This is a genomic window from Sphingomonas sp. S-NIH.Pt15_0812 (assembly GCF_003951315.1).
Classification (GTDB): Bacteria; Pseudomonadota; Alphaproteobacteria; order Sphingomonadales; family Sphingomonadaceae; genus Sphingomonas.
Genome location: NZ_QLJH01000013.1, coordinates 1 through 54,470 on the forward strand (window position 1 = coordinate 1; position 54,470 = coordinate 54,470).

Below are 54,470 nucleotides of genomic sequence, written 5' to 3' on the forward strand. Positions count from 1 at the left end.
GTGTAGCGGTCCGGCGCCGATCGAGTCGCCGCCTCCGGACCGCTACACCGGCGAGCGGCCAAATCCGTGAAGCGATGCCCCGTGCGCACGCAGCCACTGCCGCGCCGGGGTCGGGTCCTCGCCGTAAAGTTTCGCGACCAGCGCGTGGAAGGCGGGGCTGTGGTCCATATGGACGCGGTGCGCGACCTCATGCGCGACGGTGGCGCGGCGGACGAAGCGCGGCGCCAGGATCAGCCGCCAGCTATAGCGGATCGCCCCGTCCGACGCGCAACTGCCCCAGCGTCCGCGCGGATCGCCGACCGCCACGCGCGTGACGGAGACGCCGGCCCGGGCGGCATAATAGGCCGTCTCCTCGGTCAGCAGGTCGAGCGCGCGGCGCTTCAGCCAGGCCTCGACACGGCGGGGCAGCGTCTCGATCGGCCCGGCGACCGACAGCGTCGCGCCGTCGAAGGCCAGCGTCCGCCGTGCCCCCTCGCCGCGCACGATCGTCACCGGTCGGTCGTCGATCGTCAGCACCAGTCCGATCGCGAAGGGCTGGACCTGTGGCAGGCGGGCGCGCTGTTCGGCCAGCCACGCCGCTTGCGCCCCCGCCCAGGCGAGGGCCGGCTTCAACGCCGCCCGGGCCGGCAGCACCAGTCGCGCGCGGCCGCTGACCCGGTCCAGCGTCAGCTTCAGCCGGCGGGCGCGCGGGTTGCGCACCACCTCCAGCCCCTCGATCGTCACAGCTCGCGATCGTCGACGATATGGTCCTCCATATCGCCGACATCATCCTCGCTGACCGTCCAACCGCGCACCGACTGGCGCGCGGCATGGACCGACTCGCGGTCGCCCGACACCAGATAATGCCAGTCCGGCAGGGGCTCGCCCGCCGCGCGCAGGCGATAGGCGCAGGTCGAGGGCAGCCAGTCGATCGCGCGGACGTTGCGCATCGTCAGCCGCACGCATTCGGGCACATAGGCATGGCGATGCTTATAGTCCGAGCAGAAGCCGGTACGCCGGTCGAGCAGGCGGCAGGCGACGTTGGTCGGCAGCACCTCCCCCGTCTCCTCATCCTCCAGCTTATGGATGCAGCATTTGCCGCAGCCGTCGCACAGGGCCTCCCATTCGGCGCGGTCCAGCGTCTCGATCGGACGCTCCCAGAAGCGACCGCTCACTTGACCCACCGCGCCAGCGCGTCGGCCACGGCGGTCGGCCCCTCGTCGGCAGGGATCAGCGCCACGGGCTTGTTGTTGGGGTCCATCAGATAGGTCTGGCGGCTGTGATCCATCATATAGCCGCCACCGGCGGTGGTCTCGCCGCGCCTGGCATAGACGGCGAAGGCCTTTTCCGCCCGCGCCACCGCGTCCGCGCTGCCGGTCAGCCCGACCATGCGCGGATGGAAGGCGGCGACGAAGCGGCCGAGCACCGCCGGCGTGTCGCGCGCCGGATCGATGGTGACGAAGATCGGCACCACCCGCGCGGCCCGGTAGGGATCACGCTCGGCGAAGCGGCGCAGCCCCGCGCCGATCGCCTGCGCGTCGGTGGGGCAGACATCGGGACAGAAGCTGTAGCCGAAATACATGATCCGCCATTGCCCGGCGAAGCTGCGGTCGCTGACAATACGCCCCTTGGCATCGGTGAGCGCGAAGGGACCGCCGATCGCCGCGCCGGCCAGTGGCGGCGCTTCGGCAGAGGATGAGGTGGTGGAGGCAGGGGACTGGCAGCCGGCCAGCGCCAGGCCGAACGCGAGTATCGCGAGGGAGCGCCTGTTCATGGTGCCACCACCCTTGATCTGATAACCGGGCCCGCGCAAGCAGGGAGCGGAGTCGCATCCGCCCCGTTTCGGCCAAGGATCCTGCCATGACGCGCCCTTCCCTCCTCTCCGTCGCGCTCGCCGCGCTGGCTTGTGCCGCCATGCCGGTCGCCACCCCCGCCCGCGCCCAGCAACAGTCGGAAAGCTACAAGTTCCTCAACGCCGTCCGCGAAGCCAAGGGCAATGACGTGATCGCCATGCTCGACCGGCCGGGCAGCAGCATCGTCAACGCGCGCGACATCAGCACCGGCGAGGGCGCGCTGCACATCGTCATCAAGCGCGGCGACGAGACCTATCTGCGGTATCTGCTGCAAAAGGGCGCGGACCCGAACCTGCGCGACGGGCAGGGCAATACGCCGCTGGTGCTGGCGGTGCAGACCGGTCAGCGCGACATGATCCCGATCCTGACCGCCGCCAAGGCCAATCCCAATCTCGGCAACCAGTCGGGCGTCACGCCGCTGATCCTGGCGGTGCAGGGCCGCAGCATCGACATGGTCCGCCTGCTCCTCGCCGCCAAGGCCGATCCCGACCAGGCCGACATGATGGCCGGCCTGTCGGCCCGCGACTATGCCAATCAGGACACGCGCAGCACCGCCATCGCCAAGCTGTTCGCCGAGACGCCGAAAAAGGCCCGGCCGGCGGTGGCGGGTCCGAAATTCTGACGGACGGACCGTTCGTGTCCTCGTCCGACCAAAGCCCCCGTCATACCATCCCGGCGAAGGCCAGGACCCGGTAGGGGATGTTTGTAGAGGGATCGGAACGTTCCGCGACTGCACCCCGATCTCCACCGGGGTGGAGGGTGGTTGGGCGGGATATCGACGCTTGCAGAGATGCCGCCGAAGCCGGGGTGGCGGCGAAATGCGGCGAGTCGTCCGATAGGCTCGGTGGAGCCTCGCCGAACACTCACCCGAGCGAAGCGCTGTCCGGATCGACCAGATGAGTCAGCCGTCGCGCCGCGCGGCGGGCGAAGGCCAGGGTGCAGCGCTTGCGGACATGGGCGGGCAGGGGATTGGTATGCGCCTCGCGCACGATCGCCGCGTCATAGCGGTCGGCGACGATCACCCCGGTCCGCTCCGGCAGGAAGGCCGCGCCGTCGAGCGGCCCGGTGTCGAAACCGGCCGGCACCGCCCAGAAATAGCGGTCGCAATGATCGAGATAATCGGGCCATTTGCCGTCGCCGAGCAGGTCGGCGCGGCTGGTCTTGATCTCGACGATGACGATCCGCCCCTTGGCGTCGATCGCCATCAGGTCGGCGCGGCGACCGCCGTCGAGCGGCACCTCCGCCATGGCGACCAGATCGTGCCGCAGCAACATGCGCACGACGCCCCGCGCCACGTCAGCGGCACAGAGCGTCGAATCCAGGGGATCGTGGCACGAGGCGGGTGCGACGTCGAGCATGACGTCGACTTTAGGAACATCCGGCGAACGGATCAAGTCCGAACGCCGTACGACGCTTAGCGATAGAAGACGTGGTTGCCGATCGACGCGACCTTGATCGCCCCGCCCGACGGGCGGCGATGGGTGGCGTTGAAGTACATCGCGTCCGACGCGTTGCTGTCCCACATGTCGTTCAATGCGACGCGGGCGACCGCGACGGCGGTGCGGTAGGAGCGACGGTCGGTGTCGATCTCGGGGATCTTGCCGCCGCGCACGAAGGAGAACTGGCCGCGCTGGGTGATGACGCTGCACACATCGGGGGGATAACGGCCCGACTTGGCGCGGTTCAGGATGACCTCGGCGACGGCGAGCTGGCCGGCGAGCGGCTCGCCCTTGGCCTCGAAATAGATCGCACCGGCAAGGCAGCGGGTCGCCTCGTCCTTGGCTTCGCTGGCCTGGGCGGCGACCGCGGCGTCGAGCGTCTCGAATTCGGGTTCCTCGGCCGGGACCGGCTGGACCATCGGGACTGAGGCGGGGGTGACGGTGGAGGCGGGAGCGACGGGCTCGACCGCAGGAACCATCTGGGGGGCCAGCGTGTTCAACGTCTGGAGCGCCGGAGTCGTGACCAGGCCCTGGTCCGTACCGGTGGCCCAACCGGGTGAGCTGGCAAGAGCCCCGGCCAGGGAAAGAGCAAAGGTCGCGGCAGTCGCGACCCGAGACAAAAACGACATTCAATCAATTCGACATGCGGTTGGTTCACGGACCCGATCGCTTGTTCAGCGATCGTCCGGGCTACCCCCCGACTGCGTCACCGACCTGGATCGCACCCAGACGCGGCACAACGCGTATTAGAACGACGGCCCTGTCGCGGTGTTACGGTTCCGAGTCAATTCGACGCGATCGTTTCGGCGATGAACCGTTCGACCCCTGCGACGGTGAGTTCGATCACCCACAGGTCGCGGTCCCGTTCGCGCCGTCGCCGCCAATAGCCGGTCGGATCGTCGTTGGGTGCCACATTTCTTAAAATGGATTTACCATCGAGATCGAATGCTCTCTCGAACAGCGCCTCCTGCCCACCCGGCTCGACCGCGACGATCAGAATGCCGCCACCCTGCGCATCGCCCTTGGCCAGCACCATGCCCATGCCGCCCTGGTCGTTCGCCCGGCGCAGCATCGCGCCGACCAGAAGGTGCGTGGGCAGCCGATCGTCGGTCATGATCCCGCATAGCCGGGCAGCCCGGCGAGGGCGATGCGCGAGCGCATGAAGGTGCCGGTGCCGCGCGCCGCCTCCTCGCCCTCGGCATCGATCAGCCGCGCCTCGCCGACGAAGACACGGCGCTTGCCGCTGACCCAGCGACCCTCCGCGACCACGGGCCCGGCCTTGAGCGGCTTGGTCAGCAGCAGGTTGAACGCGGTGGTCAGCAGGAAGCGATCGCTAACCAGGCTGTTGCAGGCATAGAAGGCGGCATCGTCCAGCATCTTGAAATAGCTGGTGCCATGCGCCGCGCCGCCGGCGTGGAAATGCCGTTCGTCGAGCGTGAAGCGGATTCGCGCGACGCCGGCCTCCGCGATCTCCAGGGTGGATTCGAAGAAGCGGTTGATCGGCGCGTGGGCGTAGAGCGACTCCAGCGCGCGGAAATGCGCGGCTTCGCCCGCCGCCATGCCCGCCACCTCAGGCGGCACGGCGCGGGTCCGGCATGGTGAACAGCGCATAGAGCGCATCGGGCGACCCCGCGCCGCGCAGCTTGTCGACAAAGGGCCGGTCGCGCAGCCGACGCGAAATCCGCGCCAGCGCCTTCAGATGCTCCTGCCCGGCATCGACCGGCGACAACAGGGCGAAGACCAGGTCGACCGGCAGGTCGTCCACCGCCTGGAACTCGATCGGCTGCGCCAGCCGCACGAACAGTCCGGTCGGTGCGCCCAATCCCTCCAGCTTGGCATGGGGAATGGCGACCCCGCCGCCAAAGCCGGTCGAACCCAGCCGCTCGCGATCGGCTAGCCGCTCAGCGACCGGGCGCGCGTCGCCGATCCCCTGCATGGCGGCGAGTTGCCCGATCTGCTGGAACAGAATCTTCTTGTTGGCGACGTTCCACCCGGTCTGCACGGCCTCCGGGCGGACCACATCGCTTAAGTCAGTCATTGTGCCACTCTGGAAAAGCCCCGCGCCGCCTTAGCGAACGACGCGGGGGTGGCAAGGGGTCAGGCCGCCTGGGGCTGGGCCGGCGTCGCCTGCAGCTGGTCGGCCTGGGGCTCGACCCAGCCGATCGTGCCGTCGCCGCGGCGATAGACCATGTTGAACGCGCCGGTGCCCGAATTCTTGAACAGCAGCGCGGCGGTGTTGCGCAGGTCGAGCATCATCACCGCATCCGACACGCTGGCATCCGGCACGTCGACGCGCGTCTCGGCGACGATCAGCGGCGCATCGCCCGCCTCGTCATCCTCCACCGTCTCGGCAAAGAGCGTGTAGTTGGCGTTGTCATAGCCATTGGCCTGCTCGATCTCGATCGCCTGGGCGGCGTTGCGATCCTTCAGGCGGCGCATGTAGCGGCGCAGCTGCTTCTCGATCTTCTCGGCCGCCGCGTCGAAGGCGCGGTGCGCATCCTGCGCCTCGTGCCGGCCCTTGAGGATCAGGCCGCGCATGATGTGCGCGACGATATCGCATTTGAACCCGACGTCGTGCGGACCCTTGCCGAACGTGACCTCCGCGGAGATGGCCCGTTCGAAATATTTGCTGGCGATACCCTGGAGTCGGTCGGCGACATGGGCCTTCAGCGCATCGCCCGTTTCGACCTGATGACCTGAAATCCGGATATCCATTCTCGCAACTCCTATGTTTCGTCTAGGCCGGCGGTCCTGTTGGCCTTGCCGGAACGGCGTCAACCGGACGCCACGGTCCCCCAAATCGGATCGCTGATCCCCTTCATGAACGCGGCATGGGCGGCAATCTCTCCCTCGCTCGCCGCGAAAACGCGCGCCGGTCGCTGGCGGCGGGGGGCGGCGGTCAAGACCGGGCCGGAATCGGCGGCTTGCGGCTCCAGGCTCAGTCCTAGGCCGATCTGCCGCCCGCCCATCAGCTCGACATAGACCTGCGCCAGCAGCTGCGCGTCGAGCAAGGCGCCGTGCAGCACGCGGTGCGACCTATCGATGCCGTAGCGCGAGCAGAGCGCGTCCAGCGTATGCTTGGCGCCCGGATGCTTCTGGCGCGAGATCGCCAGCGTATCGATCATCCGGGTCCGGTGGCAGACCGGCGGAAAGCCGCACTGGCCCAGCTCGCCATTGATGAAGCCGAAATCGAAGCTCGCATTATGCGCGATCAGCGGCGCGTCGCCGATGAAGTCGAGGAAATCGGCCACTCCGGCGGCGAACACCGGCTTGTCGGACAGGAAGGCGTCGGACAGGCCGTGCACCGCCTGCGCCTCGGCCGGCATCGCGCGCTCGGGATTGTAATAGGCGTGGAAGGTCCGGCCGGTTTCCACCCGATTGACCAGTTCGACGCAGCCGATCTCGACCAGCCGGTCGCCCTCGGAGAATTTGAACCCGGTCGTTTCCGTGTCGAAGACGATCTCTCGCATCCCGGAGGTTATCGGCCTTCGCGAGACGCCATGCAAGCGATCACCCGCCGGACATGGTCGCGGGTTTCGTCCAGTCCGCCGCCGGTCGGGATGAGATAGTCGGCGCGGACGCGCTTCTCGGCATCGGGCATCTGCCGCGCCAGGATCGCCGCGAACTTGGCCTCGGTCATGCCCGGCCGGGCAAGTACCCGCCGGCGCTGGATTTCTTCCGGTGCGGAGACGACCGCGACGCGGTCGACGCGCGTATCGCCGCCGGTCTCGAACAGCAGGGGCACGTCGAACACGACCAGCGGCGCACCGCCATGATCGGCGCAAAAGGCGGCGCGTTCCTCCGCCACGGCGGGGTGGACGATCGCCTCCAGCCGCGCGAACGCCGCCGAATCGCCCATCACCGCCGCCGACAGGGCAGGGCGGTCGACCCCCTGTGCCCCCGTCGTGCCGGGAAAGGCCGATTCGATCGCCGGCACCAGCCGACCGCCCGGCCCCTGCAGGCGGTGGACGGTCGCATCGGCGTCGAACACCGGCACGCCCGCGTCGACGAACATCGCCGCGACCGTCGACTTGCCCATGCCGATCGATCCGGTCAGGCCTAGCGTGCGCATGGGGATCAGGCGGTCAGGGCGGCGCGCAGATCCTCGTCCCGGTCGCGGGGCGGGGCCTGGCCGAACAGGATCTCGAACGCCACCGCCGCCTGCGCCACCAGCATGTCCAGGCCGTCGACCGTCTCCAGCCCGCGCGCGCGCGCGGCGGCGAGCAAGTCCGTCTCCAGCGGCGCATAGACGATGTCGTAGACGATCGCGTCCTCGGGCAGCGCCGACAGGTCGAGCACCAGCGGCGGCTGGCCGGTCATGCCCAGGCTGGAGGCGTTGACCGTCAGCGCGGCGGGGGGCACGGCGGGCCCGAGCGGCAGCGCCTGGCCCTTCAGACCGAACTGGCTGAGCAGCGCCGCCGCCTTCAGGACGTTGCGGTTCATCACCGTCACCGGCCCGACCCCGACGCGCGACAGCGCCCAGAGGATCGCGCGTGCCGCGCCGCCCGCGCCGATCACCGTCACCGGCTGGCCCGCCAGGTCGAGTTCGGCGATCGGCGACCAGAAGCCGGCGGCATCGGTATTGGTGCCGGCCAGCGTGCCGTCCTCGGTACGGAAGACGGTGTTGATCGCGCCGATCGAGTGGCGCACCCCGCCCGGATCGGCGACATGGTCGAGCGCGGCCACCTTGTGCGGCACGGTGACGTTGCAGCCGCGCCACTCGGGATCGTCCGCCCGGTCGCGCAGGAAGGCGCCCAGATCGTCGGGCGCGACCGGGGTGGCGCGGTAATCGGCATCCAGGCCCAGCTGGCCCAGCCAGTGGCGGTGGATCATCGGCGACTTGCTGTGCCCGATCGGGTCCCCGATCACCTCGGCGTAGATCATGCCGGCATCACCTTTCGTTCGCGTAGATAGGCCAGCACCGGCAGCAGCGGCATGCCCAATATGGTGAAATGGCTGCCCTCGACCCGGTTGAACAGCTGGACGCCCGGCCCCTCGACCCGGAAACAGCCGACGCAACCGGCGATCGCCGGCCATTCGGCGTCCAGATAGCGGTTGATGAACGCGTCGCCGAGCGGCCGGACATGGAGGCGGGCCCGATCGACCTGTCGCCAGACCGCGCGGCCATTCTCCGCGATCACCGCCGCGCTCCAAAGGTCGTGGATGCCCCCCGACATGGCGCGCAGGTGGCGCGCGGCATCGTCGCGGTCGACCGGCTTGTCGAGCCGGGTGCCGTCGGCGAGCGCCACCAGCGAGTCCGATCCCAGCACCAGGGCGCCGGGCACCTGGGTCGCGATCTTCACCGCCTTCAGTTCGGCGAGCGCATCGGCCAGGTCGCGCGGCGACAGGTCGGCGAGCGCCTGTTTCGCCGAGTCCTCGTCGACCATCGCCGCCATCGGCGTGAAGGGCACGCCCGCATCGGTCAGCATCGCGCGGCGCGAGGCGCTCTGCGACGCCAGGATCAGGGTTGGGATCAGGGTTGGGATCAGGGTGGGGGCGTCGCTCACGAATTGGCCTTGCGCTGGTTGACGAGCGAGACGACCGCGGCGGCGGTCTCCTCGATCGAGCGGCGGGTGACGTCGATCACCGGCCAGCCATTGTCGGCGAACAGCCGGCGGGCGAAGGCGATCTCCTTCAGCACCGATTCCTCCTCGACATAGGCGGTGTCGGGCATCTGGTTGAGCGACAACAGCCGGTTGCGGCGGATCTGGATCAGCCGGTCGGCGCTGGTGGTCAGGCCGACGACCAGCGGGGTGCGCAGCGAATAGAGCGCGGCCGGCGGCGGGCTTTCGACCACGATCGGGATATTGGCGGTCTTGTAGCCGCGATTGGCGAGATAGATGGAGGTCGGCGTCTTGGACGAGCGGCTGACCCCGGCCAGCACGATATCCGCTTCCTCCCATTCCTCCCAGGCGATGCCGTCGTCATGCGCGATGGTCCACTGGATCGCATCGACGCGCGCGAAATAGGCGGCGTCCAGCACGTGCTGGCGGCCGGGCCGCGCCTTGGCCTGTTGCCCCAGCATCGCCGACAGCGCGTCGTTGACCGGGTCGAGCGGCGCGACCGCCGGCAGGCCGAGCGCGGCGCAACGCGACTCCAGGATGCGGCGGGTGGACGGATTGACCAGGGTGAACACCACCAGCCCCGGATTTTGCGCGATCTCCTGGAGGATGCGCTCCAGATGCGCCTCGGTGCGGACCATCGGCCAGAAATGGCGGACGGTTTCGACATCGTCATATTGCGCCAGCGCCGCCTTGGCGATGTTTTCCAGCGTCTCGCCGGTCGAATCCGACAGGAGGTGGAGGTGGAGCCGAGTCATCATGCGCTCGCCTCCCGGAGGTTGGTGCGGCGGCGGGACCGATCTGTGGACAACATGGGGGTAAGCGGTAGCGCAACCCGTCCGACCGGGGAAGCGCATCGCGACCGGTGGACGACTCCGTTTTTATCCACAACGCCATCCACACCCTCCGGATTCGCTCCACAGCCTGTGGATAACGTGGAACATCGAATCGAATCGCTAGGGAATCGACGAATCAGGATCGGTCAATCTGTTGGCATTTCGGGGATGGCCGCTTAATCCCCGCTGCCAACGCGCCTACGACTTCATCATCCCTAAGACTCTTATTCTTCTTAGATAGAAGGGCCGGACCGACCCGTGAAACGCCTCTTGTCCACGCTCCGCGGCGAGCGTCATGCCATCCCGCCCCTCTGGCTCATGCGCCAGGCGGGCCGGTATCTGCCGGAATATCGCGCACTCCGGGCGGAGAAAGGCGGCTTCCTGGCGCTGGCGACCGATCCCGTCGCTGCGGCGGAGGTCACGCTCCAGCCGATCCGCCGGTTCGGCTTCGACGGCGCGATCCTCTTCTCCGACATCCTGATGGTTCCCTGGGCGCTGGGCCAGGAGCTGACGTTCGGGGCGGGGGAGGGGCCACGCCTGACCCCGCCGCTGGTCGACCACGCGCTGTCGGCGCTGGACCGCGTCCCCGAGCGGCTGGAGCCGGTCTATGCCACCGTGCAGGCGGTCGCGGCCGCCCTGCCCGCCGACACGACCTTCCTGGGCTTTGCGGGGTCGCCCTGGACCGTGGCGACCTATATGGTCGCGGGCGCCGGATCGAAGGACCAGGGCGAGACCCGGCGCTTCGCCTATAACGACCCGCAGGCCTTCGCCGCGATCATCGATGCCATCGTGGACTGCACCGTGACCTATCTGGTGGCCCAGGCCGATGCCGGAGTGGAGGCGGTGCAGCTGTTCGACAGTTGGGCGGGCAGCCTGTCGCCGGCGCAGTTCGAACGCTGGGTCATCGCCCCGAATGCCGCGATCGTCGCGCGGCTGAAGACGCTGCGGCCGGGCCTGGTCGTCATCGGCTTTCCCAAGGGGGCGGGCGGCAAATTGCCCGCCTATGCCCGCGAAACCGGCGTCGACGCGCTGGGATTGGACGAGACGGTCGATCCGGTCTGGGCGCACGCCAATCTGCCGGAGGGAATGCCGGTCCAGGGCAATCTCGACCCGCTCGCGCTGATCGCGGGAGGGGTGGAACTGGACCGCGCGGTGGACGATATCCTCGCCGCGCTGGCGGATCGCCCGCATGTGTTCAACCTGGGCCACGGCATCCTGCCCGACACGCCGGTGGCTCATGTCGAGCGACTGATCGCTCGTGTCAGGAGGATGGGATGACCGGATGGCTGGGCGCGGCCTATGACTGGGTGAAGGCGGCGCATATCATCTTCGTGATCTTCTGGATGGCGGGGCTGTTCATGCTGCCGCGCTATCTGGTCTATCATCAGGAGGCGCTGGCCGCCGGCCGGGCCGAGGAGGCCGCGCAATGGGTCGAGCGCGAGGGCAAGATCCGCCACATCATCCTGACCCCCGCGCTGATCGTCACCTGGCTGCTGGGGCTGTCGCTGGCGCTCAATCTGGGGCTGGCGGACGGGGTGCCGGGGCTGGGCTGGCTGCACGCCAAGCTGGCGCTGGTGCTGCTGCTCTCGGGCTATCACGGCTGGATGGTCGGCTATGCGCGCAAGCTGGCGGCGGGAAAGCCGACGCTCACCGGCCGGCACCTGCGGATGCTGAACGAGGTGCCCGCGCTCGCCGTGTCGCTGATCGTCGTGCTGGTGATCGTCCGACCCTGATCCTTATCCCCGCATTCGCCCACCGACTTATCCACAGGGTCGGTGGGCGAATCCGCACCGCGAAACCCCGCTTGACGGGGGACATCGGCCCGCTTACGTCCTTGCAGCGCGTAGAGCGGTGTCCTGCCGTTCCGCGTTCCTCCCTCCAGCTTCATGTCGCCGCGTCCTGCCGCTGACCGAGCTTCTCCCCAACTACCTGTCGCATTTGGAAATTTTCCATGCATCTCAAAGATCTCAAGAAGAAGACGCCGGCTGAGCTGGTGCAATTGGCCGAGGAACTTGGCGTCGAGGGAGCCTCGACCCTGCGCAAGCAGGACCTGCTGTTCGCCATCCTGAAGGAGCAGGCGGAGCAGGGCGACCAGATCATGGGCCTGGGCACGATCGAAGTGCTGCAGGACGGCTTTGGCTTCCTGCGATCGCCCGAGGCGAATTATCTCGCCGGGCCCGACGACATCTATGTCTCGCCCAACCAGGTCCGCAAATGGGGCCTGCGCACCGGCGATACGGTCGAGGGCGAGATTCGCGCGCCCAAGGACGGCGAGCGCTATTTCGCGATCACGCGCCTGATCTCGGTCAATTTCGACGATCCCGACGCGGTCCGTCACCGCGTCAACTTCGACAACCTCACGCCGCTCTACCCGGAAGAGAAGCTGACGCTCGATCCGGCCGATCCCACGCAGAAGGACAAGTCGGCGCGGGTGATCGACATCGTCAGTCCGCAGGGCAAGGGCCAGCGCACGCTGATCGTCGCGCCGCCCCGCGTCGGCAAGACGGTGATGCTCCAGAACATCGCCAAGGCAATCACCGACAATCACCCCGAGGTGTTCCTGCTGGTGCTGCTGATCGACGAGCGTCCCGAGGAAGTCACCGACATGCAGCGTTCGGTGAAGGGCGAGGTCGTCTCCTCCACCTTCGACGAGCCGGCGCAGCGCCACGTCCAGGTCGCCGAGATGGTGATCGAGAAGGCGAAGCGGCTGGTCGAGCACAAGAAGGACGTGGTGATCCTGCTCGACTCGATCACCCGCCTGGGCCGCGCCTACAACACGGTGGTGCCGTCGTCGGGCAAGGTGCTGACCGGCGGCGTCGACGCCAATGCGCTCCAGCGGCCGAAGCGCTTCTTCGGCGCGGCGCGCAACATCGAGGAGGGCGGGTCGCTCTCGATCATCGCCACCGCGCTGATCGACACGGGTAGCCGGATGGACGAGGTGATCTTCGAGGAGTTCAAGGGCACCGGCAACTCCGAGATCGTGCTCGACCGCAAGGTCGCCGACAAGCGCATCTTCCCCGCGCTCGACGTGGGCAAGTCGGGCACCCGCAAGGAGGAACTGCTGGTCCAGAAGGACAAGCTGTCCAAGATGTGGGTGCTGCGCCGCATCCTCATGCAGATGGGCACGATCGACTCGATGGAGTTCCTGCTCGACAAGATGAAGAACTCCAAGACCAACGAGGATTTCTTCGACAGCATGAACCAGTAAGGGCGAGGGCCGGGCGGTATTCCCCCCGAAACGGGGCACGCCATCGGCTCCGGATATTCCGTCATCCGGATCACGGCGCGGGGCTGGTTCCCGCGCCGTTCTTGTATGTGGGCGGCTTCTGCGTAGGACGGGGATACAAGCGCCGCGGCCACGAGTTGCGGTGAACATCATCCGGGAGCCGACCCTTGTCCATCCTCACTCTACTTTCCGGGGCTGCCAGTGCCGCAGCCGCCGGGCCGGGATCGCCGGCCGAAATCTGGCAGCACATCCTCGCCGACTTCTCCAACATCACCGAGCCCGCCGCGCTCGCCGCCTTCGGATCGGTGCTGATGATCGACCTGGTGCTGGCGGGCGACAATGCCATCGTCGTCGGCGCGCTGGCGGCGGGACTGCCGGCGGCGGACCGGCGCAAGGTCATCCTGATCGGCATCGGCGCGGCACTGGTGTTGCGCATCCTCTTCGCGCTGATCGTCACCTGGCTGATGGGTGTGGTCGGGCTGATCTTCGCGGGCGGCCTGTTGCTGCTATGGGTGAGCTGGAAGTTCTGGCGTGAAATCCGCAACGGGGGCGATCATGCGGACGGCGCGACCGGGGACGACGTGTCCGGCGTAAAATCCGCGCGCAGCTTCGCGGCGGCGGCCTGGGCGGTCGCGGTGGCCGACGTGTCGATGAGCCTGGACAATGTCCTGGCCGTCGCCGGCGCGGCGCGCGAGCATCCCGGCATCCTGGTCGTCGGGCTGATCCTGTCGGTGGCGCTGATGGGACTGGCGGCGAACTTCATCGCGCGGATCATCGATCGCTACCGCTGGATCGCCTATATCGGCCTCGCGGTGATCCTCTTCGTCGCGGTGCGCATGATCTACGAAGGCTGGGTCGGCACCGACGACACGCTGGGGTTGGTCAGCCTGTTCGGCTGATCGCCCGTCACCACCCGAAAGTCACACGGCCCGCCGTCCCACAGGGGAGGGCGGGCCGTTTCGTTATCGGGGGTGGAACCACCGGCTCCAACCCTCCGCCGTCAGCCGAGATGGTCGGCGAAAAAGGCCATTGTCGCGGCATCGGCGCGCTTGGCGGACTCGTCCGAGCGGCGCTGCCCGAACTCGGTGGCGAAGCCGTGATCCTCGCCGGGATAGTCGATCAGCGTCACTTTGGGGTGATCGTCCAGCCCTTCGTGCATCCGCGCCTGGCTCGCCTTGTCGACGAAATGATCCTCCTGCGGCACGTGCAACAGGACCGGATGCGCGATCGCCGCCGCCTCGCCGAGCAGCCCGTCCACGCCGACCGCATAATAACCGACGCTGGCCTGGCTGTCGGTCCGCGCGGCCGCCATGAAGGCGAGGCGTCCGCCCAGGCAATAGCCGACCACGCCGACCTTGCCGGCCTCGCCGAGTTCGGACCGGGCGACGCGGATCGTCGCTTCGATGTCGCGGATGCCCTGGTCCTGGTCGAACTTGCCCATCCAGTCGAGCGCCGCCTGCATCTGCTCGGGCACGTCCGGATCGAGCTCGATGCCCGGCTGCATCCGCCAGAACAGGTCGGGCGCAATCGCCAGATAACCGGCCTCGGCCAACGCATCGCACTTGCGACGGATGCCCGCATTCACGCCGAAGATTTCCTGGATGACGATGATGGCGGCGCGCGGGGTGCCGGTGGGCGCGGCGCGATAGGCGTCGAAGCGACCGGTACCGTCGAGCGGCGTTATGCTGATGCTGGTCATGTGGGGTCCTCTGCTTGCGGGATGGGGCAAGCTCCGCGCATGATTATGGTGGTGGAGCCAGGGTGGCTCAAGGAGAAGCGCTCATGAAGATCACGGTCGAGATCGACTGCACGCCGGAAGAGGCGCGCCGCGCTATGGGCCTGCCCGACCTGACGCCGGTGCACGACCAGTATCTGGCGATGCTGCGCGAGGCGATGGAGGGGCAGTTCCGCCCCGAGGCGATGGAGACGATGATGCGCAACTGGGCGCCGATGGGGGAGGCGGGCATGGCCTTCTGGCGACGGATGATCGAGAGCACGGGCAAGTCGGCCGGATGATCGACACGATCTTCGCCCTGTCGTCGGGCCAACCGCCGGCGGGGATCGCGGTGGTGCGGATCAGCGGCCCCGCGGCATTCGACGCCGCGCATGCGCTCGGCGCCATGCCGAAGACGCTCCGCCGCGCGACCCTGCGCGCGCTCCGGGGGCGGGACGGTGGCTTGCTCGACCGGGCGCTGGTCGTCGCCTTTGGCGGCCCCGCCACCGCGACCGGCGAGGATCTGGTGGAGCTGCACTGCCATGGCGGCCGTGCCGTGGTCGCAGCGGTCCTGGCGACGCTGGCCAGCGTGCCCGGATGCCGGCTGGCGCAACCGGGGGAGTTCACCCGTCGCGCGCTGGCCAATGGCCGCATCGACCTGAGCGAAGCGGAAGGACTGGCGGACCTGCTGGAGGCGGAGACCGAGCAGCAACGCGTCGTCGCGCTGCGATCGCTGGAGGGGGCGATCAATCGGGCGGTACGAGGTTGGCTGACCGAGGTGGCGATGCTGTCGGCGCGGATCGAGGTGATGCTCGACTATGCCGATGAGGAGGATGCCGGTGCCAATGATGCCGGGGCGATCCGGTCGGCCATGGCGGCGCTGGCGGCGACGATCGATCAGGCGGCGTCCGCCCCGCCGGTCGAGCGCGTGCGCGACGGGTTGCGGGTGGTCATTGCCGGTCCGCCCAATGCCGGCAAGTCGACCCTGCTCAACCTGCTGGTCGGGCGGGAGGCGGCGATCGTATCGCCGATCGCGGGCACGACACGCGACCGGATCGAAGCGCCGGTCGTTCGCCATGGCCGTGCCTATCTGCTGATCGACACAGCGGGCCTGACCGAGACGGAGGACGTGGTCGAGGCGATCGGCGTCGACCGCGCGTGGGCCGCGGTGGCGGAAGCGGACATCGTGCTTTGGGTCAGTGACGAACCGTCGCCTCATGATGGTGCCCTGCATGTCCATGCGCGTGCGGACCTGACCGGGCGGGAAGCAGTGCCGGCCGGCCGGCTCGGCGTCCGTCGCGACGATGCGGCGACGATCATGGCGCTATGGGATGCCATGGAGGAACGGGCCACGACCTTGCTGCCGCCCGCCGATGCGCTGCCGCTTCGGGCTCGGCATCGAGAGCTCTGCCGGGCCGCCGCGACCGCCCTTTGCGAGGCGCCGGCCGACCCCCTGTTGATCGGCGAACATCTGCGTCTGGCACGATCCAAGCTCGCGGCGATCACCGGAGCGGATGCGACCGAGGTCATGCTCGATCAGCTCTTCGGACGTTTCTGCCTAGGAAAATGATGTTCCACGTGGAACAGCTTTGGCGTGACGAAGGATAATCGCTACAGGCGAAGGATGTTCGACGTCATCGTTCTCGGTGCCGGCCATGCGGGGATCGAAGCCGCATCGGCCGCAGCCCGTCGTGGGGCCGCCACCGCCCTGATCAGCTTCTCGACCGACAATATCGGCGTCATGTCCTGCAACCCCTCGATCGGCGGATTGGGGAAGGGGCATATCGTTCGCGAGGTCGACGCCTTTGACGGGGTGATGGCGCGGGCCGCCGATGCCGCCGCGATCCACCATCGGTTGCTCAATGCCAGCAAGGGCGCAGCCGTTCAGGGGCCACGAATCCAGGCTGACAGACGTCGCTACCAGGCGGCGGTGAAGGCGATGATGGCGGGGAGCGGCGTGACCTTTCTCGCCGGGGAAGTGGTCGGTCTGGATCTGACCGGGGGCGTGGTGCAAGGCGTGACGCTGGCCACCGGCGAGCGGATCGCCACCCGTGCGCTGGTCATCGCGACCGGCACCTTCCTGGGGGGGCGCATCTTTCGCGGCGACGAACGGCATGCCGGCGGCCGGATCGAAGAACGGAGCGCGGGGTTGCTCGCCGACCATTTCCGCGACCTGTGCCTGCCGATGGCGCGGCTCAAGACGGGCACGCCACCCCGTCTCGATGGCCGCACCATCGACTGGGCGCGACTAGCGGAGCAACCGTCCGACGACCTTGGCTGGACGATGTCGGCGCTCACCCCCGGCCGACAACTGCCACAAATTTCCTGCGCGATCACCCGGACGACCGGCGCGACCCATGCGGTGGTCCGCGATCATCTCGACTCGTCGCCGCTCTATTCCGGGGCGATCGAGGGGCAGGGGCCACGCTATTGCCCGTCGATCGAAGACAAGATCCATCGCTTCGGCGACCGCGATGGCCACCAGATTTTTCTGGAGCCGGAGGGTCTGGATGACCCGACCGTCTACCCCAACGGCCTGTCGACCAGCCTGTCGACCGAGGCGCAGCATGCGATGATCGCCACCATTGCCGGTCTCGAAAATGCCCGCATTACCGTGCCGGGCTATGCCGTCGAATATGACCATATTGACCCGCGCGCCTTGGCGCCGACGCTGACAGTGCGGTCGGTCGAGGGCCTGTTCTGCGCCGGCCAGATCAACGGCACGACCGGCTATGAAGAGGCGGCGGGGCAGGGACTGGTCGCCGGTCTCAACGCGGCGGCCCATGCTTGCGATCTCGCACCCGTTATCCTCGACCGGGCGTCGAGCTATATCGGCGTGATGATCGATGACCTCGTGCTGCAAGGCGTCACCGAGCCCTATCGGATGCTGACCGCCCGCGCCGAGTTCCGACTCTCGCTGCGGGCCGACAATGCCGAGACCCGATTGGCGTCGGTGGCGCAGGAGGCGGGTTGCGTATCGGCGGAGCGGCTGGCCCATCAGGCGCGCTCCGACGATCAACGGGCGACGCTGCGCCAGCGGCTCGACCGGTCGCTGACCGCGAGCGATATTCAGGTCATGGGCGGACGGGTCAGCCAGGATGGCGCGCGCCGCAGCATCTGGGAATGGCTGCGCTTCGACGGCATCGATCTCGACCGAATCGCGCCCGAGGCCCTGGCCGATATCGACCCGACCGTGATCCGGGAGGTGGCGGAGGATGCCCGCTACGCACCCTATCTCGAACGACAGGCGCAGGAGGTGGCGACGCTCCGATCGGAGGAAGCCATCCCCTTACCGGCGGATATCGACTATGCCGCCATCGCCGGTCTCTCCAACGAAATGGTCGCACGGCTCGATGCCAGTCGGCCGATCTCACTCGCCGCGGCTGCCCGGATACGGGGGATCACCCCGGCCGCGCTGTCCGCCGTTCTCCTTCACGCCAAACGGTATGCCGCATGACCGAAGATGATGCTCGGGCCTGGGTGGATAGGCATTTCGGATCGCCGGCGGTCGACCGCCTGACCCGCTTCGTCACGATGCTGGCGGAGGAAATGCAGCGCCAGAATCTGATCGCCCCCTCCACATTGGAGATCGTGTGGAGCCGGCATCTGGTCGACTCGCTGCAACTCGGATTGCTTGCGGGCGCGCCGGCGGAGCAGTGGCTCGATATCGGCACAGGGGCCGGTTTCCCAGGACTGGTGCTGGCCATGGCGATCGACGCCCGCTTCCTGCTGGTCGAGCCGCGCCGGCGTCGGGTCGATTTCCTGCAAGCCTGTGCCGATGCGCTCGGGCTCGGCCATGTCGAGATTGCGTGCGCCAAGGTGGAGCAGATCGCCCGACCGTCCCACATCATTACGGCCCGGGCGGTGGCGTCGATCGAAAAGCTTTTGCAGTCGGCGGCGGCTTGCGCCACAGCGGAGACACGATGGTTGCTGCCTCGCGGCGCTGTCGATCCGAAAGAACTGCGCGGCCTCGACCGGCGATATGGGCTGACGTTCCACGTGGAACAATCCCTGACCGCAGCGGACTCGTCGATCGTGATAGCCGATGGAGCCAAGCGATGATCGTTGTTGCAGTCGCCAACCAGAAGGGTGGGGTGGGCAAGACCACCAGTGCGATCAACCTTGCCACCGCCCTGTCGGCGACGGGGCAGCATGTGCTGCTGATCGATCTCGATCCGCAGGGCAATGCCTCGACCGGTCTGGGCGTCGGACATTCCCAGCGGGTCAATTCCAGCTACGACGTGCTGATCGGCAACATGACGCTCGACAAGGCGGTCATGACGACGAAGGTGCCCAGGCTCGATCTGGTTCCCGCGACCGTCGACCTCTCGGGCGCCGAGATCGAGTTGGTCGAGATGGATGCCCGGACCCATCGTCTGGACGAAGCCTTGCGGCGCAGCACGACCCCCTGGGACATTGTGCTGATCGACTGCCCGCCCTCGCTAGGTCTGTTGACGATGAACGCGATGGTCGCGTCGGACACCTTGTTCGTTCCACTCCAATGCGAGTTCTTCGCGCTGGAGGGGCTGTCGCAATTGCTGACGACCGTCGAGCGCATTCGTCAGCGCTTTAACCCGGGATTGTCGATCCTGGGTGTAGCGCTCACCATGTATGATCGGCGCAACCGGCTGACCGAGCAGGTCTCCGCCGATGTGCGCGCCGTGTTGGGCAAGGTGGTGTTCGATACCGTGATTCCGCGTAACGTCCGTCTTTCCGAAGCGCCGAGCCATGGCTTGCCGGCGCTCATCTACGATCATCGCTGTTCCGGCTCGGAAGCCTATATCGCCCTGGCGCGCGAGATCATCGTGCGCTTGCCGAGCAAGGCGGCCGCGGCATGAGCGAGGCGTCCCCCCGCCGATCCCGCGCCGGCCTCGGCCGGGGTCTCGACGCCCTGCTGGGCGAGATGGCCCGCGAGGTGCCGGTATCGGACGATGCGTCCGAAAAGAACAACGGCATACGCACGCTGCCGATCAGCGCCCTGGCCCCGCATCCGCAGCAGCCGCGCCGTCGCTTCGACGATGCGTTGCTGGAGGAACTCGCCGCATCGATCGCGGCGCGCGGCGTCATCCAGCCGATCGTGGTCCGGCCGCACGGGCATCAGTTCCAGATCGTCGCCGGCGAGCGGCGGTGGCGCGCGGCGCAGCGCGCCCGCTTGCACGAAGTGCCGGTGGTGGTGCGCGACTTCGACGATCTCGAAACGATGGAGATCGCCCTTGTCGAGAATATCCAGCGCCAGGACCTGAACGCCATCGAAGAGGCGCAGGCCTATCAGCGGCTGGCCGGTGAATATGGTCATACCCAGGATGCGCTGGCGAAGATCGTTCACAAGTCGCGCAGCCACGTCGCCAATCTGTTGCGACTGCTCGAACTGCCCGACCAGGTGCAGGCCAGGGTCGTCGACGGTACGCTGACGATGGGCCATGCCCGCGCCTTGCTCGGCGCGCCCGATGTCGAGCGGCTGGCGGAGCAGGTGGTGGTGCGCGGCCTGTCGGTGCGCGATACCGAGAAGCTGACCCGCGACAAGAAGCCGCGCAAATCGGAACCATCGGAAAAGGCCGCACCGGCTCTGCCCGATGCGGACATCGTCGCGCTGCAAACGCAACTGGCCGATCTGCTCGGCGTTTCGGTCCAGATCGCGTATGGGCCCAAGGGCGGTACGCTGTCTCTGAGCTATTCGACGCTCGATCAGCTGGACATGCTCTGCCAGCGCCTGACCGGGGAAGGGATCTGACCAGTGTGCAGCATCACGGCTTGGGGTGATGATCTAGTCGATATCGGATCGGACACGCCACCCTGTTGGCTGGGTGGTGACGGTGAGATGGCACGGGCAATTCGCCGACATTCCTGGTGTCAGACCGATATGGGCCCACTCGCCGGATGGCCGCGCTCCCTGCAATCGGTGTTGCGGCTGATCCTGACCGCGCCCGAGCCGATGGCGCTCTGGTGGGGGCCTCATTGCCGACAGGTCTGGAATGACGGCTTTGCCGATCATCTCGCGGCGGCGGGGGTCGCGATGGACCTCGGGTCCAGGGCGGCAGAGGCCTGGTCGACCTGCTGGCCTATGTTCCAACAGGCCCTGGATCGCGCCGCCGATGCCTGGGGACCGCAACTAGCGCTGACCCTGCCGCCGAGTTTCAGCCGGGCATTGACCCAGGTGACGATCCGCCCGGTCGAAGATGACTTGGGACAGATCGCCGGTTTCGTGATCCGGTTGCAGCCGATGGACCGGAACGGTCTGTCGAGCGACGATCCGGTCACGCTACCGATCGATCGCCGGATCGATGACCGATCGGCGCTCACCCTGTTGCATGATCTCCATCTTCGCTTGCGTGAAGCGAAGGATGTGAACGAGGCGATGAGCGAGGTGCTATATCTCGCCACCTCTTTCGCGGACACCGATCGGGGCGGTGTTCACTTGGTCGACGCCGATGACCGGTGGATCAGCCTGGTCGCGCTTCACGGTTTCACCGACGAGAGTGACTATACGCGCACCTATTGCGAGCATGACCTGAGAATTCCAAGCCCAGTGCTCGATCGGTTGAGGACGAAGCGCCAGCGCGTTGTCCTGACGGATGTCGCACGATCCAATCTGCCCGAAGTCGTTCGCACGATGATGCAGGATGCAGGGGTAGCGGCGATGGTGTCGATCCCGCTGATCGGTCCGGAGCGTCACTTCCTGGGTGTGCTGACCGTCCACTTTCGTGAAGCACGGTCGCTGGACAGTTTCACGCTGCGTCTGCTCGATCTGCTCGGCTGGATGGCGGGGGAGTTCGTTCATATCCGGCAGGTCTTGCAGCGGATCGAAAACCAGCATCGTGATGACCAGCGTCTGCGTCGGCTCAGCCAGCAATGGCGTGGCATGGCCGATCCGCTGGCCATCCAGCAGCACACGATCCGGAAGCTGGTCAAATGGCTGGACGTGGAACGATGCGGATTCATCTACTTCAATGCGAGCAAGAATACGCTGGAAATCGAGGCGATCAATCCGGATCATCCGAGCGAAGTGCGTCGACTGGCGATTCCGGCGAGCCATTGTCCCAACGGATTGCTCGACCCGATCCGAAAAGGGCAGACGATCGCCTTGGACGATTGTGGCACCAATCCGGCACGAGACTATCTCGGCTCGATCGGGATCGGTGCATTATGCGCCGTGCCGCTCCTCAGCCGGGACCGGGTCGTCGGCTGCCTGTTCATCGGCACCGGGTCGAAGCGGCATTGGAGCTGCGCCGAGGTCAAGTTCCTGGAGGAAGTCGGCGACCGCTGCAAACTGGCGGTGGCCCGCGCCCGCGCCGAAGCCACCCTGCAGGAAACCAGCGACCGATTTCGCCGTACCACCGAATTGCTGCCAAGTCTGTTGTGGCATGCCGACAGCGACGGAATCAACTTCGTCGATAATCGCCAATGGGAGCGGCTGACTGGCCAGTCCTATTATGACGGGCAGAATGGTGGATGGATACGCTATGTCCATCCCGACGATCGGCATATCGAACTGGACATCGTCAAGCGCGCCGACGACTTCCATGCGCCAGTCGAACGACAGATCCGCTACCGGATGCGCGATGGCAGCTATCGCTGGTTCCTGGCGCGGTCGGTTCCGGCGCGCGACAAGGATGGACAGGTTACCGGCTGGTACGGTTCGGCAACCGACATCCATGAACTGCGGACGCTGAAGGACCGGCAGGGGTTTCTGCTCGCCGAGTTGCAGCACCGGGTTCGTAACCTGCTGACGGTGACCCGGTCGGTGTTCGAGCGGACGATCGACTCGGGTTATGACATAGACGACATCAACGATCATTTCCGTGGTCGACTGGATGCATTGGCCCGGACTCATGCCGGTATCTCACACCACCCGGAACAGTTGGTCGATCTTCAGAATCTCGTTCGCGAGGAATTGCTGAGCGTCGGCGTTTCCGACGGGCCATCTGTCCGGATCGAGGGCCCCGACGTGGGGATGCCACTGGACATAGCCGAGAATTTGGCTTTAACATTTCATGAACTGACTGTAAACGCGATCAAATTTGGCGCGTTAAAAGTGAAGTCCGGCAAGCTTGCCATCACTTGGCAGGTTGATGCGGATCATAGGGGAGGCAAGAAGCTGCTACTGAGCTGGACAGAATCCGGCATTCCGGCGATCGACCTGCGACCCAGCCGCTATGGTTTCGGGCGAGAACTGATCGAGGAAGCGCTACCCTATCGGCTAAGGGCTGATACGGAGTTGCTGTTCGAACGTGGCGGCGTACGCTGCACGATCGCAGTTCCTCTGTCGCCCGTCGATGACGATGCCGTGCGCTATGGACAAGGGGGGTGGTCGTGATGCTGAATGGCAAGCGCATCCTCGTGATCGAGGACGAATATTACATCGCCTCGGACCTGAAACGCGCCCTGCTCCGCGAGGGGGCGGTCGTCGTCGGACCGTTCAACACCGTGCCCCAAGGCTTGGCCGCGGTGAGCAACGATCCGATCGATGCCGCGTTGATCGATGTGAATCTGGAGGGTGTGACCTCATTCCCGATCGCGGACAAGCTGGACGAACGAGGCGTGCCTTATACATTTCTGACGGGCTATGACGGGACCACCCTGCCGGATGGATATCGCAACCGACCACGCCTGGCCAAGCCCTTTACCATGGAGATCGTGCTGAACAGCTTGCGCGATCTTATCTGCCCGGAGGTGGCATTGTGATACGTGCAATCAGAGCTTTTCGCGATCCTGGCGCGGCGGTACGCCGGCTGAACACGCTGGTGCCGCTCGACGACGACGCGACCTTTGCGCTGACCGACGCCTTGACGACCGCGCGCCCGATCAAGCCGCGCCGCGAGTTGATCGGCGAAGGTCATGAGATCGTCGAGCCGCTGCTCATCCTCAGCGGCTGGGCGGCGCGCGTGCGCTTCCTGGCCGATGGTCGCCGCCAGTTCCTCAGCTTCCTGTTGCCGGGCGATGTCGTCGGGCTCGGGCAACAGTCGCGGCCCGTGGCGACGGCGACGGTGATCGCACTGACGCCGGTCGAGATCTGCTCGGCGCCACTCCGCGACAAGTCTCCGGCGCTGGCCGAGGCCTATGCGCTCAGCCGGGCATTGGACGAAGCCTATCTGCTCGCCAACATCACCCGGCTCGGCCGGCTCAATGCGCAGGAGCGGATCGGCGACCTGTTCCTGGAATTGCTCGAACGCCTGCGGATGGCGGGACTGGAAAGCGGCAACAGCTTCGCGTTGCCGCTGACGCAGGAAATGATCGCCGATGCGCTGGGCCTGACCTCGGTCCACGTCAATCGCATGATCCAGCTGTTCCGCCGCGAAGGCGATTTGACCTGGAAGACGGGTCGGCTGACGCTGACCGATCCGGTGGCGCTGGCGCGCAAGATCAACCGGCAGCCGGTGCGGGTGTCGGCCATTCCCTTCGGCACGGCGCGCTGATCGCTTCGCCGAACAGCCTGTCCGGATAGCAAAAGGGCCAGCGCGACACGATCGTCGCGCTGGCCCTTTTTCGTGATTCGGCGTGCCAATACGGACTGTCCGCACCGGCACGCCAGGGGATCAGCCCATCCGCTTGCCGAGTTCCTTGTTCAGGTACAGCGCCGCCAGCGTGCCGATCGCGCCCGACAGCAGATAGCCACCGGCAGCGAGCAGGCCGAAATTCTGCGCCAGCACCAGCGCCGCCAGCGGGGCGAAGCCGGCGCCGAACAGCCAGGCCAGGTCCGAGGTGAGCGCCGCGCCAGTGTAGCGGGCACGCTTCGGGAAATTGTTGGTCACCGCGCCCGACGACTGGCCGAAGGACAGGCCGAGCAGGATGAAGCCGCCGATCATGAAGGCCAGCTCGCCCACGTCGCCGCCATTGAGCAGCTGCGGCGCGAAACCGCTGAACGCGGCGATCGCGACGGCGGTATAGCCGAGCAGCGAGCGGCGACCGATCCGGTCCGCCAACATGCCCGACACGACGATCGCACCGACGCCGAACACCGCGCCGATCATCTCGATCAGCAGGAAGCGGGTGATGCTCTGGTCGGTGAACAGCATGACCCAGGACAGCGGGAACACCGTGACCATGTGGAACAGCGCGAAGCTGGCGAGCGGGGCGAAGGCGCCGATCACGATGTTGCGCCACTGCGCGCGGATCGTCGCGCCGACCGGCGAGGCGGTCAGTTCGCGGGTGTCGAACAGCTCGGTATATTCCGGCGTCACGACGATGCGCAGGCGGGCGAACAGCGCCACCACGTTGAGCGCGAACGCCACGAAGAAGGGATAGCGCCAGCCCCAGGACAGGAAGTCGCCCGGCGACAGCAGTCCGGAGAAGAAGGCGAACAGTCCGCTCGCCACGATCAGGCCGAGCGGCGCGCCGAGCTGCGGGACCATCGCATACCAGCCGCGCTTGCCCTCCGGCGCGTTGAGCGCGAGCAGCGAGGCGAGACCGTCCCAGGCCCCGCCGAGCGCGATGCCCTGGCCGACGCGGAACAGGCCGAGCAGGATGGCCGAGGCCATGCCGACCTGCTCGTAACCGGGCAGGAAGGCGAGCGACACGGTCGAGGTGCCGAGCAGGAACAGGGCGATCGTCAGCTTGGTGCCGCGGCCATGGCGACGGTCGATCGCCATGAAGATCTGCGTCCCCAGCGGCCGCGCCAGGAAGGCGAGGGGGAAGAGCGTGAAGGACAGGAGCGTGCCCGTCACCCGGTCGACGAAGGGAAAGACGATCTGCGGGAACACCAGCACCGAGGCGATGGCATAGACGAAGAAGTCGAAGAATTCGGACGTGCGCCCGATGATCACGCCGATCGCGATCTCGCCGGGGTGCACGTCATGATGGCCTTCCGCGTACATCGCACGGGCATCGCGCTCGATGCCCTGCGATGTGGGCGTGGAAGAGGCGGCGGTCTCAGCCATGGCCTGAAGCTACTCCAAATATTTGGAGAGAGGCTTAGCGGGCCATGCCGCAATGCGGGATAGGACAAATTGTCCTATTTCGCAGATGCACAATCGGGAGTAGCCGCCACACCAATATGTCCCGATCCCTCTCTTGCTCCCGCGGCCTCCGGGCTGCTGCGCTGGCCGCACCCGCCCTGTTGGGCGGCTGCGACATGGTGGTCATGAACCCCGCCGGCGATGTCGCGCGTCAACAGGCCGACCTGATCCTGTGGTCGACCGGGCTGATGCTGATCATCATCATCCCGGTGATCGCGCTCACCGTGCTGTTCGCGTGGAAATACCGCGCCAGCAACACGGAGGCCGAATATCGACCCGACTGGGACCATTCGACCGGTTTGGAGCTGGTGATCTGGGCGATGCCGCTGCTGATCGTCATCGCGCTCGGCGCGCTGACCTGGCTGGCGACGCACACGCTCGATCCCTATCGCCCGCTGACCCGCGTCGCGCCGGGCGAGCCGGTGACGCCCGCGACCAAGCCGCTGGTGGTCGAGGTCGTGTCGATGGACTGGAAGTGGCTGTTCCTCTATCCGGAACAGGGCATCGCCACGGTCAACCAGCTGGTGGTGCCGGTCAACCGGCCGGTCCAGTTCAAGATGACCTCCTCGTCGGTGATGAACACCTTCTACGTCCCCGCCATGGCCGGCATGATCTACACCATGCCGGGCATGGAGACGCAGCTCCACGCGGTGCTGAACAAGACCGGCACGTTCGAGGGCAAGTCCGCCAATTACAGCGGCGCCGGCTTCTCCTACATGAACTTCCCGACCCGTTCGGTGAGCGAGGCGCAGTTCGGTGAGTGGGTCGAATCGATCCGCCGCCAGCCGGATCGCCTGTCCACCGAGCGCTATCTGGAGCTGGAGAAGCCCAGCGAGCGCGTCCCGGCGATGGGCTTCAACGCGGTGCAGCCGGGCCTGTGGGACAAGATCCTGGGCATGTGTGTGAAGCCGGGCACCCCCTGCATGCAGGATGCCATGGCCAAGGACATGAACCGCGGCGCCCATGCCCCGGTCAGCAACCGTCCGCCCGTCGACAAGCCCGACGGCGCGCTGTTCAAGGCGCCCGAGGACAAGAAGGGCGGCGAGAATCGCGGTGCGCCGATCGAGACGCCGGCCGGGTCGCAGGATCGCGGCGGTGAGAAAAATCGCAGCTTCTCCGCGATCGACCATTCCACGCTGCCGGGCGTCCCCGGCCGTTCCTCCGCCGCTGCGGGGGCCTGAGAGACATCATGTCCGAAACCTTGCTCAAGACGATCTTCGGGCGGCTGACGCTCGACAGTTTCCCCATCCACGAGCCGATCCTGGTCGGCACCTTCGCCGCGGTCGCCTTTGGCGGCGCGGTGGTGCTGGGGGCGCTGACCTATTTCAAGCTGTGGGGCTATCTCTGGAAGGAGTGGTTCACCACCGTCGACCATAAGCGCATCGGCATCATGTACATGATCCTGGGGATCATCATGCTGCTGCGCGGCTTCGCCGACGCGCTGATGATGCGTGCGCAGCAGGCCATGGCCTTCGGCGCGAACGAGGGCTTCCTGCCCGCGCACCATTACGACCAGGTGTTCACGGCGCACGGCGTCATCATGATCTTCTTCGTGGCGATGCCCTTCGTCACCGGGCTGATGAACTATGTCGTGCCGCTCCAGATCGGCGCGCGCGACGTCAGCTTCCCGTTCCTGAACAATTTCAGCTTCTGGATGACCGTGTCGGGCGCGGTGATCGTCATGGCCAGCCTGTTCGTCGGCGAGTTCGCCCGCACCGGCTGGCTGGCGATGGCGCCGCTGTCCGGGCTGGATTATTCGCCGGACGTGGGCGTCGACTATTATATCTGGGCGCTCCAGATCGCCGGCGTCGGCACGCTGCTGTCGGGCGTCAACCTGCTCGCGACCATCATCAAGATGCGCGCGCCGGGCATGACGCTGATGAAGATGCCGGTCTTCGTGTGGACCGCGCTGGCGACCAACACCCTGATCGTCGCCGCCTTCCCGATCCTGACCGCGGTGCTGGCGATGCTGTCGCTCGACCGCTACATCGGCACCAACTTCTTCACGAACACCGGCGGGGGCAACCCGATGATGTACGTGAACATGATCTGGATCTGGGGCCACCCGGAGGTGTACATCCTGATCCTGCCGCTGTTCGGCGTGTTCTCGGAAATCACCTCGACCTTCTCGTCCAAGCGCATCTTCGGCTACACCTCGATGGTCTACGCCATCCTGGTCATCACCATCCTGGCCTATCTGGTCTGGCTGCACCACTTCTTCACCATGGGGTCGGGCGCGAGCGTCAACTCGTTCTTCGGCATCACCACGATGATCATCTCGATCCCGACGGGCGCGAAGATCTTCAACTGGCTGTTCACCATGTACAAGGGGCGGATCCGCTTCGAGCTGCCGATGATGTGGACGATCGCGTTCATGATCACCTTCGTGATCGGCGGCATGACGGGCGTGCTGCTGGCGGTGCCGCCGGCGGACTTCGTGCTGCACAACTCGCTGTTCCTGATCGCGCACTTCCATAACGTGATCATCGGCGGCGTGGTGTTCGGCACCTTCGCGGCGATCAACTACTGGTTCCCCAAGGCGTTCGGCTTCAAGCTGGACAAGTTCTGGGGCACGGTCAGCTTCTGGTGCTGGACGCTGGGCTTCTACGTCGCCTTCATGCCGCTCTACGTGCTCGGCCTGATGGGCGTGACGCGTCGCCTGCGCCACTTCGACGATCCGTCGCTGCAGATCTGGTTCATCATCGCCGCGCTCGGCGCGCTGATGATCGCGGCCGGGATCGGCGCCATGCTGGTGCAGTTTTGGGTCAGCTTCCGCAATCGCGAGGCGCTGCGCGACACGACCGGCGATCCCTGGGGTGGCCGGACGCTGGAATGGGCGACCTCGTCGCCGCCGCCCGACTATAACTTCGCCTTCACGCCCGTCGTCCACGACCTGGACGCCTGGTACGACATGAAGGCGCGGGGGGCCGAGCGTCCGACCGAGGGCTTCCGGGCCATCCACATGCCGCGCTACACCGGCGCGGGCGTCATCCTGGCGGGTTGCGCGACCGTGTTCGGCCTGGCGATGATCTGGTACATCTGGTGGCTGGCGGCGCTGAGCTTCGTCGGACTGCTGGCGGTCGCGATCGGCCATACGTTCAACTATGACCGCGACTATTACATCCCGGTGGAAGAAGTGATCGAGACCGAGAATGCGCGCACCAAGGCGCTGGCGGCGGGAGCGTAAGGCATGAGCAGCGCAACCATCCCGCCCGGCGCCGAGGCGCCGATCTTCTACGAGACGGACGAGCATCACCACGAGGCGGGAGGCAGCACCATGCTGGGCTTCTGGCTCTACCTGATGAGCGACTGCCTGATCTTCGCCATGCTGTTCGCGGCCTACGGCGTCTATGGCGGCAGCTATGCCGGCGGTCCCGACCAGCGCGAGCTGTTCGAACTGCCGTTGGTCGCGGTCAACACCGCGATGCTGCTCTTCTCGTCGATCACCTACGGCTTCGCGATGATCGCGATGGACGAGAACCGCAAGGGCGCGACCCAGGCCTGGCTCGCGGTCACCGGCCTGTTCGGCCTCGCCTTCCTGGGCATCGAGCTCTACGAATTCTCGAACCTCATCCATGAGGGCGCGGGTCCGTGGCGTTCGGCCTTCCTGTCGGCCTTCTTCACGCTGGTCGGCACGCACGGCCTGCACGTCACCTTCGGCATCATCTGGCTGGTGACGCTGATGGTGCAGGTCGGCCGCAAGGGTCTGATCCCCGACAACAAGCGCCGCCTGCAGTGCCTGTCGCTGTTCTGGCACTTCCTGGACGTCATCTGGATCGGCGTCTTCACCTTCGTCTACCTGCTCGGAGTGCTGCGATGAGCGCCGAACCCCATGTCTCCACGCACGGCCATGACGCCCATGGCCATCACGGGGATCACCACGGTCACGACCATGGCGACGGCCATGCGCATGGCAGCCGCAAGAGCTACATGACCGGTTTCCTGCTGTCGGTGGTGCTGACCGCGATCCCCTTCGCGCTGGTGATGACCGACGCCTTTGCCGATACGCGGGTCACCGCCGGCATCGTCATGGCGTTCGCGCTGGTGCAGATCGTCGTCCACATGGTCTATTTCCTGCACATGAACTCCAAGTCGGAGAATGGCTGGACGCTGATGGCGCTGATCTTCACGCTGATCGTCGTGGTGATCGCGCTGACCGGTTCGCTGTGGGTCATGTACCATATGAACCAGAACATGATGCCCGGCACGGGCGCCATGTCCGGCGCCATGTCCGCGTCCGGGGATGTCGGCGGCGGGATGTGAGCAGCGCCCGCGCCCGGCCGGGGCTGATCGTCGCGATCGTCGCGGCGGTCCTGCTGCTGGTCGGGCTGGGCGTGTGGCAGGTCGAGCGGCTGGCCTGGAAACGGGCGCTGATCGCCCAGACGAGTGCGCGGCTGGCGGCCGCGCCGGTGCCGGCCCCGGGGCCGGCCGAATGGCGCAGGGTCGCTCCGGCCGACGCCTATCGCCGCCTCCGCGTCACCGGCCGCTACCGGGCCGGCGCGGATACGCTGACCCAGGCGGTGACCGATTATGGCCCCGGTTTCTGGGTCCTGACCCCCTTTCGAAGCGAGGCTGGCTACACGCTGCTGGTCAATCGCGGCTTCGTGCCGACCGGCGCCAGACCCGCGCCGCCGCTGGCCGACACGACCCAGGTCGTCGGCCTGTTGCGGTTGACCGAGCCCGAGGGCGGCTTCCTGCGCAGCAACGTCCCCGCCAGTGACCGCTGGTATTCGCGTGACGTCGCCGCGATCGCCGCGAAGCGCGGGCTCGGCACCGTCGCCCCCTATTTCATCGATGCCGATCGCGTCGCGCCGCCGGGCCAATGGCCGCAGGGCGGGCTGACCGTGGTGCGCTTCCCCAACAACCACCTGTCCTATGCGCTGACTTGGTTCGGCCTTGCCGCGCTGGTCGCGTTCATGGGCTGGCGCGCGCTGCGCCGGGGATGAGGCGGGCCGGTCTGGGGACGGCCGGGGCGCTCGCGCTGCTGGGGCTCGGGCTGGTGAGCGCCTGTGGTCGCGGCGACGCGGACCGCGAGCGACGCATCGCGGCGGCCGGCGCCGATCCCCGCCCGGCCGACTGGTTGCGGGTCAGCGACCCGGCGAGCGGCGAACGCCTGTTCCACCGCTGCGCCTCCTGCCATGCCGCCCGCACCGGCGCGCCCGATCGCAACGGACCCAATCTCCATGGCGTCCTCGGCCGGCCGTTGGGGCGGGTGAGCCCGAGCTTCTCCTACAGCTATGCGCTCCGCACCGCGTCGGGCCAGTGGACGGCGGCGCGGCTGGATCGCTGGCTGGCTGGGCCGCAGGCGGTGGTGCCCGGTACGTCCATGCCCGATCCGGGGCTCCGCGACCCGCTCGACCGGGCGGACGTGATCGCCTTCCTCTGTGGTCTCGATCCGGTCGACGGCCCGGCGAATGGCTGCCCGGTCAGGCGCTGAGCGAGCGTAGCCCACGCCTGACGATCCGGGTCGTCTCCGGCGTCGGACCGTTCGCCGACCAGCGGGCGCAAAGGGATCGCACCCAGTCCGGCCGGTCCTTGCCCGCATCGTTCAACCAGTTGCCGACCGAGTCCTGCACGTAGCAGGCAGGGTCGGCGCGCAACGGCTTCAGGATCGGCAGGCCGAGTTCGGGGCGGTCGCGAAGCGGGCGGAGATGCGCGCACCAGACACCGCGCGGCCGCGTCGCCTCGCTGGCGAAGCGACGGATCCGCTCGGAGGGATCGGCCGTCCAGCGGGCCAAGGCCGAAATCGCCATCTCGAGTTCGTCGGCGATGGCCGGCCGTACCGCGATCCACGCCCATTCGCGCACCCCGAAATGGGAATCGTCGGCGAGCGGGCGGATGCGCGCCAACCGCGCATCCAGCGACAGGCCGGGCACGGCACCGATGGCGAAGCAGGCCCAGCCGCGCACCGTGTCCGAGGGATGGTCGTACAGCGCCGCCACATGGTCGGGACCATGGCGATCGAGGATCAGCCGTGCCGCCAGCGCCATGCGCTTCACGATGCCCATGCCCGCCGCCTGGCGCAGGGTCGCGCACGCGGTTTCGCCGAGATCGGGCAGGGCGCTGCGCATCAGCGTGGCGAAGTCGATGGCCAGCCCCTCCGTCAGCGTCGTCGACTCGACCCTGCCGGCGTCGAGCAGCGCCCGGCGGGCTGGATCGATACCGGCAATGCTGCGCGGTCCGGCGGTCATCCGGTCTGTCGGCAGGGCGATCGCTGATTCATACCGGCCTTATCGTCGGGCCGTGCGGGCGGGACAAGTGGGGGGCGTGTCACGACGCCTTCCTTCCGCGCCCGAAAGTCCTACAGTCCCCCCATGCTGACCACCCAGCCCAGCGGAGCGGAGCCGCCGACGGTCACCGAAGCGGGCCGGCGCAACCTGCGCCTGCTGGTGCAGTTGCGCTGGCTGGCGGTCGGCGGGCAGCTCGCGACGATCCTGGGCGTGCATTACGGGCTCGACATCCACCTGCCGCTGGCCCCGATGCTGGCGGCGCTGGGGCTGCTGGTGGTGCTCAACCTGCTGACCCTGGCGATACCCAAGCGCTGGCCGATCACCAACCTGCACCTGGTCGCCAGCCTGATCGTCGACGTCACCTGCCTGACCATCCAGCTGTTCCTGAGCGGCGGGGCGACCAATCCCTTCGCCTCGCTGTTCCTGCTTCAGGTCGTGCTGGGCGCGATCCTGCTGGAGACCTGGTCGAGCTGGGCGATGGTGGCGCTGACCAGCGGGTTGTTCGCCGGGCTGGCGGTGACTCACCGGCCGCTGCCCCTGCCGGCGCTGATCGCGCATTCGCCATCGCCCGCCTATGTGCTGGGCAGCTGGTTCAACTTCACGCTGACCGCGGTGCTGATCGTGCTGTTCGTCACCCGCGTCACCCGCAACCTGCGCGAGCGGGATTCGCATCTGGCGGAACTGCGCCAGCGGGCGGCGGAGGAGGAGCATATCGTCCGCATCGGCCTGCTCGCCAGCGGCGCGGCGCACGAACTGGGCACGCCGCTCGCCTCGCTGGCGGTGATCCTCAGCGACTGGAAGAACGAGCCGGCCATCGCCCGCTCGCCGCACCTCGCCGCCGAGGTGGCGGACATGCGCGCCGAGGTGATGCGGTGCAAGGACATCGTCAGCGGCGTGCTGTTCGCCGCCGGCGAGGTGACCGGCGAGGCGCCGGCGCGCACCACCTTGCGCCGCTTCGTCGACATGCTGCTGCTGGCGTGGAGCCGCATCCATCCCGATCTGGTCACGGTCGATTATGGCCAGGTCGCCGACTGGGCGATCATCGCCGATCGCGCACTGGGCCAGGCGCTGACCAACACGCTGGACAATGCGGTCGAGGCGGGGGCCAGCCGCATCGCGCTGACCGTCGATCGCGAGGGCGCGGACCTGGTGCTGCGCATCGAGGACGACGGCCATGGCTTTCCCGACCATATCCTGGCGCATGTCGGCAAACCCTATCAGAGCAGCAAGGCGCGACCCGGATCGGGGCTGGGGCTGTTCCTGTCGAACAATGTGCTGCGGACGCTGGGCGGGACGCTGCGCGCCATGAACCTGCCGGGGCAGGGGGCGGGGATCACGATGCGCGTGCCGCTGGCGGCGCTGGCGGCGGAGGGAGAGACTTCATGAGCGAGACCGGAACGGAGCAGCGGCGGCTGCTGATCGTGGAGGATGACGCCGTCTTCGCGCGCACCCTGGCCCGCTCGTTCGAGCGGCGCGGCTATGCGGTGCAGGTGCTGAGCGGGCCGGACCAGCTCGAATCGGTGGCGGGGACGTTCCGTCCCGGCTTCGCGGTGGTCGACCTGCGGCTGGCGGGCGCGTCGGGCCTGTCGTGCATCGAGGCGCTGCACCGGGTCGACATGGCGATGCGGATCGTCGTGCTGACCGGCTTCGCCAGCATCGCCACGGCGGTCGAGGCGATCAAGCTGGGCGCGACCAACTACCTGACCAAGCCCGCCAATACCGACGATATCGAAGCCGCCTTCGCCAAGGTGGACGGGGATGCGGAGGTCGATCTGGCGGCCGCCCCGACCAGCATCAAGACGCTGGAATGGGAGCATATCCACCAGACGCTGGCGGATAGCGAGTTCAACATCTCCGAGGCTGCCCGACGGCTGGGGATGCATCGCCGCACCCTGGCCCGCAAGCTCGACAAGCGGCACATGGGTTGAACCACGCCGGGCGAAAAAAAGGCCGGTACGAGACCGGCCTGATAAGCTTTTAGGAGAGGATGCCTGAAAGGCCTGCTCCCTATGGGCGGCAGCGCAGCCTATGTTAAGTGCAAGTTGACGAATAGGGAATGCAGCGACTGCAATCGTCATCCCGGTGTCGTGGCCCAGGTGGCGATGTCGGGCGACTCGCCGATCAGCGCCAGACCATGGGCGATGGAGGTGAGGGCATCGCCGGTCGCCAGCCGCTCCTCGCCGAAGCGCTCGACGAACAGGCGGTGGATGCGCGGCGTCAGCGAGGTGCCGCCGGTCAGGAAGACGCGGTCGATCGCGGCGGGATCGATGCCGGCCGCCGCGAGCGCGCGATCGACCGCCTGTTCGATCCGGGCGATGTCGGGGGCGATCCAATTCTCGAAGTCGCGGCGATGCACCTCCGCCTCGATCCGCAGGCCACCGCCGTCGAAGACGAACCGCGCCTGCTCGGAGGCCGACAGGTCGCGTTTCACTCGGCCCACCGCGTCGTACAGGCGATAGCCCTGTTCCTGCTCGATCACCGCGATCATCCGTGCGATCGCTTCCGGATCGAGCGCGGCGCGGCGCAGCTTCTCCAGATCGGCGAGCGTGCGGCGGTTGCGCATCAGCGCGAGTCGCGACCAGTCGCCGAAATCACTGAAATAGCCGGCCGGGATTTCCAGCACCTTGTCGAACGAGCGGTAGCGGCCGCCCTTGCCGAGCAGCGGCATGACCAGATGATCGACCAGGCGATAGTCGAAGCGGTCGCCGGCGATGCCGACGCCGGCATGGCCCAGCGGCACGCAGCGCCGCGCCGCGCCCGGCGCCTCGATCCGCACCACGGAGAAGTCGCTGGTGCCGCCGCCGAAATCCGCGACCAGCACGGTCGCCGGCCGGTCGATCGTGGAGGCATAGCTGAACGCCGCGCCGAGCGGTTCGTAGACATAATGGAGGTCGACGCCCGCTCCGGCCGCCGCCAATTTCGCGAACATCGCATCGTAGCGGCTGCGCGCCAGCGCCTCGTCCGGGCGGTGGCCGACCCATTCGACCGGCCGTCCGACCACGATCCGCGCCAGCGGCTGGTCGAACGCGCCGTTCGCCCGCGCGATCATGTGGTCGAGGAAGCGAGCGCCCAGTTCCTCGAAGCGGAAGCGCCGCTCGAACACCGTGGCATGTTCGAAGCTCGGCGCGGCGGCGACCGACTTGAACGACTGGAGGAAGCGGCTTCCCTCGGGGAACTCGAGATATTCGGCGATCGCCCATGGCCCTGCCGCCGATTCCAGTCCACCGCGCGCCGATTCCTCCTGCCAGAAGCACAAGGCGGAACGGAACACCGGGGACGCGCCATCCGGGCCGGCGATCGGCACCAAGGCGGACTCGCCGCCGCGCGCGATGGCGGCGACCGAATTGGTGGTGCCGAAATCGAAGCCGAGCACGGCGGGTGGGGCGGGGTCGGTCATCGCTCGCTGGTGCTACAGGGACGATGGTCCGCGCAAGCCGGCAAAGCCGCTCATGCGCCCCATTCGGGCCCGTCGGGATCGGGGTGGAAACCGCTGTCGTCGGCCTCCGGCGCGGCGACCGGAGGCGGATCGCCGGTCTGCGTGATCGGCGGCAGCCGCTGCGGGGCCTCGCCGCCGAAGCGCAGCCGGATATAGGCGACGGCGCCCGCCATGCCCTGGAACATTGCGACGACAGGGACGCCCTGACGCAAGCGGCCGCCGATCCAGGGGGCACGTTCGGCGGTCAGATAGCCGATCTGGACGCCGCGTTCGCTCAAGACCGCGACGGCATGGGGATCATGGGGGTTGCGGGGTTCCGGACGCAACGACACCGGGTCGCCCGGATGGCAGAGCAGCGCCTCGAACCGGCGACTGCCGCGATCAGCATTGGGATAGTCCAGTCCGACCACCGCGAGAGTCAGTTCCTCCACCGAAGCCACGTCCTCCCAAGATAATCCATAACGGACATATGTCGCTGCAAGCCTATGTTTTGAGGCGGAAAGTCAGTCATCCCGTCGCGTCGCCGCAATATTTCCCGATAATTTGCAGATCATCAATCCGACGGGCTGCAAAACTATATCCATTTTACGACGGAATGGATACAATATCCAACGCATCGGGCCGCGGGACAAGCTGACGAGGCAGCATCGTCTTTTGGCATGTCGATGCGAGGGAATGAGGGTATTTGATGTCGATCCGCCCTGATCTTCGGGCTCTTCGATGAGCCGGCGGGACAAAGTCCCGGCTATTCCGAGCGATATCGCCATGCTGGCCTTGCGGCTGTGGCATGAGCGTCGGTGGCGGGATCGACATTTCCGGGCGTTTAGCGACTTGTTCGCCGATCCCGCCTGGAATCTTCTGCTCGACCTGCTGGTATCCGAGTCCGAGGGTCGATCGGTATCGACCACCGCCGCCTGTATGGCGTCCGGCGTCGCCGCATCGACGGCCCTGCGATACATCAACCTGCTCGAGGAGCGCGATCTGGTGATGCGGGTGCCCGATCCCAGCGACGCCCGCCGCATGTTTGTGAAACTTTCGCCGGTCGGGCGGCGGGAGATGATCGCCTATCTGCGATTGATCGAGGGCCAGCGCTGAGGGCCGCCCCCGAGCCGGTCAGACGGCAATGGCGTCGCTATTGCGCGACAGTGACTGGAACAGCGCGCGCTCGACCGGTGTGAGGCCGGACAGGCGCTCCAGCGTATCGGGCTTGATGTTGTTGCCGAGTTCGATCGCGGGCAGCGGGCTGCGGTCGTCGGCGGCAATACGGTTGTTGGCCCCGAACAGGGTCAGCTTCACTCGGCTCATGGATGTCCTCTTTGCGCGCGACCGAGTCACGGCCGGTCGCCAAGGGGAACAATGCCGCAACGGGCGACCGGTTCCACCGCTCGACCGACCCGCATCTGATCACGCGATATTCGGTGACGACCATCGCCCCCGGACATTCAAAGCGGCGTACTCGGCGTCCGCTCCGTGCCATTGTCGTTGCCGGTCTGGCTGCTGGCGAAGGGACGCATCGTGAAATCCTCTGGATCGCGGGAAAGGGGCGATCAGGCGGGCAGGCCGGCCAGGCACAATGTCCGCTCGCGCCGGCGGCGCAGCAGCAGTCCGCGCACCGGTCGGCCGCCGGCGAAGCGGAAGGCGAGGAACCGGTCGCAGCCCTGCCGCCAGCGCCCGGCGGCGAAATGCCGGGCGATGCTGGAGCGGCAATAGCCGGCGACGCCGATGTTGAAGGTCAGCCGCGTCACGGCGGCGAGCTGGTTCGGCCGCTCCGCCAGTTCGGGCGAACAGGCGAGCGCACCGGCCATATGCGCCCGGGCGTCCCGCCGCAACAGCGTCTCGCATTCGGCATCGGTGCGATACTGTCCGGCGCGCACATCCGGCCCGGTATGGCCGAAGCAGATCGTCGCGACGCCGGCGATATCGGCATAGCCGGTGTTCCGCTTGCCCTCATCCCCGCGCAGGCCGGCGATCGCCAGGGCCAGGGCGGCCGCGATCGCGGCCGTGCCGCCGACCGCCCTGGCCGACAGGGCCCCGCGCTCCGCCGGTCGCGGCCGATGGTCGCGTACCGGCTGGGGCAGCAGGCGTGCGACGACGACCAGCGCGAACAGGATCATGCCCAGCCAGTCGCCGGCCCGCGCCGGCAGCAGCGCGCGAAGCTCGACCGGCATCACCGCCCACAGGTCGAGCAGCCGCTCCGGCATCAGCAGCATCGCGGCATAAAGAAGTGAGCCGAACGCCGACAGGCGCACGGACCACCAGCGCGAGGCGTCGCGCCAGTCGATACGGGTCATATGCATCTCCGCTGGGGCCCCGGAGCCGGGGCGGGCCTTAGTCCGGTCGGATGGTGCGTCGCCGGCGGCGCAGGGCGGCGACGATCAGGCGCAGGGCGGGCTGGGCGTGCAGGGCCAGGCACGCCACGACCAGCAGTGCCGGGATCTGGCTCATTTGCCTGCGCCCCTGGTCATCATCTGCAAGGTCGCCTCGATCCGCGCGGTGCGGACGTCGATGGCGTTGAGCAGGTCCTGGCGGCGATCCTCGCGCTGTTCGAGCTGGCGGACCTGGGTCTCGACCTGTTGCAGCCGCTGTTCGCGCTGGCCGTCGCCCCGGATCGCGCCGGCCAGCACGGCGGCGGCCGCGATGATCGTGCAGATCAGCGTCAGCAGATCCTTGGTGGCCATGCGCGGCGGCGGCGGGGCGGTGCCGGGCGCACTCGATGGTAGGGCGGTTGCCATGATCTCACTCCTTCGCAGCCAGATATTCGTACTTGTTTTGTTCTATACCGGATCGTGCGACAGTCCCACGCTGGCGCGTGCGGCGGCGAGCTGATCGGGATCGCGGATCCAATGCGCACCTGTCTCGAGCTGGGCGCGGAGCAGGTTGCGACACCCCTCCGTCGCCATGCAGCGATCGGCATGATTGGTGCCGACCGCCTCAACCCAAGACGGATCGTCGCCGATGCACTCGGCTGCGTCGGCGGAAGCGGCCATCGCCACCTCCGCATCCATGATCGGGGTCATCCTGTCGCTCCTTCGGCAAGGTCGGCTTATGGCCGGCTGTCAGCAAGGTACGACCATATATCAGCAAACGCTGACATTAAAAAGCGAAAATCGGTTCATTTTGGCGGTGACGGCCCGAGTAATGCAAGCTAGTGCTGACATCATGCCTGCTGATCCCCTGACGCTCTACGACCGGCTGATGGCCATCAAGCCGGTCGGCCTGTCGGCCAATGCCTGGACCGTCCGCGCCAATCTCAACCGCAACGTGCTGAGCGACATCCGCCGTCGCGGCGCGGCGCAGCATGATACCGTCGAGAAGCTGCTGGCCGCGATCGGCGTGACCTTCGCCGAGTTCGAGGCGGGCCAGCGCGCCGCCGAGCAGGAGCCGCCCGATCGCCGACCCTTCCTCGCGCTCCGCGGGCCGGACCGGCCGCGCGACGTGCCGATCGTGGGGACGGCGCTCTGTTCGGACATCCGGCTTCCCGACTCGGACGAGCCGGTCCAGGTCGAGGCGATGGAGATGCAGATGGACGATGTGATCGACTATGCCCGGCGCCCGCTGACGCTCGATCACAAGCGCGACATCTATGCCCTGTATTTCCGCGGCGTCTCCATGGCGCCGCGCTATGAGCCGGGGGAGCTGGGTTATGTCGACCCCAATCGCCCGCCCAGCACCGGCGACTATGTGGTCGCGCAGATGCGCCGCCCGGATGGCGATGGCGAGCGAATCTTCACCGTCATCGCCAAGCGCTTGGTCCGCCAGAGCGCCTCCTATTACGAGTTCGAACAGTTCAACCCGGCCTCCACCTTCCGCGTGCCGCGCTCGGCGGTCGCGCATCTCCACCGCATCATCCCCTGGGACGAGCTGGTGACCTTCTGACCGCGTGGCGAGTCGCCGGCCAGAACGGCGGCGTTCGCTTCAATCATGGCCGATGATCGGTCGTATGACGGGCCGATGCTGGCGGGGAGGGGGCTGCCGGGCGAGGGACGAAAGCCGGATCGCCTTCCCGGCCGTCATCGCCGACACAATGCCGGGATGTGCTACATCGCGTCTTCACATCGACCGAGACGCCAAAAGCGGCCCCGAAGGACCGCTCTTGCTACACGACTTTATGAAAAACTGGAGCGGGCGAAGGGATTCGAACCCTCGACCCCAACCTTGGCAAGGTTGTGCTCTACCCCTGAGCTACGCCCGCTCTGGCGTCCGTCCGACCGGGTGGTCGGTGGGTGTGCGGCGCTCCTAGCGGTGGGTCCGGAATCGCGCAAGCGTTAATTTCAAAAAAGTTGCGGCTTGGCGGATGGTGTTCAGAACAATAGAAGAACGTCCATGCGCGACTCACCCGTCCTGCCGGTAGCTCCAGCCGGGCCATCGCTCGCCGCTTCCCGGCCTTGGGCGGAGCGCGGCCGGTGAGCGGCGGGTCGGCGCGGCGCTTCCTGGCGCTGGTCTTTCCGATGCTGCCGTTCGAGCGACTGCGGGAGACGCGGCCGCAGCTGTTCGTCGATCAGGCCGCCGCGCCGGTCGCATTGACCGAGACGGTCGGCGGCACGGAACGGCTGGCGATGGTCGATCCGGCGGCGCGGCGGGCGGGGCTGGCAGTCGGGGACCTGGCGGCGGCGGCGCGGGCGGCGGCGCCCGGACTGATCACGGTGGCCGCCGATCCCCATGGCGATTGCGACTGGCTGGAGCGGCTGGCGGGCGGATTCACGCGCTACACGCCGCAGGTGCGGCTCGATCCCGCTGACGGACTGACGCTCGACCTGTCCGGCGCGCCGGAGACGGACGCCGCGCTCGTCGCCGATATCGAGGCGCGGATGGCGCGACGGGGGATGCTGGTGCGTCATGCCGCCGGCGGCACCCCGGCGGTGGCGCGGGCGCTGGCGCGCTTCGCCGGGGGACCGGCGCCGGACGAGGCGGGCGCGGTGCGGCGGTTGCCGGTTGCGGCGCTGGAATTGGAGGCGGAGGAGACGGAGGCCCTGCTCGCGGCGGGGCTGCGCACCGTGGGCGACGTGGCGACGCGGCCCGAGGCGGTGCAATTCGGCCGCTCGGTGCAGGAGGCCGTGCGGGGGCTGACCGACCGGCGGGCCCCGCTGCCGCCCCCGCCGTCGCTCTCCGGCCGGCAGGTCGAGCGAACGCCGGACCAGCCGATCGTGCAGGCCAAGCCGGTGCTGGCGGCGGTCGAATCGGCGCTGGCCCAGCTGGTCGAGGCGCTGATCGCGGATGGCGAGGGCGGATGGTGCTGGGAGGCGGGGCTGTTCACCCGCGATGGCCGGCGCCTGGCCATGCGGGTGGACCTGCCCGAACCGTCCCAGGCCGTCGCCCCGGTGCTGCGGGCAATGGCCGCGCGATGGGGGACGCTGGGGGACCAGCTGGCGGCGGCGGGCGGCTGCGATCTCGTCCGGGTATGCGTGGTGCGCGCGGCGCCGATCGGCACGGGGCGGCTGGCGCTGGAGGGCGGGGCGGCGGTCCGACCCGAACGGGCCGCGCCGGTGCGTCGGTCGTCGCGCAAGCCGCCGGCGGCGCAGCCGCAACTGGGCCTGTTCTGCGCCGACGCGGCGGCGGGCGTCGTCGCCCCCGTCGAACCGCCCGCCGCGCCGATCCCGCTCTTCGGTCCATCACGGCCCTCCGACCCGGGGGATGGCGAGGACGCGGCGCGGCCGACGCCGGTCCATCCGTCGCGGGGGCGCGGCGGCGCGATGGCCTGTGCATGGCCGGTCCGCCTGCGGGGACCTGTTCGCGGGACGGGCCTTCCATTACGGCGCGCGCCGCCCCAGATAGCGGGCCAGTGACAGTGGGAGCAGTGATTTGGCCAGCCTGGGAATGACGCCTGCCGACAAGGAAGCGGTGACCGCATTCCGCACCGACGTGGTCGAGCCGTCGATGACGAAGCTCGTCATCATCGATTTCTGGGCGGAATGGTGCGGACCCTGCAAGGCGCTGGCCCCGGTGTTGGAGAAGGTGGCGGCCGATTATGCCGACAAGGGCGTGGTGCTGGCCAAGGTCGATACCGACAAGAACCAGTTCATCGCCGCGCAATTCCAGATCCGCTCGATCCCGACCGTCTATGCGATGTTCCAGGGCCAATTGGTTGCCGATCTGACCAGCGCCCGCACCGAGAGCGCGCTGCGCACGACACTCGACCAGCTGCTCCGCCAATTGCCGATCCAGTCCGAGGCGGGCGATGCCGCCGCCGAGCTGGAACCGCTGGTCGCGATGGGCGAGGAGGTTCTGGCCGAGGGCGATGCGGAACGCGCGCTGTCGATCTTCCAGCAGTTGATCGACATGGCGCCCGACAATCCGGCGGTGCTGTCCGGCCATATCCGCGCGCTGCTCGCCGCCGGGCTGACCGACGAGGCGCAGGCGGCGATCGATGCGCTGCCCGCCGACCTGAAGGATGCCGGCATCGACCGGGCCCGCGCCGCGCTGGCCTTGGCGCAGACCGCGCAGCCGGTCGAGGATTTCGCCGGCCTGGCGACCGAGGTGCAGAACAACCCGGACGATCACGAGAAGCGGTTCGCGCTGGCCAATGCGCAGATGGCGGCGGGCGACCGCAACGGTGCGGCCGACAACCTGCTCTTCATCGTCGCGGCCGATCGCGAGTGGAATGATGGCGCGGCGCGCCAGCAGCTGCTCAAGCTGTTCGAGGTGGTCGGCCTGATGGACCCCTGGGTGTCGCAGCAGCGCCGCCGCCTGTCCGCGATCCTGTTCGGATGACGGGCGTCCGCCTGTCGATCTTCCCGCTGGCGGGGGCGCTGCTCTTTCCGGAGATGCATCTGCCGCTGCATATCTTCGAGCCGCGCTACCGGGCGCTGGTGTCGGATGCGATGGCGCGCGACCGGCGGATCGGGATGATCCAGCCGAGCGGCGAGGGGGAGACGCCGGACCTGTACGCGGTCGGCTGCGTCGGCAAGATCGCCGAGGTGGAGGCGCTGGACGACGGGCGGTACAATCTGGTGCTGGAAGGCCTGTCGCTGTTCCGGGTGCGGCGCGAGCTGACCGTCACGACCGCCTTCCGCCAGGTGGAGGCGGATCTGATCGCCCCGCCGGAACCGGACGACCTGTCGATCGGCCGCCGCGCCAGCCTGGAGGTCGAGTCGAAGCGCTATGCCGAGGCGGCGGGCTATCAGGTGGATTGGGATGCGGTGGCGCGGCTGGACGATGCCAGCCTGGTCAACGGCATCGCCCAGATCGCGCCCTTCGACGTCGCCGCCAAGCAGGCGCTGCTGGAGGCGGAGGGGATCGAGCAGCGCGCCGAGCTGATCATCCAGTTGATGCAGTTCTTCGGCCGCTATGGCGGCGAGGACCGGGTGACGCTTCAGTGAGCGACGAGGGGGAACAGCCTATGACGATCGATCCCTGGCTGCTGGAACGGCTGGTCTGCCCGGCGACGCGCCAGCCGCTGGTCCATGACGCGGACGCGCAGGAACTGGTGTCGGCTGCGGCGGGGCTGGCCTATCCGATCCGCGACGGCGTGCCGGTGATGCTGGTCGAGGAAGCGCGACGGCTCGATCCGGCCGAGTGAGGGTCGCGCTGAGGTGCGAACGGCGCGGGGACCGGCGGGCCTGCCGGTCGTAGGCTAGGCAGGACGCTCACCCCGGACACGACATCCCGGTGCCCCGCGTCGTCACGCGCACCGGATCACTGTTTCGTCGCCAGTCCATGCCATGCTCGTCCGTCCCGCCGCATCAACGCGTCGGACGAATCCGGTCCGGTGCTCCCCGCCGCATAGGATTCCGGCTCGCCCCTGGCCCATAGGTCGAGAAAGGGCTGCACCGCCGCCCATCCCGCCTCGATCGCGTCGGCGCGCTGGAACAGCGTCTGGTCGCCGGTGAACAGGTCGTAGAGCAATGTCTCGTAACCGGTCAGCGCGGCGATGCGGAAACGGTCGGCATAATGGAAGTCCAGGCTGACCGGCGCGGTCGCCACCTCCAGGCCGGGGCGCTTGATGACCATCTCCATGCTCATCCCCTCGTCCGGCTGGATCTGGATCACCAGCTGGTTGGACGGCAGCTTGGCCCCGCGCGCCGAGGCGAACTGCATCAGCGGCACCGGCTTGAACACCACCACCACCTCGGTATCGCGCACCGCCATCGCCTTGCCGGTGCGCAGGTAGAAGGGCACGCCCGCCCAGCGCCAAGTATCGACCATCAGCTTCAGCGCGACGAAGGTCTCGGTCCGGCTGTCCGGCGCGACGCCCTCGGCACCGCGATAGGCGGCGACCGGATGGCCGGCGACCACGCCGTCCGCATATTGCCCGCGCACGCCATTGGCCCGCGCCTCGTCGGCGTTATAGACGCGCACCGCCCGCAACGCCTTGCCCTTCTCGTCGCGGATCGCCTCCGCGTCGAAGCTGTTGGGCGGCTCCATCGCCACCATCGCGAGCAGCTGGAACAGATGGTTGGGCACCATGTCGCGCAGCGCGCCGGTCGGGTCGTAGAAGCCGCCGCGCGTGCCGACATCCACCGTCTCGGCGGCGGTGATCTGGACATGGTCGATCGCGTCGCTGTTCCACAGCCGCTCGATCATGGTGTTGGCGAAGCGCAATGTCAGGATGTTCTGCACCGTCTCCTTTCCCAGGAAATGGTCGATCCGATAGACCTGCCGCTCGGCCACCTGCTTCAGGATGCGGGCGTTGAGCGCGCGGGCGCTGTCCAGGTCGTGGCCGAACGGTTTCTCGATCGCGACGCGGCGGAAGCGCCGGTCGCTTTCCGCCATCAGGCCGTGCTGCGCCAGCTTGTCGACGATATCGCCGAAGAAGCGCGGCGGCACCGCCAGGTAGAAGGCGGCGTTGCGGTCCGGACCCAGCCGCTCGGCAAGGATTGCGTAGACGGCATCGGCGGTGAAATCGCCCTTCAGATAGTCGATTCGCGGCCGCAGGCGGCTCCACGCTTCGCCCTTCTCGGTCGCGCCCTCGCCACCGCTGGGGGCCTGGAAGGATTCGAGCGCGTGGCGCAGCCCTTCCGCGTCCATCTCGTCCAGCCCGACGCCCAGGATGTGGAGCTGGTCGTCCGCCAGGCCCAGCCGGGTCATGTTGATGAGCGCGGGCATCAGCAGTCGCCGGGTCAGGTCGCCGGTCGCGCCGAAGATCACCAGCGTCACCGGCGGCGCGGGGGGTACGTGCATGTCGCGTTCGGCCACGATCACCTCTTTGCTGCGTTTCGCCCGCGACAACGAACCGGAGCCGTAACGGTGCCCGGCTTTATCAGGCCGCCGCCAGCGCCGCGTCGCGCTCCGCCGCCTGGCGCGACCACATTTCCGCATAAAGGCCGCCGCGACGCAGCAGCTCGGCATGGCTGCCCTGTTCCGCCACCCGGCCGGCGTCCAGCACGACGATCCGGTCCGCCGACACGATCGTCGACAGGCGGTGCGCGATGACGATGGTGGTGCGACCGCGCTCCACCGCCTCCAGCGTCGCCAGGATGTCGGCCTCGGTCCGGCTGTCGAGCGCGCTGGTCGCCTCGTCCAGGATCAGGATCGGCGGGTTCTTGAGCAGGGTGCGGGCGATCGCCACGCGCTGCTTCTCGCCGCCCGACAGTTTCAGCCCGCGCTCGCCGACGCGGGTGGCATAGCCATCGGGCTGGCGCTCGATGAACGCGGCGATCGCCGCGCCGCGTGCCGCCTGCTCCACTTCGGCGTCGCCCGCGCCCTCGCGGCCATAGGCGATGTTGTAGCCGATCGTGTCGTTGAACAGCACCGTGTCCTGCGGCACGATGCCGATCGCGGCGCGCAGCGATCCTTGCGTGACCCGGGCGATGTCCTGCCCGTCGATCGTGATCCGTCCTTCGCCGACATCGTAGAAGCGATAGAGCAGCCGCGCGAGCGTCGACTTGCCCGCGCCGGACGATCCTACCACCGCCACCGTCGTCCCGGCCGGCACGTCGAGGTCGAGACCGTCCAGGATGGTGCGCTCGGGATCATAGCCGAAACGCACCCCCTCGAACCGCACATGGCCGCGCGTCACCGCCAGGGCCGGCGCGCCGGGCAGGTCGGTGACGTCGGCGCGCGTGTCGATCAGGTCGAACATCGCGCCCATGTCGATCACCCCCTGGCGGATGGTGCGATAGACCATGCCGAGCAGGTCGAGCGGCCGGAACAACTGGGCGAGCAGCGTCGACACGAACACCACGTCGCCAGCGGAAAACTGCCCCCGGCTCCATCCCCAGGCGACATAGGCCATGCCGCCGCCGAGCATCAGGTTGGTGATCGCCGCCTGGCCGACGTTCAGCCAGGCCAGCGAGTTTTCCGACTGGGTGGCGGCGCGGGCATAGGCGTCGACCGCCTGTTCGTAGCGCCGCGCTTCGCGTTCCTCGGCGTTGAAATATTTGACCGTCTCGAAATTGAGCAGCGAATCGACGGCGTGGGCGACCGCGCCGGTGTCGAGATCGTTCATCCGCGTGCGCAGCGCATTGCGCCAGTCGGTGACCAGCCGCGTGAACCAGATATAGGCGACGACCATCGCGATCGTCGCGACGACCAGCGGCGCGCCGAAGCTGCGACCGAAGATGCCGAGCACCAGCGCCAGTTCCAGCACGGTCGGCGCGATGTTGAACAGCAGGAAATAGAGCATCGTGTCGATGCTCTTGGTGCCGCGCTCGACCACCTTGGTGACCGCGCCGGTGCGCCGTTCCAGATGGAAGCGCAGCGACAGGCCGTGCAGGTGGCGGAACACATCGGCGGCCAGCCGGCGCGTCGCATCCTGCCCGACCCGCTCGAACACGGCATTGCGCAGATTGTCGAACAAGGTCGTGGCGAAGCGCGAGGCCGCATAGGCGACGACCAGCAGCACCACGAGCGTCGCCAGGCTCCGGTCGCCCGAGGCCATGCGGTCGACCGCGAATTTCAGCGTATAGGCGGCGCCGAACACCTGCACGAGCTTCGACACCAGCACGAGCAGCATCGCCGCGACGATGCGCAGGCGCAGCCCCGGCTCCCCGGCGGGCCAGAGATAGGGGAGGAACCGGCGAAGCGTCGGGAATAGCGGCCGTTCGGGACCGGCAGTGGGGGCGGATGGGGGCATGAACCGCTGATGTCGGCGCGACGGGGCCGGAGTTCAACCGTCCGCAGCCGTCATCCACCGGTCGCGGTCTCGGAACATCCCATCGCACGCCGACGTTTTACCCTCCGTCTGGAGACGCCTATGACACCGATCTATTTCGTGGTCGCCATTCTGGGATGCGGGGACGGCAATGTCGACTGCCGCGAGGCGCGGATCGCTCCCGTTCGGTACGAGACCATGGCGCAATGCAAGGCCGATCTCGTGCAGCAATTGGCGCGCAACAGCGATGTGCCCTTTCCAGTGATCGGTGCGGATTGCCGCGCCGAGGGCGTGCGCTTCGCGGATGGGGCGGCGAAAGCCCGGCAGGGCTGATCCCGGTCGGGGCGTCGCGACGCCGTCCTCCGCGTCCGTGACGCTCATCGTGACGGCCCATGATGACGCCATGCGATTTTGGGTTTCCCACGCGCCATGTCCTTGCGCTAGGCGAGACATATGGCCGCCACCATTCGCTGCGATGTCGCGATCGCCGGGGCCGGGCTTGCCGGGTCGCTGCTTGCGCTCGCCCTGGCTGCCCGACATCCCGCGCTCGACGTCCGACTGATCGATTCCGACCACCGCATCGGCGGCGACCATGTCTGGTCCTTTTTCGGCAGCGATATCGCCGATGCCGATCGCTGGCTGCTGACTCCGCTGATCGGCCATGCCTGGCGCGACTATGATGTCGCCTTCCCCGCCCATCGCCGCACCATCGCCGCCACCTATTATTCGATCGAAAGTACGCGGCTGGACCAGGTGGTGCGCCAGGCGCTGCCCGAGCGCGCGCTGCTGTTGGACCGCAAGGTGCTGGCGACCTCGACCACGGCGGTGGTCTTCGCCGATGGCGACCGGATCGAGGCCAAGGGCGTGATCGACGCGCGCGGCGCGGGCGATGTGTCGGAGCTCGATCTGGGCTGGCAGAAGTTCGTCGGCCGGCTGCTGCGCGTGCCCGGCGGCCATGACGTGGCGCGGCCGATGGTGATGGACGCGACCGTGTCGCAGATCGACGGCTATCGCTTCCTCTACTGCCTGCCCTTCGATGCGGAGCGGGTGTTCGTCGAGGATACCTATTACAGCGAATCGCCGACTCTGAACGTCCGCTCGGTCGCGCGGCGGATCGACGCCTATGCCGCGCAGCGCGACTGGCAGGGGGTCGAGGATGCCGGCCACCAGGAACGCGGCGTGCTGCCGGTGGCGATGGGCGGCGACTTCGAGACCTATTGGACGTCCGGCGGCGCACGCGTCGCGAAGGTCGGGATGCGCGCCGGGCTGTTCCACCCGACCACCGGCTATTCGCTGCCCGACGCGGTGCGCAGCGCCACCGCGATCGCCGCCCAGACCGATTTTTCCGGCCTCGGCCTGCACGGGCTGACCCATGATCTGGCACGGACCAGTTGGGACGGGCGGAACTTTTATCGCTTGCTGGATCGTATGTTGTTCCGCGCTGCGGAACCGGAGGAACGCTACCGCGTCCTGGAACGCTTCTATCGACTCGACCCGCGGCTGATCGGCCGCTTCTATGCAGGACATTCCACGATGAGCGACAAGGCCCGGGTGCTGGTCGGCAAACCGCCGGTGCCGATCGGCCGCGCGATCCGCGCGCTGGCCGGCGGAGGACGCGCATGAAGAACGTCGTCGTCATCGGCGCCGGCTTTGGCGGGCTGGCGCTCGCCATCCGCCTGCAAAGCGCCGGCATCCAGACCACGATCATCGAGTCGCGCGACAAGCCGGGCGGTCGCGCCTATTATTGGGAGCGCGACGGCTTCACCTTCGACGGCGGGCCGACGGTGATCACCGATCCGGCCTGCCTGGAGGAGCTGTGGCAGTTGACCGGCCACAGCATGGCCGATGACGTGCAGCTGGACCCGGTCTCGCCCTTCTACCGGCTGAACTGGGCGGACGGCACCAATTTCGACTATACCAACGACGACACGCTGCTGCGGTCGCAGATCGAGCGGCTGCACCCCGGCGACTGGGCCGGCTATCAGAAGTTCCTGGAATATTCGGCCGGCGTGTTCCGCGAGGGGTACGAGAAGCTGGGCCATGTCGCGTTCCTCGACTTCGCGTCGATGATCAAGGCGGCGCCGGCGCTGGCCAAGTACCAGGCGTGGCGCTCGGTCTATTCGATCGTGTCGGGCTTCGTAAAATCGGAGAAGCTGCGCGAGGCGCTGAGCTTCCACACGCTGCTGGTCGGCGGCAATCCGATGACGACCAGCGCCATCTACGCGCTGATCCACAAGCTGGAGCGGGACGGCGGCGTCTGGTTCGCGCGCGGCGGCACCAACCGGCTGGTCGCCGGCATGGTCGCGCATTTCGAGCGGCTGGGCGGCACGATGCGCCTGGGCGACCCGGTCACCGCGATCGAGACGCTGGGCGACCGCGCGACCGGCGTGGCCACCCAGTCGGGCTGGCGGATGGACGTGGATGCGGTCGCCGCGAACAGCGACATCATGCACACCTATCGCGACCTGCTGTCCACCTCGCGATCGGCGCAGCGGACGCGCGCGCGGCTGGAACGGAAAAGCTATTCGCCCTCGCTGTTCGTGGTGCACTTCGGGATCAAGGGCAGCTGGCCGGGCATCCCGCACCACATGATCCTGTTCGGCCCGCGCTATAAGGGCCTGTTGTCCGACATCTACGACCATGGCGTGCTGAGCGAGGATTTCTCGCTCTATCTCCACCACCCGACCGTCACCGACCCGGCGCTGGCGCCGGAGGGGCATTCGACCTTCTACGCGCTGGCCCCCGTGCCGCACCGGGGCAAGTTCCCGGTCGACTGGGCGGAAGTCGGCCCGATCCTGGAAAAGCGCATCCTGGACGAGGTCGGCCGGCGGCTGATCCCCGATATCCATGAGCGGATCGTCACCAAATTCTCCTATGCCCCGTCCGATTTCGAGACGGACCTGAACGCGCATCTCGGCAGCGCCTTCAGCCTGGAGCCGGTGCTGACCCAGAGCGCCTATTTCCGCGTCCACAATCGCGACGACGCCATCCCCAACCTGTTCTTCGTCGGGGCGGGCACGCATCCGGGCGCGGGGATTCCGGGCGTGGTCGGCAGCGCCAAGGCGACGGCGCGGCTGATGCTGGAGGGATGAGCCGGCTTGTCGGCCGCGCGCGCATATCCTAGCGCGAAGCGCATGAAACGCCTCGCCATCTATTGCGGCTCCGCCACCCCCGCCGACCCCTTGTACCTGGAGGCGGCGCGCGATGTCGGCCGGACGCTCGCCGAACGCGGCATCGGCGTCGTCTATGGCGGCGGCCGGCTCGGCCTGATGGGGGCGGTGGCCGATGCGGCGCTGGCGGCGGGGGGCGAGGTGATCGGCATCATCCCCCAGGCGCTGGTCGATGCCGAGGTCGCGCACCGCGACCTGACCGAACTGCACGTCGTACCGGGGATGCATGAGCGCAAGAAGGCGTTCACCGACCTGGCCGACGGCTTCGTCACCATCCCCGGCGGCACCGGCACGATGGACGAACTGTGGGAGGCGCTGTCCTGGGCGCAGCTCGGCTATCATGCCGATCCGGTCGGGCTGCTCAACACCGCCGGCTATTACGACCCGCTGATCCAGTTCTGGAACCGGATGGGCGAAGTCGGCTTCCTGCGCCCGCAGCATCGCGACCTGCTGATCGTCGCCGATACGCTGGACGTGCTGCTGGAGCGGATGGCCGCGCATCGCCCAACCCAGCCGATCGTGCGGATGAACGCCGCCGACCTGTGACCGGCCTGCCGCCCCCGGAGCGCGGCCAGGATCGCACGCAAGACCGCGAGGCGCTGGTCGAGGCGGCGCGGCTGTCGATCGCGCGCGGATCGAAGAGCTTCGCCGCCGCGTCGCGCCTGTTCGATCCCGCCACGCGCGAGCGGGCCTGGCTGCTCTATGCCTGGTGCCGCGCCTGCGACGATATCGCCGACGGGCAGGACCATGGCCATGGCATGACCCGCGTCGCCGACGCCCCCGCCCGCCTCGCCGAACTGACCGCCAAGACCGAGGCGGCGCTGGCCGGCGAGGTGGTGGGCGATCCGGCGTTCGATGCGCTGCGCGTCGTCGCGGCGGAGACGGCGATGCCGCCCGCCTGGCCGCGTGCGCTGGTCGCGGGCTTCGCGCTCGATGCCGAGGAGTGGCGGCCGCGGAGCGAGGAGGATCTCTACCGCTATTGCTACCATGTCGCGGGCGTCGTCGGCTGCATGATGGCGGTGGTGATGGGCGTCGACCCGGCGGACGACGCGACGCTCGACCGGGCTTGCGACCTGGGGCTGGCGTTCCAGCTCGCCAATATCGCGCGCGACCTGGCGGAGGACGACCGCGCCGGCCGCTGCTACCTGCCGCAGGACTGGCTGGACGAGGCCGGGATCGCACCCGGCACGCTGTCGGACCCGGCGAACCGGGCCGCCGTCGCGGTCCTGGCGACCCGTCTCGCCACCCGGGCCGCGATGTTCGAGGCGAGCGCGCGCGGCGGCACCCCGGCCCTGTCGACGCGATCGGCCTGGGCGGTGCTGTCGGCGGCGGACATCTACGGCGCGATCGCCCGCAAGGTCGCGGCCGCCGGCGGGGCGGCCTGGGACCGGCGGGTCGGCACGTCGAAATGGGAGAAGATTGGCTTCATCACCCGGTCCTGGAGCCGGGCGAAGCGGCGCACGCGCCTCTATGCGGACGTGCCGCGCGATCCGGTGCTCTGGACCCGGCCGCGCTGACCGACCTATGCCCAACCCGTCGCCCAGCCCCCACGCCCCCTTGCTCCGCACCGACCGGCTGGTGCTGACCGGCCATCGTCCGGCCGATCTGGACGGGCTGGCGGCGATGTGGGGCGACCCCCGCGTCTATGCCCGGATCGGTGGCCAGCCCCGCCCGCGCGAGGAGGTGTGGATCCGTCTTTTGCGATCGATCGGGACGTGGACGGCGTTCGGCTACGGCTCCTGGGTGGTGCGCGAGACGGCGGATGGGCCGCCGCTGGGCGAGGTCGGGCTGATCGAGGCGAAGCGCGCGATCGATCCGCCGCTGACCGCGACGGAGACGGGCTGGACGCTGTCGCCCGAGCGGCATGGCCGGGGCTATGCGCACGAGGCGATGGCGGCGGTGCTCGGCTGGGCCGATGCCCAGGGGAGGACGCGGACTCAGTGCATCATCGATCCGGGCAATGCCGCCTCGATCCGGCTGGCGACGGCGCTGGGCTATGTCCGCCGTGGCGAGGCCCGGTATCACGACCGGGCGATCCTGTGCTTCGAGCGGATCGCCGCCGGCTGATTGGTATCATGGCGTTTCGCCGCATTCGGGGCTAAGACCGACCGATTGGGGGCGAGCCAATATGGAAGCGGACTGGAAGATCGAAGCCGAGCGGCTGGCGACGCTGGAGGATTACCGGCTCCTCGACACGCCGCGCGAACCCATGTTCGATGCCATCGTCCGCCAGGCGGCGTCCGGGGCGGACACCCCGATCGCGCTGATCACGCTGATCGACGACCGGCGGCAATGGTTCAAGGCGGCGCAGGGGGTCGACCATCGCGAGGACCCGATCGACCAGTCGATCTGCGCGCACGCGATCCGCAGCGATGCGCTGTTCGAGGTGCCGGATGCCAGCGCCGACGCCCGCTTCGCCCATTTCCCCGCCGTCGCGCGCGAGGGGGGCATCCGCTTCTATGCCGGCGTGCCGCTGACGATGAAGAACGGCGCGCGGCTCGGCACGCTGTGCGTCATCGATACCGAGCGGCGCGAGGGACTGGATCCGGAGGAGCGCGACCTGCTGGAGCGGCTGGCGCGCCGCACCGTCGCCGCCTTCGAACTGGCGCGCGACATGCACCGCGATGCGACGCTGCCCGCCGACCCGGCGACGGTGGACGAGCGCGTCTGGCTGGACCAGGCGCTGAGCCTGATGGCGCGCGCCTCGGCGGCGCTCGACCGGGTGGAGGCGTCGGCGGCGCTCGCCCATCTGGAACAGGCGATCGTCACGGTCGAGACGCGTCGCGCGCTGCTATAGCGCCCGCAACGCCGCCGCCGGCCGGGCGCGCAGCACCGGCAGGCTGCCGGCCAGGCCGATCGCCACCGTCGCCCCCGCCCCGATCGCCAGCGTCGCCGCGACCGTGGGCCAGTCGGGCAGCCAGGCGAAGTCGAACAGCCGGGTCACCACATACCAGCCGCCGGCCGTGCCCAGCGCCAGCGCGACCAGGCTCATGATCGCGGCGAGCATCGCATATTCGGCCGCCTGCACCGCCAGCACCTGACCGCGCGTCGCGCCCAGCACCTTCAGGATCGTCGCATCATAGGTGCGGCTGGCCCGCGCCGCCGCGATCGCGCCGACCAGCACCGCGATGCCGGCCAGCACCGCCACCCCGGCGGCGGCGGCGATCGCGGTCGCCATCTGGCGCACCACGGTCTGCACCTGGGCCAGCACGCCGCCGACCTCGATCACCGAGGTGGAGGGGAATCGCGGCAGCAGCGCGGCGGTGACGGCGGGCACGCGGGCGCGGGGCATGTCGATCGTCGCGGCCAGATTGTGCGGCACATCGGCCAGCGCGCCGGGCGAGAAGACCAGCACGAAGTTGAAGCCCAGCGTATCCCAGGCGATCCGCCGGAACGAGGCGATCCTGGCGGTGCGCTCCAGCCCCAGCACCGAGATGGTCAGGGGATCGCCGATATGCAGGTCCAGCGCCTTGGCCAGGCGTTCGTCGACCGACACCAGCGGCCGCCGCCCCTCCGCCGCATTCCACCAGCGGCCGGCGGTCAGCGCGCTGCCGGGCGGCAGGGCGGCGGCGAAGGTCAGCCCGCGCTCGCCGCGCAGCGCCCAGGCGGCCTCGGGAATCGTCTTCAGATCGGCGACGCGCGTCCGGCCATAGCCGGTGATGGTGCCGCGCATCAGCGGCACGGTGGCGATGGTCGCGTCCGGCGCGGCATGGCGGATGGTGGCGCGGAACAGCGCCTCCTGCTCGGGCGGCACGTCGAGCGCGAACAGGGCGGGGGCGCGATCGGGGATGGTGCGGCGGATATTCCCGTCCAGACTGGTGCGGATGGTCGCCAGCAGCACGAACAGGGTCAGCCCCAGGCCGAGCGCCACGACCAGCGCGACGGTGCGCGCCCCCGGCCGGTGCAGCCCGCCCAGCGCCAACCGCACCAGGGGCTGGCGTGGGCGCGGCAGCCGGGCGGCCAGCGCCCGGATCGCCCAGCCGATGCCGGTCAGCAGCAGCAGCGTGCCCGCCGCCGCACCCAGGAAGCCGGCGGCGAAGCCCGGCCGCTCGCTGGTCCACAGGGCCAGCGCGACGATCGCCGCTCCGGCCAGCGCCATCCAGCCGGCGGCTCGGCGCGGGATCGCCCGACCCGCGCCCGTCACGCCGCGCAGCAAGGTCGCGGCCGGCACCCGGCCCGCCGCGACCAGGGCGGGCGCGCAAAAGGCCAGCGCGATCAGCAGGCCATAGGCGGCGGCCAGCGCCAGCGGCAGCGGCTGCACCGCCCAGCCCGGCGCGACCGGCAGCACCGCGCCGGCCAGATGCCCGATCAGCGGCACCGCCAGCCAGCCGATCACCAAGCCCATCGCAATGCCGACGACCGACACCGCCAGGATCTGGAGCAGGTAGATGCGCGTCACCAGGCTGCTGGTCGCGCCCAGCACCTTGAGCATGGCGATGCTCTGGCGGCGCTGGTCCAGATAGGAGGAGACGCCGTTGCCGACGCCGATCCCCGCGATCACCAGCGCCGCCAGCCCGACCAGGGTCAGGAACTCGCCCATCCGCATCACGAAGCGGCTGGCCCCCGGCGAGGCGCGGTCGCGGGTGCGCGTCTCCCAGCCGGCGGCGGGGAAGCGGCGCTCGAACGCGCGGAGCGTGGCGGCGGGGTCGCGGTCGGCGAGCGCGACCCGGTAGCGCGTGTCGTAGAGGCTCCCCGGCTGCACCAGTCCGGTGCGGTCCAGCCCGGCGCGCGACACCATCACCACCGGGCCGAGCGTGAAGCCCTCGCTCAGCCGGTCCGGCTCCTCGGCCAGCACGCCGCCGACGCGGAACGACGCGCTGCCCAGCCGCAGCGTCGCGCCGCGCCCGATCCGCAGCCGGTCGGCCAGCGCGGGAGCGATCCAGGCCGTGTCGGGGCCGGGTGCGCGCACGCTCCGCCCGTCCGCCAGCGTCAGCCGGCCATAGAGCAGATAGGCGGTGTCCACCGCCTTCAACTGGACGGGTGCGGTGCGATCGGCGGCGGCGATCGCCATCGACTGCATCCGGATCGTCTCCGACACCGTGCCC

The 54,470-nt window shown here is 68.2% G+C and carries 61 protein-coding genes and 1 tRNA gene (1 of these 62 running past the window's edge); 35 read left to right on the forward strand and 27 right to left on the reverse strand.

Translation table 11 applies throughout. The annotated features are described in order from the left end of the window. Positions 1 to 42: 42 nt before the first annotated feature. Genes BRX43_RS10200 through BRX43_RS10210 form a run of 3 tightly spaced genes read right to left on the reverse strand, consistent with a single transcriptional unit; the run spans position 43 to position 1,753 of the window. The gene (locus tag BRX43_RS10200; protein ID WP_241214895.1) at positions 43 to 723 is read right to left on the reverse strand and encodes a YgjP-like metallopeptidase domain-containing protein; all 681 of its coding nucleotides are present in this window, start codon (positions 721 to 723) and stop codon (positions 43 to 45) included. Then, positions 720 to 1,154: a YcgN family cysteine cluster protein gene (locus tag BRX43_RS10205; RefSeq protein WP_206433179.1), complete on the reverse strand. Its 435-nt coding sequence runs from the start codon at positions 1,152 to 1,154 to the stop codon at positions 720 to 722. The genes BRX43_RS10200 and BRX43_RS10205 overlap by 4 nt, the downstream gene beginning before the upstream one ends. Continuing rightward, entirely contained in the window at positions 1,151 to 1,753 is a 603-nt protein-coding gene (locus BRX43_RS10210; protein WP_125994761.1) for an SCO family protein, read from the reverse strand. Before BRX43_RS10210 ends, BRX43_RS10205 begins: the two co-directional genes overlap by 4 nt. A gap of 86 nt (positions 1,754 to 1,839) precedes the next feature. Here BRX43_RS10210 and BRX43_RS10215 point away from each other — a divergent pair, with 86 nt between their 5' ends. Beyond that, the gene (locus BRX43_RS10215) at positions 1,840 to 2,454 is read left to right on the forward strand and encodes an ankyrin repeat domain-containing protein (protein ID WP_125994762.1); all 615 of its coding nucleotides are present in this window, start codon (positions 1,840 to 1,842) and stop codon (positions 2,452 to 2,454) included. Between the two features lie 241 nt (positions 2,455 to 2,695). On the opposite strand, the gene BRX43_RS10220 is transcribed toward BRX43_RS10215, so the two are convergent. From BRX43_RS10220 to BRX43_RS10270, 11 genes are all read right to left on the reverse strand, one after another. Continuing rightward, a complete protein-coding gene (locus tag BRX43_RS10220) occupies positions 2,696 to 3,190 on the reverse strand; it encodes an MmcB family DNA repair protein (RefSeq protein WP_125994763.1) in 495 nt (164 codons plus the stop codon). Between the two features lie 56 nt (positions 3,191 to 3,246). Continuing rightward, positions 3,247 to 3,900, reverse strand: a complete 654-nt coding sequence (locus BRX43_RS10225; protein WP_125994764.1) for a cell wall hydrolase — start codon at positions 3,898 to 3,900, stop codon at positions 3,247 to 3,249. 155 nt (positions 3,901 to 4,055) lie between these two features. After that, entirely contained in the window at positions 4,056 to 4,385 is a 330-nt protein-coding gene (locus BRX43_RS10230) for a DUF1491 family protein (protein ID WP_125994765.1), read from the reverse strand. After that, complete coding sequence (locus BRX43_RS10235; protein WP_241214905.1) at positions 4,382 to 4,831, reverse strand: PaaI family thioesterase; 450 nt, start codon at positions 4,829 to 4,831, stop codon at positions 4,382 to 4,384. The genes BRX43_RS10230 and BRX43_RS10235 overlap by 4 nt, the downstream gene beginning before the upstream one ends. 10 nt (positions 4,832 to 4,841) lie before the next feature. Then, positions 4,842 to 5,309, reverse strand: a complete 468-nt coding sequence (locus BRX43_RS10240; RefSeq protein WP_125994766.1) for a PTS sugar transporter subunit IIA — start codon at positions 5,307 to 5,309, stop codon at positions 4,842 to 4,844. Positions 5,310 to 5,368: 59 nt separating this feature from the next. Then, positions 5,369 to 5,986, reverse strand: a complete 618-nt coding sequence (raiA, locus tag BRX43_RS10245; protein ID WP_125994767.1) for a ribosome-associated translation inhibitor RaiA — start codon at positions 5,984 to 5,986, stop codon at positions 5,369 to 5,371. Between the two features lie 59 nt (positions 5,987 to 6,045). Further along, on the reverse strand, positions 6,046 to 6,741 hold the full coding sequence (gene dnaQ, locus BRX43_RS10250) for a DNA polymerase III subunit epsilon (RefSeq protein WP_125994768.1): 696 nt from the start codon (positions 6,739 to 6,741) through the stop codon (positions 6,046 to 6,048). An 8-nt stretch (positions 6,742 to 6,749) separates the two neighbouring features. Further along, positions 6,750 to 7,343: a dephospho-CoA kinase gene (gene coaE / locus BRX43_RS10255; protein ID WP_125994769.1), complete on the reverse strand. Its 594-nt coding sequence runs from the start codon at positions 7,341 to 7,343 to the stop codon at positions 6,750 to 6,752. 5 nt (positions 7,344 to 7,348) lie between these two features. Next, complete coding sequence (locus BRX43_RS10260) at positions 7,349 to 8,155, reverse strand: shikimate dehydrogenase (protein WP_125994770.1); 807 nt, start codon at positions 8,153 to 8,155, stop codon at positions 7,349 to 7,351. After that, entirely contained in the window at positions 8,152 to 8,700 is a 549-nt protein-coding gene (locus BRX43_RS10265; RefSeq protein ID WP_241214906.1) for a Maf family protein, read from the reverse strand. The genes BRX43_RS10260 and BRX43_RS10265 overlap by 4 nt, the downstream gene beginning before the upstream one ends. Positions 8,701 to 8,774: 74 nt before the next feature. Further along, complete coding sequence (locus BRX43_RS10270) at positions 8,775 to 9,590, reverse strand: pyruvate, water dikinase regulatory protein (protein ID WP_125994862.1); 816 nt, start codon at positions 9,588 to 9,590, stop codon at positions 8,775 to 8,777. Positions 9,591 to 9,926: 336 nt separating this feature from the next. On the opposite strand from BRX43_RS10270, the gene hemE reads away from it, so the two are divergent. The 4 genes from hemE to BRX43_RS10290 all read left to right on the forward strand — a co-directional run bounded on the left by hemE (position 9,927) and on the right by BRX43_RS10290 (position 13,793). Then, positions 9,927 to 10,946: a uroporphyrinogen decarboxylase gene (gene hemE, locus BRX43_RS10275; protein ID WP_277600163.1), complete on the forward strand. Its 1,020-nt coding sequence runs from the start codon at positions 9,927 to 9,929 to the stop codon at positions 10,944 to 10,946. Further along, complete coding sequence (locus tag BRX43_RS10280; protein ID WP_125994772.1) at positions 10,943 to 11,401, forward strand: CopD family protein; 459 nt, start codon at positions 10,943 to 10,945, stop codon at positions 11,399 to 11,401. Before hemE ends, BRX43_RS10280 begins: the two co-directional genes overlap by 4 nt. A 218-nt stretch (positions 11,402 to 11,619) precedes the next feature. Then, the gene (rho, locus tag BRX43_RS10285; RefSeq protein ID WP_125994773.1) at positions 11,620 to 12,876 is read left to right on the forward strand and encodes a transcription termination factor Rho; all 1,257 of its coding nucleotides are present in this window, start codon (positions 11,620 to 11,622) and stop codon (positions 12,874 to 12,876) included. A gap of 191 nt (positions 12,877 to 13,067) precedes the next feature. Then, entirely contained in the window at positions 13,068 to 13,793 is a 726-nt protein-coding gene (locus BRX43_RS10290) for a YjbE family putative metal transport protein (protein WP_206433183.1), read from the forward strand. A gap of 101 nt (positions 13,794 to 13,894) precedes the next feature. Here the strand turns inward: BRX43_RS10290 and BRX43_RS10295 are convergent, their stop codons facing one another. Then, positions 13,895 to 14,593, reverse strand: coding sequence for a dienelactone hydrolase family protein (locus tag BRX43_RS10295; protein WP_125994775.1), 699 nt, complete (start codon positions 14,591 to 14,593; stop codon positions 13,895 to 13,897). An 83-nt stretch (positions 14,594 to 14,676) separates the two neighbouring features. On the opposite strand from BRX43_RS10295, the gene BRX43_RS10300 reads away from it, so the two are divergent. The 9 genes from BRX43_RS10300 (at position 14,677) to BRX43_RS10340 (ending at position 24,021) form a co-directional block, all read left to right on the forward strand. Next, positions 14,677 to 14,910, forward strand: a complete 234-nt coding sequence (locus BRX43_RS10300) for a DUF6489 family protein (RefSeq protein ID WP_125994776.1) — start codon at positions 14,677 to 14,679, stop codon at positions 14,908 to 14,910. Further along, positions 14,907 to 16,178, forward strand: coding sequence for a tRNA uridine-5-carboxymethylaminomethyl(34) synthesis GTPase MnmE (mnmE, locus tag BRX43_RS10305; RefSeq protein WP_125994777.1), 1,272 nt, complete (start codon positions 14,907 to 14,909; stop codon positions 16,176 to 16,178). Before BRX43_RS10300 ends, mnmE begins: the two co-directional genes overlap by 4 nt. Before the next feature lie 54 nt (positions 16,179 to 16,232). Further along, a complete protein-coding gene (mnmG, locus tag BRX43_RS10310) occupies positions 16,233 to 18,065 on the forward strand; it encodes a tRNA uridine-5-carboxymethylaminomethyl(34) synthesis enzyme MnmG (RefSeq protein ID WP_125994778.1) in 1,833 nt (610 codons plus the stop codon). Further along, positions 18,062 to 18,670: a 16S rRNA (guanine(527)-N(7))-methyltransferase RsmG gene (rsmG, locus tag BRX43_RS10315; RefSeq protein ID WP_125994779.1), complete on the forward strand. Its 609-nt coding sequence runs from the start codon at positions 18,062 to 18,064 to the stop codon at positions 18,668 to 18,670. The genes mnmG and rsmG overlap by 4 nt, the downstream gene beginning before the upstream one ends. Continuing rightward, complete coding sequence (locus BRX43_RS10320; protein WP_125994780.1) at positions 18,667 to 19,446, forward strand: AAA family ATPase; 780 nt, start codon at positions 18,667 to 18,669, stop codon at positions 19,444 to 19,446. Before rsmG ends, BRX43_RS10320 begins: the two co-directional genes overlap by 4 nt. After that, positions 19,443 to 20,339, forward strand: a complete 897-nt coding sequence (locus BRX43_RS10325) for a ParB/RepB/Spo0J family partition protein (RefSeq protein ID WP_125994781.1) — start codon at positions 19,443 to 19,445, stop codon at positions 20,337 to 20,339. Before BRX43_RS10320 ends, BRX43_RS10325 begins: the two co-directional genes overlap by 4 nt. Before the next feature lie 171 nt (positions 20,340 to 20,510). After that, positions 20,511 to 22,922, forward strand: coding sequence for a GAF domain-containing protein (locus BRX43_RS10330; RefSeq protein WP_206433180.1), 2,412 nt, complete (start codon positions 20,511 to 20,513; stop codon positions 22,920 to 22,922). Further along, complete coding sequence (locus BRX43_RS10335) at positions 22,922 to 23,290, forward strand: response regulator (RefSeq protein WP_125994863.1); 369 nt, start codon at positions 22,922 to 22,924, stop codon at positions 23,288 to 23,290. The genes BRX43_RS10330 and BRX43_RS10335 overlap by 1 nt, the downstream gene beginning before the upstream one ends. Beyond that, positions 23,287 to 24,021 carry a Crp/Fnr family transcriptional regulator gene (locus BRX43_RS10340; RefSeq protein ID WP_125994783.1) on the forward strand — a complete coding sequence of 245 codons (735 nt, stop codon included), beginning with the start codon at positions 23,287 to 23,289 and terminating at the stop codon, positions 24,019 to 24,021. The genes BRX43_RS10335 and BRX43_RS10340 overlap by 4 nt, the downstream gene beginning before the upstream one ends. A 120-nt stretch (positions 24,022 to 24,141) precedes the next feature. On the opposite strand, the gene BRX43_RS10345 is transcribed toward BRX43_RS10340, so the two are convergent. After that, positions 24,142 to 25,482, reverse strand: a complete 1,341-nt coding sequence (locus tag BRX43_RS10345; RefSeq protein WP_125994784.1) for an MFS transporter — start codon at positions 25,480 to 25,482, stop codon at positions 24,142 to 24,144. A 116-nt stretch (positions 25,483 to 25,598) separates the two neighbouring features. Between BRX43_RS10345 and cyoA the strand changes: the two genes are divergently transcribed. The 6 genes from cyoA to BRX43_RS10375 are packed head-to-tail and all read left to right on the forward strand — an operon-like array spanning position 25,599 to position 30,997. Beyond that, the gene (gene cyoA / locus BRX43_RS10350; protein ID WP_125994785.1) at positions 25,599 to 26,741 is read left to right on the forward strand and encodes a ubiquinol oxidase subunit II; all 1,143 of its coding nucleotides are present in this window, start codon (positions 25,599 to 25,601) and stop codon (positions 26,739 to 26,741) included. Positions 26,742 to 26,749: 8 nt separating this feature from the next. Next, complete coding sequence (cyoB, locus tag BRX43_RS10355) at positions 26,750 to 28,747, forward strand: cytochrome o ubiquinol oxidase subunit I (protein ID WP_125994786.1); 1,998 nt, start codon at positions 26,750 to 26,752, stop codon at positions 28,745 to 28,747. A 3-nt stretch (positions 28,748 to 28,750) separates the two neighbouring features. After that, positions 28,751 to 29,380 carry a cytochrome o ubiquinol oxidase subunit III gene (cyoC, locus tag BRX43_RS10360; protein WP_125994787.1) on the forward strand — a complete coding sequence of 210 codons (630 nt, stop codon included), beginning with the start codon at positions 28,751 to 28,753 and terminating at the stop codon, positions 29,378 to 29,380. Next, positions 29,377 to 29,823: a cytochrome o ubiquinol oxidase subunit IV gene (gene cyoD / locus BRX43_RS10365; protein ID WP_125994788.1), complete on the forward strand. Its 447-nt coding sequence runs from the start codon at positions 29,377 to 29,379 to the stop codon at positions 29,821 to 29,823. The genes cyoC and cyoD overlap by 4 nt, the downstream gene beginning before the upstream one ends. After that, a complete protein-coding gene (locus tag BRX43_RS10370) occupies positions 29,820 to 30,506 on the forward strand; it encodes an SURF1 family protein (protein WP_164523579.1) in 687 nt (228 codons plus the stop codon). The genes cyoD and BRX43_RS10370 overlap by 4 nt, the downstream gene beginning before the upstream one ends. Continuing rightward, entirely contained in the window at positions 30,503 to 30,997 is a 495-nt protein-coding gene (locus tag BRX43_RS10375; protein ID WP_125994789.1) for a c-type cytochrome, read from the forward strand. The genes BRX43_RS10370 and BRX43_RS10375 overlap by 4 nt, the downstream gene beginning before the upstream one ends. On the opposite strand, the gene BRX43_RS10380 is transcribed toward BRX43_RS10375, so the two are convergent. Then, positions 30,987 to 31,751 (reverse strand): DNA alkylation repair protein, encoded by a 765-nt coding sequence (locus tag BRX43_RS10380; protein ID WP_125994790.1) that lies wholly within the window; start codon positions 31,749 to 31,751, stop codon positions 30,987 to 30,989. The two genes, BRX43_RS10375 and BRX43_RS10380, sit on opposite strands and share 11 nt — an antisense overlap. Before the next feature lie 123 nt (positions 31,752 to 31,874). Here BRX43_RS10380 and BRX43_RS10385 point away from each other — a divergent pair, with 123 nt between their 5' ends. Both BRX43_RS10385 and BRX43_RS10390 read left to right on the forward strand, forming a co-directional pair. Then, positions 31,875 to 33,176 carry an ATP-binding protein gene (locus tag BRX43_RS10385; RefSeq protein ID WP_125994791.1) on the forward strand — a complete coding sequence of 434 codons (1,302 nt, stop codon included), beginning with the start codon at positions 31,875 to 31,877 and terminating at the stop codon, positions 33,174 to 33,176. Continuing rightward, positions 33,173 to 33,718, forward strand: coding sequence for a response regulator transcription factor (locus BRX43_RS10390; protein WP_125994792.1), 546 nt, complete (start codon positions 33,173 to 33,175; stop codon positions 33,716 to 33,718). Before BRX43_RS10385 ends, BRX43_RS10390 begins: the two co-directional genes overlap by 4 nt. Before the next feature lie 146 nt (positions 33,719 to 33,864). Here BRX43_RS10390 and BRX43_RS10395 read toward each other — a convergent pair whose 3' ends face one another. Together BRX43_RS10395 and BRX43_RS10400 are read right to left on the reverse strand one after the other, a co-directional pair. Then, positions 33,865 to 35,187 (reverse strand): Hsp70 family protein, encoded by a 1,323-nt coding sequence (locus BRX43_RS10395; RefSeq protein ID WP_125994793.1) that lies wholly within the window; start codon positions 35,185 to 35,187, stop codon positions 33,865 to 33,867. A 50-nt stretch (positions 35,188 to 35,237) separates the two neighbouring features. After that, positions 35,238 to 35,657, reverse strand: coding sequence for an HIRAN domain-containing protein (locus BRX43_RS10400; protein ID WP_125994794.1), 420 nt, complete (start codon positions 35,655 to 35,657; stop codon positions 35,238 to 35,240). 289 nt (positions 35,658 to 35,946) lie between these two features. Here BRX43_RS10400 and BRX43_RS10405 point away from each other — a divergent pair, with 289 nt between their 5' ends. Next, positions 35,947 to 36,321 carry a winged helix DNA-binding protein gene (locus BRX43_RS10405; RefSeq protein WP_125994795.1) on the forward strand — a complete coding sequence of 125 codons (375 nt, stop codon included), beginning with the start codon at positions 35,947 to 35,949 and terminating at the stop codon, positions 36,319 to 36,321. Positions 36,322 to 36,339: 18 nt separating this feature from the next. Here the strand turns inward: BRX43_RS10405 and BRX43_RS10410 are convergent, their stop codons facing one another. The 4 genes from BRX43_RS10410 to BRX43_RS10425 all read right to left on the reverse strand — a co-directional run bounded on the left by BRX43_RS10410 (position 36,340) and on the right by BRX43_RS10425 (position 38,243). Next, complete coding sequence (locus tag BRX43_RS10410; protein WP_125994796.1) at positions 36,340 to 36,531, reverse strand: hypothetical protein; 192 nt, start codon at positions 36,529 to 36,531, stop codon at positions 36,340 to 36,342. 242 nt (positions 36,532 to 36,773) lie between these two features. After that, a complete protein-coding gene (locus BRX43_RS10415; RefSeq protein WP_125994797.1) occupies positions 36,774 to 37,517 on the reverse strand; it encodes a glycoside hydrolase family protein in 744 nt (247 codons plus the stop codon). Between the two features lie 150 nt (positions 37,518 to 37,667). Continuing rightward, entirely contained in the window at positions 37,668 to 37,958 is a 291-nt protein-coding gene (locus BRX43_RS10420; RefSeq protein ID WP_125994798.1) for a hypothetical protein, read from the reverse strand. A 42-nt stretch (positions 37,959 to 38,000) separates the two neighbouring features. After that, positions 38,001 to 38,243 carry a hypothetical protein gene (locus BRX43_RS10425; RefSeq protein ID WP_125994799.1) on the reverse strand — a complete coding sequence of 81 codons (243 nt, stop codon included), beginning with the start codon at positions 38,241 to 38,243 and terminating at the stop codon, positions 38,001 to 38,003. 142 nt (positions 38,244 to 38,385) lie between these two features. Here BRX43_RS10425 and BRX43_RS10430 point away from each other — a divergent pair, with 142 nt between their 5' ends. After that, entirely contained in the window at positions 38,386 to 39,102 is a 717-nt protein-coding gene (locus BRX43_RS10430) for a S24 family peptidase (RefSeq protein ID WP_125994800.1), read from the forward strand. Between the two features lie 241 nt (positions 39,103 to 39,343). Here BRX43_RS10430 and BRX43_RS10435 read toward each other — a convergent pair. Then, a tRNA-Gly gene (locus BRX43_RS10435) sits at positions 39,344 to 39,418 on the reverse strand. 211 nt (positions 39,419 to 39,629) lie between these two features. Here BRX43_RS10435 and BRX43_RS10440 point away from each other — a divergent pair. The 4 genes from BRX43_RS10440 to BRX43_RS10455 are packed head-to-tail and all read left to right on the forward strand — an operon-like array spanning position 39,630 to position 42,742. Beyond that, the gene (locus BRX43_RS10440; RefSeq protein WP_125994801.1) at positions 39,630 to 41,009 is read left to right on the forward strand and encodes a DNA polymerase Y family protein; all 1,380 of its coding nucleotides are present in this window, start codon (positions 39,630 to 39,632) and stop codon (positions 41,007 to 41,009) included. Positions 41,010 to 41,040: 31 nt separating this feature from the next. Beyond that, positions 41,041 to 41,934, forward strand: a complete 894-nt coding sequence (locus BRX43_RS10445; protein WP_125994865.1) for a tetratricopeptide repeat protein — start codon at positions 41,041 to 41,043, stop codon at positions 41,932 to 41,934. Then, positions 41,931 to 42,542, forward strand: a complete 612-nt coding sequence (locus BRX43_RS10450; protein WP_125994802.1) for an LON peptidase substrate-binding domain-containing protein — start codon at positions 41,931 to 41,933, stop codon at positions 42,540 to 42,542. Before BRX43_RS10445 ends, BRX43_RS10450 begins: the two co-directional genes overlap by 4 nt. Positions 42,543 to 42,562: 20 nt before the next feature. Beyond that, positions 42,563 to 42,742 (forward strand): Trm112 family protein, encoded by a 180-nt coding sequence (locus BRX43_RS10455; RefSeq protein ID WP_125994803.1) that lies wholly within the window; start codon positions 42,563 to 42,565, stop codon positions 42,740 to 42,742. Between the two features lie 116 nt (positions 42,743 to 42,858). Here BRX43_RS10455 and zwf read toward each other — a convergent pair whose 3' ends face one another. Together zwf and BRX43_RS10465 are read right to left on the reverse strand one after the other, a co-directional pair. Next, the gene (gene zwf, locus BRX43_RS10460) at positions 42,859 to 44,358 is read right to left on the reverse strand and encodes a glucose-6-phosphate dehydrogenase (RefSeq protein ID WP_241214897.1); all 1,500 of its coding nucleotides are present in this window, start codon (positions 44,356 to 44,358) and stop codon (positions 42,859 to 42,861) included. 64 nt (positions 44,359 to 44,422) lie between these two features. Further along, entirely contained in the window at positions 44,423 to 46,237 is a 1,815-nt protein-coding gene (locus BRX43_RS10465; protein WP_125994804.1) for an ABC transporter ATP-binding protein/permease, read from the reverse strand. 120 nt (positions 46,238 to 46,357) lie between these two features. Here BRX43_RS10465 and BRX43_RS10470 point away from each other — a divergent pair, with 120 nt between their 5' ends. The 7 genes from BRX43_RS10470 to BRX43_RS10500 all read left to right on the forward strand — a co-directional run bounded on the left by BRX43_RS10470 (position 46,358) and on the right by BRX43_RS10500 (position 52,222). Continuing rightward, entirely contained in the window at positions 46,358 to 46,588 is a 231-nt protein-coding gene (locus tag BRX43_RS10470; RefSeq protein ID WP_125994805.1) for a hypothetical protein, read from the forward strand. Between the two features lie 120 nt (positions 46,589 to 46,708). Further along, positions 46,709 to 47,878: a lycopene beta-cyclase CrtY gene (crtY, locus tag BRX43_RS10475; protein ID WP_125994806.1), complete on the forward strand. Its 1,170-nt coding sequence runs from the start codon at positions 46,709 to 46,711 to the stop codon at positions 47,876 to 47,878. After that, positions 47,875 to 49,347, forward strand: coding sequence for a phytoene desaturase (locus BRX43_RS10480; protein ID WP_125994807.1), 1,473 nt, complete (start codon positions 47,875 to 47,877; stop codon positions 49,345 to 49,347). The genes crtY and BRX43_RS10480 overlap by 4 nt, the downstream gene beginning before the upstream one ends. 42 nt (positions 49,348 to 49,389) lie before the next feature. Next, positions 49,390 to 49,971 (forward strand): TIGR00730 family Rossman fold protein, encoded by a 582-nt coding sequence (locus BRX43_RS10485; protein ID WP_125994808.1) that lies wholly within the window; start codon positions 49,390 to 49,392, stop codon positions 49,969 to 49,971. Next, on the forward strand, positions 49,968 to 50,942 hold the full coding sequence (locus tag BRX43_RS10490) for a phytoene/squalene synthase family protein (RefSeq protein ID WP_241214898.1): 975 nt from the start codon (positions 49,968 to 49,970) through the stop codon (positions 50,940 to 50,942). The genes BRX43_RS10485 and BRX43_RS10490 overlap by 4 nt, the downstream gene beginning before the upstream one ends. A 40-nt stretch (positions 50,943 to 50,982) precedes the next feature. Further along, entirely contained in the window at positions 50,983 to 51,492 is a 510-nt protein-coding gene (locus BRX43_RS10495) for a GNAT family N-acetyltransferase (protein ID WP_241214899.1), read from the forward strand. Between the two features lie 61 nt (positions 51,493 to 51,553). Beyond that, the gene (locus BRX43_RS10500) at positions 51,554 to 52,222 is read left to right on the forward strand and encodes a GAF domain-containing protein (RefSeq protein WP_164523580.1); all 669 of its coding nucleotides are present in this window, start codon (positions 51,554 to 51,556) and stop codon (positions 52,220 to 52,222) included. On the opposite strand, the gene BRX43_RS10505 is transcribed toward BRX43_RS10500, so the two are convergent. Continuing rightward, positions 52,217 to 54,470, reverse strand: the 3' portion of a protein-coding gene (locus BRX43_RS10505; RefSeq protein ID WP_125994811.1) for an FtsX-like permease family protein. 245 nt of this gene lie beyond the right edge of the window; only the last 2,254 of its 2,499 coding nucleotides appear in the window; its start codon lies beyond the right edge, outside the window; the stop codon is at positions 52,217 to 52,219. The genes BRX43_RS10500 and BRX43_RS10505 overlap by 6 nt on opposite strands.

Bases quoted from the DNA above. Each gene is read 5' to 3' on its own strand.
- BRX43_RS10210 (WP_125994761.1), bottom strand. From the start codon at position 1,753: ATGAACAGGCGCTCCCTCGCGATACTCGCGTTCGGCCTGGCGCTGGCC.
- BRX43_RS10215 (WP_125994762.1), top strand. From the start codon at position 1,840: ATGACGCGCCCTTCCCTCCTCTCCGTCGCGCTCGCCGCGCTGGCTTGT.
- BRX43_RS10220 (WP_125994763.1), bottom strand. From the start codon at position 3,190: ATGCTCGACGTCGCACCCGCCTCGTGCCACGATCCCCTGGATTCGACG.
- BRX43_RS10225 (WP_125994764.1), bottom strand. From the start codon at position 3,900: ATGTCGTTTTTGTCTCGGGTCGCGACTGCCGCGACCTTTGCTCTTTCC.
- BRX43_RS10230 (WP_125994765.1), bottom strand. From the start codon at position 4,385: ATGACCGACGATCGGCTGCCCACGCACCTTCTGGTCGGCGCGATGCTG.
- BRX43_RS10235 (WP_241214905.1), bottom strand. From the start codon at position 4,831: ATGGCGGCGGGCGAAGCCGCGCATTTCCGCGCGCTGGAGTCGCTCTAC.
- BRX43_RS10240 (WP_125994766.1), bottom strand. From the start codon at position 5,309: ATGACTGACTTAAGCGATGTGGTCCGCCCGGAGGCCGTGCAGACCGGG.
- raiA (WP_125994767.1), bottom strand. From the start codon at position 5,986: ATGGATATCCGGATTTCAGGTCATCAGGTCGAAACGGGCGATGCGCTG.
- dnaQ (WP_125994768.1), bottom strand. From the start codon at position 6,741: ATGCGAGAGATCGTCTTCGACACGGAAACGACCGGGTTCAAATTCTCC.
- coaE (WP_125994769.1), bottom strand. From the start codon at position 7,343: ATGCGCACGCTAGGCCTGACCGGATCGATCGGCATGGGCAAGTCGACG.
- BRX43_RS10260 (WP_125994770.1), bottom strand. From the start codon at position 8,155: ATGATCTACGCCGAGGTGATCGGGGACCCGATCGGGCACAGCAAGTCG.
- BRX43_RS10265 (WP_241214906.1), bottom strand. From the start codon at position 8,700: ATGCTGACCGATGCGGGCGTGCCCTTCACGCCGATGGCGGCGATGGTC.
- BRX43_RS10270 (WP_125994862.1), bottom strand. From the start codon at position 9,590: ATGACTCGGCTCCACCTCCACCTCCTGTCGGATTCGACCGGCGAGACG.
- BRX43_RS10280 (WP_125994772.1), top strand. From the start codon at position 10,943: ATGACCGGATGGCTGGGCGCGGCCTATGACTGGGTGAAGGCGGCGCAT.
- rho (WP_125994773.1), top strand. From the start codon at position 11,620: ATGCATCTCAAAGATCTCAAGAAGAAGACGCCGGCTGAGCTGGTGCAA.
- BRX43_RS10295 (WP_125994775.1), bottom strand. From the start codon at position 14,593: ATGACCAGCATCAGCATAACGCCGCTCGACGGTACCGGTCGCTTCGAC.
- BRX43_RS10300 (WP_125994776.1), top strand. From the start codon at position 14,677: ATGAAGATCACGGTCGAGATCGACTGCACGCCGGAAGAGGCGCGCCGC.
- mnmE (WP_125994777.1), top strand. From the start codon at position 14,907: ATGATCGACACGATCTTCGCCCTGTCGTCGGGCCAACCGCCGGCGGGG.
- mnmG (WP_125994778.1), top strand. From the start codon at position 16,233: ATGTTCGACGTCATCGTTCTCGGTGCCGGCCATGCGGGGATCGAAGCC.
- rsmG (WP_125994779.1), top strand. From the start codon at position 18,062: ATGACCGAAGATGATGCTCGGGCCTGGGTGGATAGGCATTTCGGATCG.
- BRX43_RS10320 (WP_125994780.1), top strand. From the start codon at position 18,667: ATGATCGTTGTTGCAGTCGCCAACCAGAAGGGTGGGGTGGGCAAGACC.
- BRX43_RS10325 (WP_125994781.1), top strand. From the start codon at position 19,443: ATGAGCGAGGCGTCCCCCCGCCGATCCCGCGCCGGCCTCGGCCGGGGT.
- BRX43_RS10335 (WP_125994863.1), top strand. From the start codon at position 22,922: ATGCTGAATGGCAAGCGCATCCTCGTGATCGAGGACGAATATTACATC.
- BRX43_RS10345 (WP_125994784.1), bottom strand. From the start codon at position 25,482: ATGGCTGAGACCGCCGCCTCTTCCACGCCCACATCGCAGGGCATCGAG.
- cyoA (WP_125994785.1), top strand. From the start codon at position 25,599: ATGTCCCGATCCCTCTCTTGCTCCCGCGGCCTCCGGGCTGCTGCGCTG.
- cyoB (WP_125994786.1), top strand. From the start codon at position 26,750: ATGTCCGAAACCTTGCTCAAGACGATCTTCGGGCGGCTGACGCTCGAC.
- cyoC (WP_125994787.1), top strand. From the start codon at position 28,751: ATGAGCAGCGCAACCATCCCGCCCGGCGCCGAGGCGCCGATCTTCTAC.
- cyoD (WP_125994788.1), top strand. From the start codon at position 29,377: ATGAGCGCCGAACCCCATGTCTCCACGCACGGCCATGACGCCCATGGC.
- BRX43_RS10375 (WP_125994789.1), top strand. From the start codon at position 30,503: ATGAGGCGGGCCGGTCTGGGGACGGCCGGGGCGCTCGCGCTGCTGGGG.
- BRX43_RS10380 (WP_125994790.1), bottom strand. From the start codon at position 31,751: ATGACCGCCGGACCGCGCAGCATTGCCGGTATCGATCCAGCCCGCCGG.
- BRX43_RS10385 (WP_125994791.1), top strand. From the start codon at position 31,875: ATGCTGACCACCCAGCCCAGCGGAGCGGAGCCGCCGACGGTCACCGAA.
- BRX43_RS10390 (WP_125994792.1), top strand. From the start codon at position 33,173: ATGAGCGAGACCGGAACGGAGCAGCGGCGGCTGCTGATCGTGGAGGAT.
- BRX43_RS10395 (WP_125994793.1), bottom strand. From the start codon at position 35,187: ATGACCGACCCCGCCCCACCCGCCGTGCTCGGCTTCGATTTCGGCACC.
- BRX43_RS10405 (WP_125994795.1), top strand. From the start codon at position 35,947: ATGAGCCGGCGGGACAAAGTCCCGGCTATTCCGAGCGATATCGCCATG.
- BRX43_RS10410 (WP_125994796.1), bottom strand. From the start codon at position 36,531: ATGAGCCGAGTGAAGCTGACCCTGTTCGGGGCCAACAACCGTATTGCC.
- BRX43_RS10415 (WP_125994797.1), bottom strand. From the start codon at position 37,517: ATGACCCGTATCGACTGGCGCGACGCCTCGCGCTGGTGGTCCGTGCGC.
- BRX43_RS10420 (WP_125994798.1), bottom strand. From the start codon at position 37,958: ATGGCAACCGCCCTACCATCGAGTGCGCCCGGCACCGCCCCGCCGCCG.
- BRX43_RS10425 (WP_125994799.1), bottom strand. From the start codon at position 38,243: ATGACCCCGATCATGGATGCGGAGGTGGCGATGGCCGCTTCCGCCGAC.
- BRX43_RS10430 (WP_125994800.1), top strand. From the start codon at position 38,386: ATGCCTGCTGATCCCCTGACGCTCTACGACCGGCTGATGGCCATCAAG.
- BRX43_RS10445 (WP_125994865.1), top strand. From the start codon at position 41,041: ATGACGCCTGCCGACAAGGAAGCGGTGACCGCATTCCGCACCGACGTG.
- BRX43_RS10450 (WP_125994802.1), top strand. From the start codon at position 41,931: ATGACGGGCGTCCGCCTGTCGATCTTCCCGCTGGCGGGGGCGCTGCTC.
- BRX43_RS10455 (WP_125994803.1), top strand. From the start codon at position 42,563: ATGACGATCGATCCCTGGCTGCTGGAACGGCTGGTCTGCCCGGCGACG.
- BRX43_RS10465 (WP_125994804.1), bottom strand. From the start codon at position 46,237: ATGCCCCCATCCGCCCCCACTGCCGGTCCCGAACGGCCGCTATTCCCG.
- BRX43_RS10470 (WP_125994805.1), top strand. From the start codon at position 46,358: ATGACACCGATCTATTTCGTGGTCGCCATTCTGGGATGCGGGGACGGC.
- crtY (WP_125994806.1), top strand. From the start codon at position 46,709: ATGGCCGCCACCATTCGCTGCGATGTCGCGATCGCCGGGGCCGGGCTT.
- BRX43_RS10480 (WP_125994807.1), top strand. From the start codon at position 47,875: ATGAAGAACGTCGTCGTCATCGGCGCCGGCTTTGGCGGGCTGGCGCTC.
- BRX43_RS10485 (WP_125994808.1), top strand. From the start codon at position 49,390: ATGAAACGCCTCGCCATCTATTGCGGCTCCGCCACCCCCGCCGACCCC.
- BRX43_RS10500 (WP_164523580.1), top strand. From the start codon at position 51,554: ATGGAAGCGGACTGGAAGATCGAAGCCGAGCGGCTGGCGACGCTGGAG.